The sequence below is a fragment of the Pseudomonas sp. LBUM1676 genome, from assembly GCF_059695605.1.
Genome location: NZ_CP166777.1, coordinates 5,857,934 through 5,914,167, shown reverse-complemented (window position 1 = coordinate 5,914,167; position 56,234 = coordinate 5,857,934). Strand labels below are relative to the sequence as shown.

The window sequence follows — 56,234 nt, the reverse complement described above, 5'->3', positions numbered from 1 at the left end:
AATCACGTTCTCGTCTTCGAAGCAGCGGACCACGTGGGCAATGGCATCGGTCTCGCGGATGTTGGCGAGGAACTTGTTGCCCAGGCCTTCACCCTTCGAGGCGCCGGCGACCAGGCCCGCGATGTCGACGAATTCCATGGTGGTCGGCAGGATGCGCTTTGGATTGACGATGGCTGCCAGGGCTTCCAGGCGCGAATCCGGCATCGGCACGATACCGGTGTTCGGCTCGATGGTGCAGAAGGGGAAGTTCTCGGCCGCGATCCCGGATTTGGTCAGGGCGTTGAACAGGGTGGACTTGCCGACGTTAGGCAGGCCGACGATGCCGCAATTGAATCCCATGGTGTTTCCCCGAGGAGTTAGAGTCAGGCCTTCTGGCTGTGCAGGTTTTTCATCGCGCGGTTCCATTCCCCGGCGAGGATATCCGGCAGCACGCCGAGGGCAAAGTCGATGCTGGCATCGAGTTTTTCCTGTTCGGCGCGTGGCGCACGACCCAGGACGAAATTTGAAACCATACTGGCAACGCCCGGGTGGCCAATGCCAAGCCGCAAGCGGTGAAAGGTATTCTGATTGCCCAGTTGCGCGATGATGTCGCGCAACCCGTTGTGACCGCCATGGCCGCCGCCCTGTTTGAGCTTGGCGACGCCGGGTGGCAGGTCGAGTTCGTCGTGCGCCACCAGGATTTCTTCGGGCTTGATGCGGAAGAATCCTGCGAGTGCCGCCACGGCCTGGCCGCTGCGGTTCATGTAGGTGGTGGGAATCAGCAGACGAACATCCTGACCCTGATGCAAATAGCGTCCGGTCAGGCCGAAATATTTGCGATCGGCCACAAGGTTAACACCCTGTGCTTTCGCGATGCGCTCAACAAAAAGGGCCCCTGCGTTATGCCGGGTCTGTTCGTATTCAGCGCCTGGATTTCCCAAGCCAACGATCAGTTTAATGGCAGTCACGATAGGGGCCCTTCCTTGGAGTGGTGGATAACATCGCCGCGATCAGTGTGTGCGGCGAAAGTGGACGACAAGTGCTCATTTACCATTATGTAAACTCCGCGTTCTCGCCCGCTTTCTCGCTACGTTCCAGTCCGCGATGTTACCTGGTCACTCCGGCATCACAGAGTGAATTACTCTGCTGCGCCTTCTTCTTCAGTAGCTTCTGGAGCAACACGTGGGGCGTGGACGTTGGCAACAGCCTTGTCATCACCGTGTGCCAGAGCAACAAACTCAACGCCTTTAGGGGCTTTGAGGTCGGACAGGTGAATGATCGTGCCGATTTCGGCGTCAGCCAGGTCGACTTCGATGAATTCAGGCAGGTCCTTCGGCAGGCAGGTCACTTCGATTTCCGAAACAACGTGCGAAACTTCGCCGCCTTTCTTGATCGGAGCTTCTTCACCGACAAAGTGTACAGGCACGATAGCGGTCAGTTTCTGGCCAGCTACTACGCGTACGAAGTCAGCGTGCAGCACGTGGCCTTTGGCCGGGTGACGCTGCAGAGCCTTGATGATTACGTTTTGCTTGGTGCCGCCAACGTTCAGCTCGATGATGTGGCTGTAAGCCGCTTCGTTTTCGAGCAGTTTGGCAACTTCTTTAGCCAGCATGCTGATGGATTCAGGGGCTTTTTCGCCACCGTAAACTACAGCTGGAACCAGGCTTGCGAGACGACGCAGGCGGCGGCTCGCACCTTTCCCCAGGTCGGAACGCACTTCAGCATTCAGAGTAAAATCGTTCATGTTGTATCTCCAAAATAACCACATTCGCCCCAGCGTTTGCGACCAGCGCTAAAGGCGATATGGGCAAAAAAGCCCCGCCCCGACAGGAATGCCGGGGCGGGGCGCTTTTCGTCAACAGGATGTAATGAAAAGGGCAGGGCCCTTAACGGAACATCGCGCTGATCGATTCTTCATTGCTGATGCGGCGGACCGCCTCGGCAACTACCGGTGCGATATCCAGTTGGCGGATACGCGCACAGGCTTGTGCTGCAGCGGACAGCGGGATGGTGTTGGTCACCACCAGCTCGTCCAGCACGGAATTTTCAATGTTTTCGATTGCCCGACCCGACAGCACAGGGTGTGTGCAGTAGGCGAAAACCTTGGCAGCGCCATGCTCTTTCAGGGCCTTGGCCGCGTGGCACAGGGTGCCGGCGGTATCGACCATGTCATCGACCAGAATACAGGTACGCCCTTCGACATCACCGATGATATGCATCACTTCAGAGTGATTGGCTTTTTCACGGCGTTTGTCGATGATCCCGAGATCCACGCCCAGGGATTTGGCAACGGCACGTGCACGCACGACGCCACCAATGTCCGGGGACACGATCATCAGGTTTTCGAAGCGCTGATCTTCAATGTCATCCACCAGTACCGGGGAGCCGTAGATGTTATCTACCGGAATATCGAAGAAGCCCTGGATCTGGTCAGCATGCAGATCAACCGTGAGAACACGGTCGATGCCGACTACGGTAAGCATGTCAGCCACGACTTTCGCGCTGATAGCCACACGTGCGGAACGCGGACGGCGATCCTGACGGGCATAACCAAAGTAAGGAATTACAGCAGTGATACGAGTAGCCGAGGAGCGGCGGAAGGCATCAGCCATCACTACCAGTTCCATCAGGTTATCGTTGGTCGGAGCGCAAGTCGGCTGAATAATGAAGACATCTTTACCGCGGACGTTTTCATTGATCTCGGCAGTAATTTCGCCGTCGGAAAACTTGCCGACAGAGATGTCACCGAGAGGGATATGCAGCTGACGTACGACACGCCGAGCCAGATCGGGGTTAGCATTCCCCGTAAAGACCATCATCTTGGACACGCGCAGTACCTAGAGGCTGAGGGTAACCTGGATGAGTATAGAAAATGGCAGGGGCGGCTGGATTCGAACCAACGCATGGCAGGATCAAAACCTGCTGCCTTACCGCTTGGCGACGCCCCTGTATCTGTTGCAACGAGTACCCAGTACTCGGTTCCTTTAGAGCAGACCTTGCAGCTTGCGATGCAACATCGAAACGTTGCTTCCTTTTGCTACAAACCCTGTAAGGGTCTCTGTAAGAAGGGCCGAGACTTTATCAGCTTCAGCTTTGCTTGGGAAGCCCCCAAACACACAACTTCCAGTTCCGGTGAGTTTTGCTTCGGTAAATTTACCTAACAAATTCAAAGCGTTACGTACATCTGGATAACGCCTTGCTACCACCGGTAAGCAGTCATTTCGACTGTTTCCCTTGGGAACGGGGCGCACTTTAATGGGAGAAGAGTTACGTGTCAACAACGGATCTGAAAAAATTTCTGCTGTACTTACAGATACTTGCGGCACAAGCACGACATACCACGGTTCTTCGGGGTCTACAGGGGTGAGTTTCTCCCCCACACCCTCGGCAAAAGCCGCGTGGCCACGCACGAAAACCGGGACGTCGGCGCCCAGCGTCAGGCCCAGCACGGCCAGTCGATCTTCATCCCAACCCAGTTGCCAGAGATGATTCAGGCCGAGCAAAGTTGTTGCGGCATTTGAACTGCCGCCACCGATTCCACCGCCCATGGGCAGGATTTTTTCGATCCAGATGTCGATACCGAGCGAACAGCCGGATTGCTCTTGAAGTTTTCTCGCGGCCCGAACGATCAGATTGCTGTCGTGGGGAACACCCTCGAATTCGGTGTGCAGACGAATCACGCCATCGTCGCGCGCGGCGAAAGTGATCTCATCGCCATAATCGAGAAACTGAAAAATGGTCTGCAGCTCGTGATAACCGTCTTCACGGCGACCGAGGATGTGCAGCATCAGATTGAGTTTGGCCGGGGAGGGCAGTGTCAAACGAGGGGCGCTCATGATCATTGCCCCAGTTTGCGAGGTTGCCATTCCTTGATCACCAGCGTGACGTCAAGGTCGGTGCCGTGCAGTTTGATGCGCTCGGGCAGCCAGTAGCCGTTTTGCTCGGCATAGCTGAGGTATTCGACCTGCCAGCCATCCTGATCGAGGTTGGCCAGGCGGCTGTCGGTATCGAGCGTCACGCGGCTTTTGCTGTCCGGCGCCGGGAGCCCGCGGACCCACCAGGCGAGATGGGACACCGGCAGTTTCCAGCCAAGCTGTTCTTCGAGCAGCACTTCCGGGGACGGCGCTTCATAACGACCCTGGTTGGCGACTTCCAGCGAGACCTTGCCGGGGCGGCCGGTCAAGCGTGCGGCGCCCCGGCCCAGGGGGCCAGAGAGACGAATATCGTAGTAATCCTGTCGCTGCAGCCAGAACAAGGTGCCGCTGCCGGAGTCCTTTGGCGCGCGTATGCCGATCTTGCCGTTGATCTGCCAGCCATCGAGGCCAGCCAACAGTAGTTTGTGCTCGCGCCATTGGGCCGGGTCGCCTTGACCCTGGACCGATTCGCGGGCGCCGAAGCCCGCGCAACCGGCGAGCAGGGCGATGAAGCTGAAAACGATGAGGTGGCGCAAGAACATATAGTTAAAGAGTCTCTGAACCGGTCAGGCGCTTGATGGTGCTGCGCAGGATAGGGCTGTCGGGTTGTTCCTTGAGGAACTTGCCCCAGATCTGTTTGGCTTCGCGTTGCTTGCCGTTGGCCCACAGGACCTCGCCCAGGTGAGCGGCGACTTCCTGATCGGGGAAACGCTCCAGGGCCAGGCGCAAGTAGCGTTCGGCCTCATCGAGATTGCCCAGGCGGTAATTCACCCAGCCGAGGCTGTCGAGTACCGCCGGGTCTTCCGGATTGATCTGGTGCGCCTGTTCGATCAGGGCCTTGGCTTCGGCGTAACGCGTCGTACGGTCGGACAGGGTGTAGCCGAGGGCGTTCAATGCCATCGCATTGTCCGGGTCGCGCTTGATGATCAGGCGCAGGTCTTTTTCCATCTGCGCCAGGTCATTGCGTTTTTCCGCCTGCATGGCGCGGGTGTACAGCAGATTCAAATCGTCCGGGAATTGCTGCAAGGCTTGCTGCAACACTTTCCAGGCCTTGTCCCCCTGCTTGTTGGCGGACAGGGTCTCGGCCTCGATCAAATACAGCTGAATGGCGTAATCGGGCTGCTCGTCGCGTTCCGCAGCCAGGCGGCGTTGGGCTTCGGCGGTCTTGCCGTTATTGATCAGGATATCGGTCTGGCGCAATTGCGCGGGCAGGTAGTCGTTGCCCACACCGACCTGGGCGTATTCGGCGAGCGCACCTTGGGGGTCGTTGCGCTCTTCGGCGATGCGGCCGAGGTTCAGGTGGGCCGAATCGACATGGCTGTCCCGGGCGATCAGGTCTTCCAGATAACCTTTGGCCTCTTCCCAGGCCTTGGCTTCCAGGCACACCAACGCCAGTGAATAACGCAGTTCGTCGTCTTCCGGGTATTGCTGGACCAGGCTGGAAAACTCGACTTTGGCGTCGTCCATGCGGTCCTGTTCAACCAGCATGCGCGCGTAAGTCAGGCGCAAGCGTTTGTCCTCCGGGTACTTCTTGATGCTTTTTTGCAGCAGCGGCAGGGCTTCATCGCCACGATTCATGGATTGCAGCAGGCGCGCGCGCAGCAGGATCGGGGCTATTTCGCCGTCGTCCGGCGGATTGTCTTCCAGCAGGGTCAGCGCGCCTTTGGCATCACCGTCCTGTTGCAACAGCAACGCCTTGCCGAAGATCAGCTGACTGTTGTTGGGATGACGCTGCAACAGACGGTCGAAGCTTTTCATCAAGCCGTTGCGCGTGTCCTGGTCGGTATCTGCCGCGGACAATGCAAGGAAGTCGAAATGGGTGTCGCCCTTGCCCTGCAGGACTTTTTCCATATAGACCATGGAATCGTCATAACGCCCGGCGCGCGCCAGCTGCACCGCAGCGGCCCGTTGCGCCTCAAGGTCGTCCGGGGCGTTTTTCGCCCAGATCAGCGCGGTGTCCAGGGCGGCCTGATCGGCACCCAGATACTCGGCGATACGAAATGCCCGCTCGGAAATGCCCGGATCCTGGGTGTTGATGGCCTGGGTCACGTAGTTGTCCAAGGCAATGTCGAAACGATTGCGCTGGCCAGCCAGTTCGGCGCTCAACAGGCTGAAGACGGTATCTTCGCTGAACGAGCTGTAAACCTTGGGCTTTTCAGGCACCGGAGTGCTGTCTTCGACCGGCGGCGTACCGTCCGACGAAACGGGTGCCAAAGCCTGGCAGCCGCTGAGGAAGACAAGAGCGAGGAGCAACGCGGAAGATCTATTCATATAGGAGGAGGACGACTAACCTGCGGTCGGATCATCATGACACAAGCCTTCGACCAAACATAACCGCCCGGCCATTTTCCCGTTTACCCCGTCCCCAGTGGGAGCGAGCTTGCTCGCGAAATACGCATGGACGCCGCGTGCATTCAGACAGCCCGCGTCATTGTTGACGACCATCGCTGGCAAGCCAGCTTCTATAGAAACGAGACGCGCTCGCAAGCCTGGCACATTGTCTACCGGACCAATAGAGATCGAGTAGTTGTTCTGGCTCTGTCGAAGTAGGACAATTGCCGGCTTCACGTCACCATCAGCGACTTTGAATGGCCTTCCTTGCACTCGGTATCAACCACAAGACTGCTTCAGTAGACGTCCGCGAGCGCGTGGCCTTTACCCCTGAGCAGCTGGTGGAGGCCTTGCAGCAGCTCTGCCGACTCACCGACAGCCGCGAAGCTGCGATCCTCTCCACCTGCAATCGCAGTGAGCTCTATATAGAACAGGATCACCTTTCGGCTGACATCGTGTTGCGCTGGCTGGCCGATTATCACCATTTGAGCCTCGAAGAGCTGCGCGCCAGCGCTTATGTGCACGAAGATGATGCGGCAGTTCGTCACATGATGCGGGTCGCCTCCGGGCTCGATTCACTGGTGTTGGGCGAACCGCAGATCCTCGGCCAGATGAAATCGGCCTACGCCGTGGCCCGCGAAGCCGGCACCATCGGTCCGTTGCTCGGGCGGCTGTTCCAGGCCACCTTCAATGCCGCCAAGCAGGTGCGCACCGACACCGCCATCGGCGAGAATCCGGTGTCCGTGGCGTTTGCCGCGGTCAGCCTGGCCAAACAGATTTTCAGCGACCTGCAACGCAGCCAGGCCTTGCTGATCGGCGCTGGCGAGACCATTACCCTGGTCGCCCGCCATCTGCATGAGTTGGGGGTCAAACGCATCGTTGTCGCCAACCGGACCCTGGAACGCGCGAGCATTCTGGCCGAACAGTTCGGCGCCCACGCGGTGTTGCTCTCGGATATCCCGGCAGAACTGGTGCGCAGCGACATCGTCATCAGCTCCACCGCCAGCCAGCTGCCGATCCTGGGCAAGGGCGCCGTGGAAAGCGCGCTGAAACTGCGCAAGCACAAACCGATCTTCATGGTGGATATCGCCGTACCGCGGGATATCGAGCCGGAAGTCGGCGAGCTGGACGACGTTTACCTGTACAGCGTCGATGATCTCCATGAAGTGGTCGCCGAAAACCTCAAGAGTCGTCAGGGTGCCGCCCAGGCGGCCGAAGAGATGGTCTCGATCGGCGCCGAAGACTTCATGGTGCGCCTGCGCGAACTGGCGGCAGTGGATGTGCTCAAGGCCTATCGCCAGCAAAGCGAGCGCCTGCGCGACGAAGAATTGCTCAAGGCCCAGCGCATGCTGGCCAACGGCAGCAGCGCCGAAGACGTGCTGGTGCAACTGGCGCGTGGCCTGACCAACAAGCTCCTGCACGCGCCGAGCGTGCAGTTGAAAAAGCTCTCTGCCGAAGGCCGCCTTGATGCGCTGGCCATGGCCCAGGAACTCTTTGCCCTCGGTGAGGGCTCATCGGATAGCTTTTCGGATAAGAAACCGCAATGAAAGCGTCACTGCTCAATAAGCTGGACATCCTCCAGGACCGTTTCGAGGAATTGACCGCCTTGCTTGGCGATGGCGAGGTCATTTCCGATCAGAATAAATTCCGCACCTATTCCAAGGAATACGCGGAAATCGAGCCGATTGTCGAAGCCTATAAACAGTTGCTCAAAGTGCAAAGCGACCTTGAGGGCGCCCAGGCACTGCTCAAGGACAGCGACCCGGACATGCGCGAAATGGCCGTGGAAGAAGTCCGCGAAGCCAAAGAGCAGCTGATCGAAATCGAAGCCAGGCTGCAACGCATGCTGTTGCCCAAGGATCCGAACGACGGCCGTAACGTGTTCCTCGAAATCCGCGCCGGCACCGGTGGTGACGAAGCAGCGATTTTCTCCGGCGACCTGTTCCGCATGTATTCGCGTTACGCCGAGCGGCGTGGCTGGCGCGTGGAAATCCTCTCGGAGAACATCGGTGAGCACGGTGGCTATAAAGAAGTCATCGCTCGGGTCGAGGGCGACAACGTCTATGGCAAGTTGAAGTTCGAATCCGGCGCGCACCGTGTGCAGCGGGTTCCAGCCACCGAGTCCCAGGGTCGCATCCACACCTCGGCCTGCACCGTGGCAGTGTTGCCCGAGCCGGATGAACAGGAAACGATCGAGATCAACCCGGCGGATCTGCGGGTCGATACCTATCGTTCTTCCGGTGCCGGTGGCCAGCACGTCAACAAGACCGATTCGGCCATCCGCATCACCCACTTGCCGTCCGGCATCGTCGTCGAATGCCAGGAAGAGCGTTCCCAGCACAAGAACCGTGCCCGGGCGATGTCCTGGTTGTCGGCCAAGCTCAACGATCAACAGACCAGCGCCGCCGCCAATGCCATCGCCAGCGAGCGGAAGTTGCTGGTCGGCTCGGGTGATCGCTCGGAGCGGATCCGCACCTACAACTTTGCCCAGGGCCGGGTCACCGATCACCGCGTCAACCTGACGCTGTACTCGCTCGATGAAATTCTCGCGGGCGGTGTCGATGCGGTGATCGAGCCCTTGCTGGCCGAATACCAGGCCGATCAACTGGCGGCCATAGGTGAGTAAATGACCATCATTGCCAGTTTGTTGCGCGCCGCCGATCTGCCGGACTCGCCTACTGCGCGCCTGGACGCCGAATTGTTGCTGGCGGCGGCATTGGGCAAATCCCGCAGTTTTCTGCACACCTGGCCGGAACGCATCGTCCCGAGCGAAGCCGCACTGAAATTCGCCGGGTATTTGCAGCGTCGTCGTGGCGGCGAACCGGTGGCCTACATTCTTGGCCAGCAAGGTTTCTGGAAGCTCGATCTGGAAGTCGCGCCGCACACACTGATCCCGCGCCCGGACACCGAGTTGCTGGTGGAAGCCGCACTGGAGTTGCTGCCGGCCACACCGGCCAGGGTTCTCGACCTCGGCACCGGCAGCGGCGCCATTGCCTTGGCCCTGGCCAGCGAGCGCCCGGCGTGGCAAGTCACCGCCGTAGACCGCGTGCTCGAAGCCGTAGCCTTGGCCGAGCGCAATCGTCAGCGCCTGCACCTGGTCAACGCCACCGTGCTGAGCAGCCATTGGTTCAGCGCGCTGCATGGCCAACGCTTTCAACTGATCATCAGCAATCCCCCCTACATCGCGAGCACCGATCCGCATCTGGTGGAAGGCGACGTACGCTTCGAACCGGCCAGCGCCCTGGTGGCCGGCGTCGACGGGCTCGACGATCTGCGCCTGATCGTTGGCCAGGCGCCGGATTATCTGGACGCGGGTGGCTGGCTGATGCTCGAACACGGTTACGACCAAGCCGGCAAGGTGCGCGATTTGCTGCTGAGCCGCGGCTTTGAACACGTCCACAGCCGCGCCGATCTGGGCGGTCACGAACGCATCAGCCTGGGGTGCCTGCCGTGCTGAACGATCAGGAATTGTTGCGCTATAGCCGGCAGATTCTGTTGCAGCACGTCGACATCGACGGTCAGTTGCGACTCAAGCAAAGCCGCGTGTTGATCGTCGGTCTAGGCGGTCTCGGCTCACCGGTGGCGCTGTACCTGGCAGCCGCTGGGGTCGGTGAACTGCATCTGGCAGATTTCGACACGGTCGACCTGACCAACTTGCAACGCCAGATCATCCACGACACCGCCAGCGTTGGGGTGAGCAAGGTCGATTCGGCTATCCGCCGCCTGAGCGCGATCAACCCCGAGATTCAGTTGATCGCCCATCGCGCGGCGCTGGACGAAGACTCCCTGGCCGCCGTCGTGGCTGCCGTGGATCTGGTGCTGGACTGCTCCGATAATTTCTCCACTCGCGAAGCGGTCAACGCGGCCTGTGTGGCGGCCGGAAAACCTTTGGTCAGCGGCGCAGCGATTCGTCTCGAAGGGCAATTGTCGGTATTCGATCCGCGTGTTGCGGACAGTCCCTGCTACCACTGTTTATACGGGCACGGCAGTGAAGCCGAGCTGACGTGCAGCGAGGCCGGAGTCGTGGGGCCTTTGGTCGGGATGGTTGGCAGCCTCCAGGCGCTGGAAGCCCTGAAACTGCTGGCGGGTTTCGGCGAGCCATTGGTGGGACGGCTGTTGTTGATCGATGCCTTGGGCTCGCGCTTTCGCGAGTTGCGGGTCAAGCGTGATCCCGGTTGTAGCGTCTGTGGGTCGAAACATGCGTGAAGCGCCGATTGGCGTGTTCGACTCCGGTGTCGGTGGGCTGTCGGTACTGGCCGAGATCCAGCGTTTGCTGCCCAACGAGTCACTGCTGTACGTCGCCGATTGCGGGAATATCCCTTACGGCGAGAAGACTCCGGAATTCATCCGTCAGCGTTGCAGTGTCATGGCCGATTTTTTTCAGCAGCAGGGTGCCAAGGCCCTGGTGCTGGCCTGCAATACGGCAACGGTCGCTGGTGTCGCGGATTTGCGGCGCGATTATCCAACGTGGCCCATCGTCGGCATGGAGCCGGCGGTCAAGCCGGCCGCCGCCGCAACCCGCAGCGGAGTGGTCGGCGTCCTGGCGACTACCGGGACCTTGCAGAGCGCCAAGTTCGCCGCCTTGCTCGATCGCTTCGCCACCGATGTGCGGGTGATGACCCAACCGTGTCCCGGGCTGGTGGAGCTGATTGAAAACGGCGATCTGCACAGTCCTGCCCTGCGCCAGTTACTGGCCAGCTATGTCGGGCCGCTGCTGGGCGCCGGGTGCGACACCATCATTCTCGGCTGCACGCATTATCCATTCCTGAAGCCGTTGCTTAAGCAGATGATCCCTGAAGACATCAGCTTGATTGACACCGGTACCGCCGTAGCACGGCAGCTGCAGCGCCTGTTGGCCGAGCGCGAGTTGCTCGCTCAAGGGCCTGCTCGCGTAGCGCAGTTCTGGACGAGCGCCGATCCGGATCATTTCAGAAATATCTTGCCAATGTTGTGGCATACCTCTGGCGTTGTGCGAAGCTTCAACAAATAGATAAATCTTGGGAAAAACGGGTAATTGGGTGAACTTCTGATTAAACGCCGATTTCTATAGTTTTAGTTCTATTGAGAACCACAAAAAACCATACGAATCTCGTTCGGAAAAGGATGTTTCTAATGAAGCGACTATTCTGTTTGGCCGCGATTGCGGCCGCACTCATGGGGCACAGTTTTACCGCACAGGCGGCAGGCGTGGAGTTCGCGGTCGGCCAGACCAGCGAGTCGACCATGACCTATCGACTGGGCATGCAATTCGACTGGGACAAGAGCTGGCTGCAAAGTGACGTCGGTCGCTTGACCGGTTACTGGAGCGGGGCCTACACCTATTGGGAAGGTGACGAGAGTTCCGCCAACCACAGTCTGTCGTTCTCACCGGTATTGGTTTACGAATTTTCCGGCCAGAACGTCAAGCCGTACGTGGAGTTGGGAGTTGGCGTAGCGGCGTTCGCCAATACCGAAGTCGAAAACAACCAGCTCGGCAGTTCCTTTCAGTTCGAAGACCGGTTCGGCTTTGGTCTGCGCTTTGCGGGCGGACATGAGGTGGGGATTCGTGCGACGCACTATTCCAATGCCGGGATCAGCAGTCCGAACGACGGTGTAGAGAGCTACGCGCTTCACTATACGATGCCGCTCTAAGCGCTTGGTACTTTAAAGGTGGGAGCGAGCCTGCTCGCGAAAGCGGTCTGACAGTCGACATCAATGTTGAATGTCAGGGCCCCTTCGCGAGCAGGCTCGCTCCCACATTGGATCTTTGGTGATTTTGAATTCAGCGATACGCCGTGGTAATCCCCTGGCGTTCATCAATGCACTCAGGCGCCCCCATCTCGAACTCCCGGCAGATCAGCGGGCGTTTTTCGTAGATGGTGCACATCATGGTGTTGCGATCCAGCGCGGCGCACCAGCCATCATCCAGGCGCAACATGACTTCCCCACCCCAATCATCGGTATCGATAAACCGTTCGGGCACCCCTGTATCGGTGATCAGCATGACTTCGAGCTGGCAGCAGCAGGCTGCGCAGGTCGAGCAAGTGACCGCCGATTCGGCAATTTGAGTGTGGGGGATGGTCTTCATGGCGTGCAGTGTAAGGCAGCGGGGCAGTGCTGTGTGAAAGGCCTGACGGACGCTGGGCTGCAATGATGCAGGAGAGACGGATCCGCTAAGGCAATTCGTGTTGCCCTGGTTAATCGCCCCGGGACTGTTCAGCTGCGCAAGAGGGTACTGTCACAAGGCTTCCCCGAAGGAGCGGGCAACACGCAAAGCACTGATCACGCCGTCTTCATGGGAACCGCTGGCCCAATAGGCGCCGCAATAGTAAGTGTGGTGCGCGCCATTCAATTCTTCCCAGCGTCCCTGGGCGGCGACGGCTGTCAGGCTGAATTGCGGGTGGGCATAGGCGTATTGGGCAAGCACCTTGAACGGACTGATGCCCGCACTCTGGTTGAGGCTGACGCAGAAGGTGCTGTCGCTCTGAATGCCTTGCACGATATTCATGTCGTAGGTAACGGCCACCCGGGTATGGCCGGGGCCGCCAAGACGATAGTTGCAACCGGCCCAGGCAGCTTTTCGCTCGGGCAGCAGGCGCGTGTCGGTGTGCAGTACGACTTCGTTGTCAGCATAGGGCAGGGCGCCAAGGATCGACTGTTCAGCGTCGCTCGGCTCGCTCAGCAGTTTCAAGGCCTGATCGCTGTGACAGGCGAACACCACTTTGTCGAACCGCTCGCTGCCGCTGGCGCTGTGGATAACCACCCCGTCTTTATCGCGTTCGACCCGATTCACCGGGCAATCCAGCCTGATCTTCTCTTTGAAGCTCGCCGTCAACGGTGCGATATAGGCGCTCGAACCACCCTCGATCACACACCATTGCGGGCGATTGCCCATGGACAGCAGGCCATGGTTCTTGAAGTACCTGACGAGAACCTGCATGGGAAAACCGAGCATGTCAGCCATTGGCATCGACCAGATGGCTGCGCCCATCGGTACGATGTAATGCAGTATGAAACGCTCGCTGTAACCTCCCTCTTTCAAATAGTCATCCAGTGTGGCGTCTGCAGCGATTCGCCCTTCAGACAGGTCGCGCTGTGCCTCTTTGTTGAAGCGCGAGATGTCCCGCAGCATGCCCCAGAACCCCGGTGACAACAGATTGCGACGTTGGGCAAACAGGCCGTTGAGGTTGTTGCCATTGTATTGAAGGCCAGTGTCCGGGTCGGTGACCGAGAAACCCATTGGCGTCGGCTTGAAACCCACGCCGAGCTGGCCCAGCAGGCGGGTGAAGTTGGGGTAGGTCCGGACGTTGAACACCATGAAACCCGTGTCCACCGCATGGCGCCGGCCATCGACCGTCACTTCGACGGTGTGGGTATGACCACCGACCCGATCGCTGGCTTCGAACAGGCTGATCTCGTGGCTGCGATTGAGCAGGAAAGCGCTGACCAACCCCGAAATGCCGCTGCCGATAATGGCGATCTTCACGGCTGATCCTTGATCGGCGGCTGGCTGCGCACCATGCGTTTGCCGATCGCCAGTTTCCCACTGTCCGGCATTTTCGACAGCGGCCAGAGGGCCGCCATGAACAGCGCAGGCAGGGCGATTTCCGGGGGGCGGCTCTTGAGTTCGTCGAAGATATGCCGTGCGGCTTTATCCACAGGCCAGGAAAGGGGGGGAGGGGCCTCGTTTTTCTCTGCCGGCGGCGTGTCGATGCAGCCCGGGCTGACCACGCTGACTTCGATACCGTCCGGGGCCAAGTCGACGCGCAAAGACTCGAACAAGTAACGCAGGCCAGCCCTCGAAGTGCCATAGGCTTCGGCCCTGGGTAGCGGCAGATAGGTGGCCGAACTGGCCATGACCACCAGATGCGGCGCGGTGCCGGCCCGCAGTAGCGGCACGGCAGCTTCGATGCAATAACTGCTGGCAAGCAGGTTGGTGCGCACGACGTGCTCGATGATCGAAGCATCCAACTGCCTGGCGTCGACATATTCGCAAGTGCCGGCATTAAGGATCACCGAATCCAGCGAACCCCAGTGCGCGGTAATCTGCTCGCCGATTTCACGTACCGTCTGGCTGTTGGTCAGGTCGCCGGCCACCACCATCACTTGGCCTGGGTAGCGCTTGGACAAGACCTTCAATGGCGCCGCCGAACGTGAACTGACCGCCAGGTGGGCGCAGGTTTTGAGTATTTCTTCGGCCAAGGCCGCGCCAATACCATTGCCGGCGCCGGTCAACCAATAGCGTCGTGGAAGTGTAACGCTCATCCCATGCTCCTTTTCAGCCAGGCACACGACTGGCCCAATACGGGTAGATATTCATAAAAGAGTGCCCGGGCATCGAAGTAATCCCGGTGGCAATATACTTTCTCGCGCAGGAGATCACTCATCCGCGCCTCCTGCGTTCTGCCGCGACGGTAGATTCTTGAACGCCGCCAGCGCTCGAGTGCGGGACTCACTAAGATTGACGATCGGCGACGGATAACCTGCCACACCAAACAGCTCACCGAGGTTTGCCGGGTTGTGCACTTCTTTTTTGCTCAGTTCGGCCAATTCCGGCAGCCAGTGCTTGATGAACACGCCCTCGGCGTCGAATTTTTCCGACTGGCTCAACGGGTTGAAGATCCGGAAATAGGGCGCCGAATCGGTGCCCGTGGATGAACTCCACTGCCAACCGCCGTTATTGGCCGCGAGGTCGCCATCGATGAGGTGGCGCATGAAAAAGCGTTCACCTTCACGCCAGTCGATCAGCAGGTTCTTGGTCAGAAACATCGCCACTACCATGCGTAAACGGTTGTGCATCCAGCCGGTTTCCAGCAATTGGCGCATGGCGGCGTCGATGATTGGCAGCCCGGTGCGGGCTTGCTGCCAGGCCAGGAGTTCTTCAGGGGCATCGCGCCAGGCCAGGGCTTCGGTTTCCGGGCGGAAGGCGCGGTGACGGGAAACCCGTGGGTAGCCCACCAGAATGTGTTTGTAGAATTCGCGCCACAACAATTCGTTGATCCAAGTGACGGCGCCCGGCTTGCCGCTTTCGAACTCGCCCTGATTGCTTTGCAGCGCAGCGTGCAGGCATTGGCGGGGGGATATCACCCCGGCCGCGAGATAGGCCGAAAGCTGACTGGTGCCGGGTTTGGCCGGGAAGTCCCGCTCGCTTTGGTAATAGTCGATCTGTGCGTCGGTAAAGCTGTCGAGGCGACGCCGGGCTTCGCGTTCACCGGCCGGCCAGAGGGCGCGCAAGCGGTCGCCAGGCGTGTCGAAGCCATCGATGTTGGCGGGAATCTTGTCGGGCTTGATGTTTAATGAAGCTTGCACCGTGGGGGCGTTGATCAGACTCGGAAACGCATGATGCAGGCGTTCGTGGCACACCTTGCGGAACTGGCTGAACACCTGGAAATAAGTACCGGTCCTGGTCAGGACGCTGCCGGGCTTGAACAGCAGCTGGTCGAGATAGCTGTGAAACTCGATCCCTTTGGTCTTGAGTGCGTCGGCCACTGCCAAGTCCCGACGGGTTTCATGAATGCCGTATTCCTCGTTGACGTGTACCGCGTCAATGCCCAACTGCTGACAAAGATCGAGCAACACCTTCGCAGCGTCATCCCAGCGTGGTGCGTTGCGGATCAGCAGGGGGATGTTCAGTTCGCCCAGTGCGCGGCTCAATTCGTTCAAGTTGCGCAGCCAGAAATCCACTTTGCACGGCGCGTCGTCGTGTTCCAGCCATTGATCCGGGCTCAGCAGGTACACCGCCACGCTCGGACCACGCGCTGCGCCGGCCGAGAGGGCGGTATTGTCATGTAGGCGCAAGTCGCTGCGCAGCCAGATCAATTGCATGGTGGTGTCCATGGAAACATTTAAATGAGCCCGCGCTGGACCAGGCCCTGGTGAGCCGATAACGGGTCTACGGCCAGGAACAAGTCAGCAGTCTCGGTAGCTTTTGCGGATAACTCGGCGTGGTGGATGCACACCGTTGGTCCGGCAATGATTTTTGGGCAACTGAGACTGGTCAAAAGTTTCGTCAGCTGCGAAAGGTTGATGGCTTTGCTGGAATACAGCAGTACGCCGCGTGCTTTCAGGTGATCGACCGCCAGCGCCAGCTCGCCGGCGGGAAGTGGCCAGTCGAACACTTCCACCGGGCAATCGGCGCTGCTGACCAACCAGGCGGTGAGCCACAGGTGTGGTTCGAGCGGCAGGTCCGAGTGATTGATCAGCAGCAGCGGCGCACTGCGCAGCTGGCGGTTGTTATGGTAGATGCGCGCGCCGAATTTACTGCGTAGCCAAGAGAAGAAAAACACCCGCTCCATCTGAGCGCCGAACTGGCCTTGCCAGCGTTGTTCCAGTTCCGCCAGCAACGGCATCAGCAGTTGTTCGCACAAGGTTCGCGGTGGATACAGCGCCATGGCCTGGTTGACGGTGTCATCGAGGGTGCGTTCGCTCAGATGAGTGACGGCATTCAGCAGTGTATGGCGCAGCACATGCCACTCGCTTTCGACCGATTCGGTCAAGGCCTGCGGGGTGTCGAGCAGTTGCTTGACCTGGCTGACGGCGACGCCGCGATTGAGCCAGGTCAGAATCGTCAGAATGCGTTGAACGTGTTCGGCGCAGAACAGCCTATGTCCCTTGGGGGTACGTTGCGGCACGATCAGGCCATAACGCCGTTCCCAGGCACGCAAGGTCACAGCGTTGACGCCGGTCTGGCGGGCCACTTCGCGAATGGGCAGCCAGCCTTCATCGAGGGCCTTTGCGAAGTCGGCGCCCAGATCTTCGCTGGCGCTGGTGTCGAGTGGGGTTTTCATCAGATAGCGTTTCGCAGGCTGAGATTTTCCGGATGCGGTTGCAGGTAAACCTGCTGCGCAATGTACGGATCCGGGTGCTGGCGAAAATGATGTTTGAGCAGGGTCAGCGGCACCACCAGCGGCACTATGCCTTGACGGTACTGGCCGATAACGTGCTGGACCTCCTGCTTGTCTTCAGCGCTGATCGCTTGTTTCAGATAGCCACTGATGTGTTGCAGGACATTGGTGTGGGTGCGGCGCGTGGCGCATTGTTTCAATGCGGCCATCAGTTCGCTGAAATAGCGTGGGCCCAGTTCGCCGGGATGGGTCTGGCCCATGTTGCCCAGCAGACTGCCCAGGATTTTGTAGTGCACCGGGTTGTGGGCCATCAGCAGGTATTTGTAGCGCGAGTGAAAGTCCGTGAGGCTGCGGCGGGTCAGGCCTTCTTGCCGCAGCTGCTGCCAGGCGGCATAGGCAAATACGCGGGTCAGGAAGTTTTCCCGCAGCACCGGGTCGTTGAGTCGCCCGTCTTCTTCCACCGGCAAATCCGGATGCAGGGCGCAAAACGCCTGGGCGTAGATGCCGCGACCACCACCGTTTGCGGGCGCACCGTTGGCCTGGTACACCTTGACCCGTTCCAGCCCGCATGACGGGGACTTCTGCATGAAGATGTAGCCGCAAATACCATCGAGCTCCGCCGCCATTTGCTGGCCGTAGTCAGCCAGGGGGCGAGTGACATTGATCGAGGAATCGACCGTACCGATGGCATCGGGTTGTTCGGGGTTGCCCACCAGGCGAATGGGATCGCGAGGGATGCCGAGGCCGATGGCGACTTCCGGACACACAGGGACGAAATCGAAGTAGTCAGTGAGGGTGCGGCTGCACAGCCGCGATTCCTTGTGCCCGCCGTTGAAGCGCACCTCGGCACCCATCAGGCAGGCGCTGATGGCGATTTTCGGTTTCACGGTGGGGTGGGGCATCAAGGCACCTCGAATCCAGACCTGTACAGATTTTGTATTCTGTACAACATGACTTCATCATAGATTCAAAGGTGTACAAGTCAAACTGTTTGTATAGGTTTTTCCGCGCTAATCCCGGTTTTCCCGCGAACGCATCCCCTTCAGGAGCTGCCACAGATCTTTTGATCTTGGTATGGGGAGCCGCTGAAGGAATCAAAGTCAAAAGATCGCAGCCTTCGGCAGCTCCAACGGTGAATCAACTTCGGTCTACTGCAAATGCGCGTGCAAGCGTCTGGCGGCTTCCTGGCCGCTGAGCCATGCACCTTCCACACGCCCGGACAGGCACCAGTCGCCGCACACATAGAGGCCCAGATCGGCATCGGCCAGTACTCCCCATTCATGGCTGCTGGCAGGGCGGGCGTAGAGCCAGCGGTGGGCAAGGCTGAAGGTGGGAGGGGGCATCGCGTCGTGGAGCAGTTCGGCGAACGCGCCATGCAGTTGCTCGATCACCGCTTCCTTGGACAAGTCGATATGTTGCCGGCTCCAGGTACTGGTGGCATGCAGCACCCAGGTATCGAGTGTGGTGTCGCGCCCAGGTTTGCTGCGGTTGCGGGCCAGCCAGTCGAGCGGACTGTCCTGCACGAAGCAACCTTCCATGGGGGTATCCAGCGGCGTTTCGAACGCCAGTGCGACGGCCCAGGTCGGGTCCATTTTCACACCGGCGGCGGCACCGGCGAGCTTCGGCGCGGAGGCCAGCAGCGCGGTGGCCTGCGGCGCTGGCGTGGCGATCACCACATGACCGAACGGGCCGTGGGTGAAGCCTTCGGCATCCTGCAGATGCCAGTGCTCCTCGCCACGATAGACCTCGGTGATCCGACAGGCGAACTGCACTTCCAGATCGCCGAGCAGGCCACGGGTGATGGCGCTCATGCGTGGCGTACCGACCCAGCGGGTCTGTTCGTCCGGCGACAGGTTGAGTTGGCCGCCGTGGTAGGTGTAGAGCTGCGGCGTCCATTCGGCGACCCAGCCATTGGCTTGCCAGCGCTGGACTTCCGTGACGAAGCGGCGATCGCGAGCAGTGAAATACTGCGCGCCCAGGTCGAGGGCACCCGCATCGCTACGCTTGCTCGACATGCGTCCGCCACTGCCGTGGCTTTTATCGAAAAGTTGAACGACATGCCCGGCCTCCGTAAGGGCCTGGGCGGCTGACAGTCCGGCGATGCCGGTGCCGATGATTGCGATAGGTACAGTCATAGGGGCCTCGTTTACCTTTCTGTACAGACTACGCCGGGGTTTAAACCTGTACAATATTGTTTTTTGGTATAACTTTTAGCGTTCTCGTTCTGACAGCTTGGCCTATTGTTAAACACAGAGCCTGCCCGATACCAAAGATCCCTGCTTATAAAAATAGACTAGTGATCAGGGTAAAACGCCACGCGAGGAAGTAGTCATGCACATATTGCTGACCGGCGGTACTGGTTTGATAGGACGTCAACTCTGCCGACACTGGTTGAGTCAGGGGCATCGTCTGACTGTCTTGAGCCGCACGCCGGAAAAAGTCGCGAAAATTTGCGGTGCACAGGTGCGTGGAATCGCCCTGTTCGAAGACCTCGGGCAAGAAACGGTGGATGCCATTATCAATCTGGCGGGTGCTCCGATTGCCGACCGGCCATGGACCTCCAAGCGTAAGGCTTTGCTTTGGAGCAGCCGGATTACCCTGACCGAAACCCTGCTGGCCTGGCTCGAAAGCCGTGAGCAAAAACCCCAGGTATTGATCTCGGGATCAGCCATTGGCTGGTATGGCGACGGTGGAGAACGGGAATTGACCGAGGAATCTCCCCCGGTCATCGATGATTTCGCCAGTCAGCTGTGCATTGCCTGGGAGGAAACCGCCCAGCGAGCCGAGGCGTTGGGCATTCGTGTGATCCTCATCCGTACCGGGCTGGTGCTGTCGGCCGAGGGCGGCTTTTTGTCGCGGTTGTTGCTGCCGTTCAAAATGGGGCTGGGCGGGCCGATCGGCAACGGTCGGCAGTGGATGCCGTGGATCCATATCGACGATCAAATCGCCCTGATTGATTTTCTTCTGCATCGGAACGACGCCAGTGGTCCTTATAATGCCTGCGCGCCCCAGCCGGTGCGCAATCGCGAGTTTGCCAAAACGTTGGGCAGCGTGCTGCATCGCCCGTCGTTCATGCCGATGCCAGCCCTGGCTTTAAAAGTGTGCCTGGGCGAGTTGTCATTGCTGTTGCTGGGCGGCCAGAAGGCTGTGCCGGCTCGCTTGCTGCAAGCGGGATTCACATTCCGGTTCACTGATTTGCGCGCGGCTCTGGACGATCTGTCCAGCCGCCTCTGAAATAGGACGTTGCATGACCGATCACGCATTGCTTCTGGTCAATCTCGGCTCACCTGCCTCCACCTCGGTGCCGGATGTGCGCAGTTACCTCAATCAATTTCTGATGGACCCGTATGTGATCGACCTGCCATGGCCGGTGCGACGTTTGCTGGTGTCGCTGATCCTGTTCAAACGTCCGGAGCAGTCGGCTCACGCCTACGCCTCGATCTGGTGGGAGGAAGGCTCGCCGCTGGTGGTCCTCAGCCGTCGCCTGCAACAGGCCATGAGCGCCCAGTGGACTCACGGTCCGGTGGAGCTGGCGATGCGTTACGGCGAGCCTTCGATTGAATCGAAGCTGGTGCAGTTGGCCGCTCAGGGCCACAAACGAGTGACCCTCGCGCCCCTTTATCCACAGTTCGCCGACAGCACCGTGACCACGGTGATTGAAGAAGCCAAGCGGGTGGTGCGCGATAAAAAGCTCGACATGCAATTCTCGATACTCCAGCCGTTCTACGATCAGCCGGAATACCTTGATGCGCTGGTGGCCAGTGCGAGGCCTTATCTGCAACAGGATTACGATCACCTGTTGTTGAGTTTTCACGGATTGCCGGAACGGCACCTGAAGAAGCTCAATCCAGGTCATTGCTTTGAAGGGGGCGGCGATTGCTGCGCCGATGCTCCACCGGAAGTGGTCGCGACCTGTTATCGCGGTCAGTGCCTGCGAACCGCAGCCGAGTTCGCCAAGCGCATGGGGCTGCCGGATGGCAAGTGGTCAGTGTCGTTCCAGTCGCGGCTGGGTCGGGCCAAGTGGATCGAACCCTACACCGAAGCGCGCCTTGATGAGTTGGCGGGAATGGGCGTGAAGAAGGTGCTGGTAATGTGCCCGGCGTTCGTCGCCGATTGCATCGAGACGCTGGAAGAGATTGGTGATCGCGGCAAGGAGCAATTCCGCGAGGCGGGGGGCGAGGAGTTGCTGTTGGTGCCGTGTCTCAATGATGATCCGCAGTGGGCGAAAGCGTTGAATGCCTTGTGCGAGCGAGCGCCGTTGGCGCTGTAAAAGCATCGCGAGCAAGCTCGCTCCCACACTGGATTTTCTGTGAACACACTATTTGTGAGCACTACAGATCAAATGTGGGAGCGAGCTTGCTCGCGATAGCTATCCAACTGACTGCAAATTTCTCAAGCCATTACAGTAACGACTCATTCGCCTTCTTGTGCTTCCAGCTGTCATTGCCCGGCAGCAACAGATTCAGCGCAATCGCCGTCACCGCGCACAGCGCGATGCCTTTGAGGCCGAAGTCATCCGGGCCGGTGCCGGTGCCGACCAGCACGCCGCCAATGCCGAACACCAGGGTCACCGAGACAATCACCAGATTGCGCGCCTCGCCCAGGTCGATTTTATGGCGAATCAGCGTGTTCATCCCCACCGCCGCGATCGAACCGAACAGCAGGCACAGAATCCCGCCCATCACTGGCACCGGGATGCTTTGCAGCAGCGCACCGAATTTGCCGACGAACGCCAGGCTGATGGCGAAAATCGCCGCCCAGGTCATGATTTTCGGGTTGTAGTTCTTGGTCAGCATCACCGCGCCGGTCACTTCGGCATAGGTGGTGTTGGGCGGACCGCCGAACAGTCCGGCTGCGGTGGTGGCAATGCCGTCACCCAGCAGAGTACGGTGCAAACCAGGTTTCTTCAGGTAATCGCGACCGGTCACGCTACCGACCGCGATAACGCCGCCGATGTGCTCGATGGCCGGGGCCAACGCCACCGGAACGATGAACAGAATCGCCTGCCAGTTGAATTCCGGCGCAGTGAAGTGCGGAATCGCGAACCAGGGTGCTGCGGCAATCTTCGCGGTGTCGACCACGCCGAAGTAGAACGCCATCGCAAAGCCCACCAGCACCCCGGAGATGATCGGCACCAGGCGGAAAATGCCTTTGCCGAACACCGCGACGATCAGGGTGGTCAGCAGCGCCGGCATCGAGATCATCATCGCCGTCTGGTAAGGAATCAGCTCGGTGCCGTCCCCCGCCTTACCCATCGCCATGTTCGCGGCAATCGGCGCCATGGCCAGGCCAATGGAAATGATCACCGGCCCGATCACCACCGGCGGCAGCAAACGATCGATGAAACCTGTGCCCTTGATCTTCACGGCCAGGCCGAGGAAGGTGTAGACGAAGCCTGCCGCCATCACGCCACCCATGGTCGCCGCAAGGCCGAACTGGCCCTTGGCGAGGATGATCGGCGTGATAAAGGCAAAGCTCGACGCCAGGAACACCGGCACCTGACGCCCGGTGACGATCTGGAACAGAATCGTCCCCAGGCCGGCCGTGAACAGCGCCACATTCGGATCGAGACCGGTAATCAGCGGCATCAACACCAGTGCGCCGAACGCCACGAACAGCATCTGCGCACCCGACAGTATCGTGCGCCAGAGCGGATCGTTGAACTCATCCTGCATGCTCAAGCGTCCTTCTGCTTGGTACCGAAGATCTTGTCACCGGCGTCGCCCAGGCCTGGGATGATGTAACCGTGTTCGTTCAATTTTTCATCAATGGAGGCGGTGTAGATGGTGACGTCCGGGTGAGCCTGCTCCACGGCGGCGATGCCTTCCGGCGCGGCAACCAGGACCATGGCACGGATGTCGCGGCAACCGGCCTTCTTCAGCAGGTCAATGGTGGCGACCATGGAACTGCCGGTGGCGAGCATCGGATCGATGATCATCGCCAGGCGTTCGTTGATTTCCGGAACCAGTTTTTCCAGGTAGGTATGGGCCTGCAGGGTCTGTTCATTGCGGGCCACGCCCACGGCGCTGACTTTGGCGCCCGGGATCAGGCTGAGCACGCCTTCGAGCATGCCGATACCGGCGCGCAGGATCGGCACCACGGTAATTTTCTTGCCGGCGATTTTCTCGACCGACACAGTGCCGGCCCAACCTTCGATATCGTAGGTTTCCAGCGGCAGGTCTTTGGTGGCTTCGTAGGTCAGCAGCGCACCCACTTCCTGAGCGAGCTCACGGAAATTCTTGGTGCTGATGTCTGCGCGGCGCATTAGGCCAAGTTTATGACGGATCAGCGGATGGCGGATCTCGAGGATGGGCATGGGAAAGGCTCCGGCGGCGGGCAAAAAAACCGGCCTAGATTAATCTATCCGAGGGTGTTGTCCTATAGACATAGAGTACGTTAGTCCACAAACGCTTGATCTGGCCGTGCGGGATGCGTACCTTTGCCCGCTTTTCCTCACCCGCCACCCCCTCCTGGAGAGCGCCATGTCCGCTGATCTCGAGCATATCCGTCAAATCATGCGAGAGGCTGACTGCCTGTACACCGAAGCTGAAGTCGAGGCGGCTATCGCCCGCGTCGGTGCACACATCAACGACCAGCTGGCCGAGAGTAACCCGGTGGTATTCTGCGTGATGAACGGCGGGCTGATTTTCGCCGGCAAGCTGCTCACGCATTTGCAGTTCCCGCTGGAAGCTTCCTACCTGCACGCTACCCGTTATCGCAATGAAACCAGCGGCGGCGACCTGTTCTGGAAAGCCAAGCCGGAAGTCTCGTTCATCGACCGTGACGTGCTGATCATTGACGACATCCTCGACGAAGGTCACACCCTGGGCGCGATCATCGACTTCTGCAAACACGCCGGCGCACGCAAAGTGCACACCGCCGTGCTGATCGACAAGGATCACAACCGCAAGGCCCGCCCGGACCTCAAGGCTGACTTCGTCGGCCTGCCGTGCATCGACCGTTACATCTTCGGTTACGGCATGGACTACAAAGGCTACTGGCGTAACGCCAACGGAATTTTTGCCGTTAAAGGAATGTAAGCACATGACCACGCCGAGCTTTCTTGATCAAACCCTGTTCACTGAGTTGGCCGAGAAAGCGGCGGCTAATCCGCGCGGGCGTCAGCATCACAATTTCCATCAGATGGAAGATGCCTGTCACCGCATGGCCGTAGGGTTGCAGCCGAACACTTACATTCCGCCTCACCGCCACCTGGGCGATAACAAGGCCGAAACCTTGCTGGTCCTTAAAGGGCGGCTTGGCCTGCTGATTTTCGATGAGTCTGGCACCGTACTGAAAAAACAGATTCTGCAGGCCGGTGGCGACTGTGTCGGCGTGGACCTGCCAACAGGCGTGTTTCATGGCTTGGTGGTGTTGGAAGCGGACAGCCTGATGTTCGAGTGCAAGGCCGGACCTTATCGCCCGGTAGGTGAAGGTGAGCTTGCTCACTGGGCGCCGCGCGAAGGCGAACCGGGTGTCACCGAGTATCAGGCGTGGATGCGCGCGCAGTTCGATTGATATGCCCCCTGTAGGAGCGAGCTTGCTCGCGATGGTGGTTAACGATAACGCGGGGTGTCTGAAACAACGCGGTGCCGTATCGTTCATCGCGAGCAAGCTCGCTCCTACACCCGCCCTCCGGAGCCCGTCATGAGCCTTTTGATCCGCAGCTGCGCCGCCCTGTTGCTGACCTTCAGCGTGCCCCTGTCCGCCGCCCCGGCACCCATGCACGCGCAGTTCCTGCCCCCGGACGACCTGACCCTGCGTGACACGGCTCCCGAGCAGCAACAATTGCTGCAGGTCACCGAATATTCGGTGGTCGTCGGCAGCCAGCGTCAGTCCAATCAACAACCCATTCCGGTCACTTCCCCGTTGCTGGTACGCCTCAAGGGCAAATCCTTGAACAAGGGCGCGACCATCAACCAGGTGCTGGTCAATTTCGATGGCGAAAGCAAAAGCCTGAAAAAGCCGATCTACGACGACAAGAGCAAGACCCTGACGCTGTTTTACCCAATGGCGCAGTACCGGGTGGTGATTGACTTGTTGCGTAACGACACGGTGTATTGCCAGTTCCTCAGCTACGCCAATGGCCATGTCTGGGCCGATCTGCATACAGGCAGTGTTCGTCCGCGTTGAGCCAGACGCCCAGTGAGGGGTAAACTGCCCGCCCTGTGAAATGTCTGCGAGCTGGAGTCGGCAATGCGTAAAGATAAGAAGCAAGTGATTGGTGACGAGATCGGCGATGCGCAGATCAAGCTGTTCCTCGATTTCGAGCCGGTCGACGCCACTTCGCCGTCGTTGCACAAACTCATCAAGGCTTATCGCGGCCTGCGCATCGATGATTTCGGGCGTTTTCTGACGTTCTTCGTCGAAGCCGGTCTGGATCTGGACGGCAAGGATGAGCACGGTAATGACTTCGTTGCCCTGATCAAGGATCAGCGTAATGCGGCCGAGTACATCGAATTGATCGAAAAGGCTCGCGGTTAAGGCCTTTTAAGCAACACAAAAAAACGCCCCGTTCCTGTGCAGGAGCGGGGCGTTTTTTATGCGGCCGAATCAAGCGTAGCTTTCGGTCTCGTTGCTTGCTTCAACCAGTTCCAGCGCGATGTTGTTTTGCACATTGATCCTGCGATACAGCGCAGCATCGGTTTCCAGGACCTTTTCCCGAGCCGGGAAGATTTCCGCCAGTTTGGCAGCCCATTCACCGGACGTTTTGTTCGGGAAGCATTTTTCGATCAGTTCCAGCATGATCGAAACGGTCACCGATGCGCCTGGCGAAGCGCCGAGCAGGGCGGCGAGGGTACCGTCCTTGGCCGCGACCAGTTCGGTACCGAACTGCAGGACGCCACCTTTTTTCGGGTCTTTCTTGATGATTTGCACCCGTTGGCCGGCTACTTCCAGGCGCCAGTCTTCGGCTTTCGCCTCCGGGTAGAAACGGCGCAGGGAATCCAGGCGCTGCTCCATCGACTGCATCACTTCACTGACCAGGTACTTGGTCAGGTCCATGTTGTTTTTTGCCACGGCCAGCATCGGGCCGATGTTGCCGGCGCGAACCGACATCGGCAGGTCCATGAAGGAGCCGTGCTTGAGGAACTTGGTGGTGAAACCGGCGTAAGGTCCGAACAGCAGGGATTTCTTGCCGTCGACTACGCGAGTATCCAGGTGCGGTACGGACATGGGCGGCGAACCGACCGCAGCCTGGCTGTAGACCTTGGCCTGGTGGTGTTTGACCACTTCCGGATTGTCGCAACGCAGCCATTGGCCGCTGATCGGGAAGCCGCCGAAGCCTTTGCTTTCTTCGATGCCCGAAGCCTGCAACAACGGCAATGCCGCGCCGCCAGCGCCGAGGAAGACGAATTTGGCGTCGACTTCACGGGAGTTGCCGCTGTTGACGTCCTTGATGCTGACGGTCCAGCCGCTGCCGTTACGCTTCAGGCCGGTAACGCGCTTGCAGTACTTGACCTGGGCGTCGGGTGCGCTGGTCAGGTGCTTGAGCAATTGGTTGGTCAGGGCGCCGAAGTTGACGTCGGTGCCGTTCATGACGCGGGTGGCGGCGACAATTTCGTCGGCCGGCCGGCCCGGCATCATCAGCGGCATCCACTCAGCCATGGTCGCCTTGTCTTCGGTGTATTCCATGTCCGAGAAGGCGTGGTGCTTGCTCAGCTTCTTGAAGCGTTCCTTCAGGAAGGAAACGCCATCATTGCCTTGCACGAAGCTCAGGTGCGGCACCGGGCTGATGAAGGTCTTGGACGAGCCGAAGGTGCCCTTTTTGGTCAGGTAGGTCCAGAACTGCTTCGACACCTCGAACTGGGTGTTGATGTGCACGGCTTTCTTGATGTCGACGGTGCCGTCGGCGGCCTGCGGCGTGTAGTTGAGCTCACACAGCCCGGCGTGACCGGTCCCGGCGTTGTTCCACGGGTTCGAACTCTCCGCAGCACCGGAATCCATCAGCTCGACGACTTCCAGCTTGATCGCGGGGTCGAGCTCTTTAAGCAGCACAGCCAGGGTGGCACTCATGATGCCTGCCCCAACCAGTACTACGTCGACTGCTTCGTTATGCGCCATTTAACGCGTCTCCAAAATCTGCAGCACCAAATTGTCGGCATGGCTGCCAGGCGTTCCGGGGCGTGTCAGTGATGCCCCATGTACCCATGGCAGGTACGCCATGTCCGAATCTTCGCAATTTTTCGCAACTTCGACGGACGCTACCGGCCGGGTCTAAAAGAGCTACATGAACTCACTTCAACGCGCGGCTGGCAATTCGACTTATGGTCGATACATCCGTTTGTGCAACCAAATCCGTAGCGGACAGGCTTCAGGCTCCGGTGTTCGAGGAGTACTCGGGCCTGTGTCGTTGGGCTGTTTCAGACGCTAATGGTGCATGTTCAGACGCAAAACTATTCATTTGCTCGCCACACTCTTGTGAAGTTGTGAAAACCCGTTTTTTTCACGCTCTTTTGAAGACGTGAACCTCAAAAAGGGCTGTCCCAGCCTGGCACCGTGCCCGGATGGAATGACCGCCATGCAATACATGACAGTCAAAACGGGCAAACAGCTCAGTGACCGAGCGTAATGACAGCTCTGCAGATTCGCGAAAAGTGGGGGTTTTGCTCAAGGAACAGCAAGCGCGCCAGCTTCACTCGATCTGTGTGGGCGGCTCTCTGTGGGCGGTGCGGGGTGCCAATACCGGGGTATTGACGATGCTGCGAGGCCCGATCAGGAGACGTCCTTATAATCGGGGGGAGATTGTAGCGAAGAAACGCAGGGAAATGGTCGTGTTTAATGACTTTTATTAGGCGTCTGGTCAGGTGGTCAGCAGATGTTGCACCCGCGCGCGGGGTTGGCGCTGGTTGACGCGGGCGCTGGCGGGCAGGGGATGGTGCAGCCAATTGAGACGGATTTCTTCGATCTCGACCCAGCCATCGCCCATGGGCTGGAGGCTGCACTGCTTGAATGCCTGGCAGTGGCCATTGCGGTCGAGCAAGGCAAAGCAGCGATGCAGCGGGCGTGGCGCGAACAGCGAGATGAGATAACGCATGACGGAGTACCTGGTGGGGGCGACTGTTATTTAGATTGGCCTTTGGCTGTGACGCGAAAGTGTATGAGCGATGACAGGTGTGTGACAGGTATCGCGGTCTGAAAGCTTTGTCAGACTTTTCCGTAATTGTTGCGCTGGTTCGCTGCAGTGGCGCACCGCTATACTGCGGCCTTGTTTGTGCCTGATTCTGGAGAGAAGAGCATGTTGCAACGCCTGTTGTTCGGTTTGATTACTGTGACCAGTTTGACCCTGGTTGGCTGCGCCCACAGCCCGCAACAACTGAATCCGGAACCCAAGCTGACGACCCAGCTGGCGCCGGTCGGCCGTGGCCAGCCGGTGGTGGTGCGCGTGGTGGACGGTCGTCCGTCGCCTACCCTGGGTACCCGCGGTGGCTTGTATCCCGAGACCAGCGCGATCACCGTGCAGGGCGCGCAGATTCTGCCGAAGTTGCAGGCCCAGGCCGAAGCGGCCGTGCGCTTGCTGGGCTTTACTCCGACGTCCAACGCGCTGAATGCGCCGCAGTTGACGGTGACCCTGGCGGAATTGAAGTATCAGTCGCCCAAAGAAGGCATGTACGTGACCGAGGCGACCATTGGCGCGACCTTCCGCTCCGATGTGCAGAACGCCAACCGCCGTTACAGCGGCCGCTACGGTGCCTCCCTGGATCAGCGTTTCGGTATGGCGCCTAATCAGGAAACCAACACCAAGCTGGTCAGTGATGTGTTGAGCGATGCGTTGACGCGTCTGTTCAAGGATCCGACGATTGGCCAGGTTCTCAACGAATAATGCACCCCTGCGTTGGATTTCGGCAGAACAGTAATCTGCCAGATGGTGCGCTATTTGTCGCAAAGGGCGGGGCAGCAGCGCGGGGCTTTCGGTAGAATCCGCGCCGCGGTCGTCGGCCCGGCGTCTGCCACACCTGATTTATCCGAGGTTCGTGATGTCGCTGCATTTGATGACGCTGTTTACCGCCCATCCCGCCAAATTGATCAACCTGCTGGCCTTGCTGTTGGCTTTTCCTGGCAGCTGGTTGCTGCATGCGACCCGCCGTCGTGAGCAGCGGGCGTTGGCGAGCATCGAGACACAGCGCCAGCGTCGTCCTGGCGAAGAGCCCAATCTGGATTGGGCGACCTTGCGCATGAACCGGTTTTTCTATCGCTTCGGTTTCGCCTGCCTGGGATTGGCGCTGCTGGTGTCGTGGATCAGCACGCAGGTCTAGATCGTCAAAAAGCAAAAGATCCTGGAAAAAGAAAACGGCGCCCGAGGGCGCCGTTTTCATGTCCAGCCATTACCTCACAGAGGCAATCCTGCCTTGACCCGATACTGATTACGCACCGGTGTCGCATATTGCAGCACCAGGAACGGGCGATGTTCCTCGGGGCATGCCTCCAGACGTCGCTGCCATTCTTCCTTTGCCTTGGCCAGCTCATCGGTGGCAAACACCTCGGAGGCTTTCGGCACCTGCAATTGCGGGTCGGCGTCTTTCCACTGCGCATACGCCAGGTAGTGCACCGGGAATAACCGATAGCCGCCGAGAATCTGCTTGTCCATCTCGATCGCCAGTTGCTTGGTGTCGTCGAACAGCTGCGTGATCGGCGCGGCGAAGTTCACGTGGACGCGGCCCTTGTAGCCGGTGATGCCCTTGGCGATGCTCACGTCGTCCTCGCCCGGCACTTTGGTGTAGCTGCCCGTGGCGGCTCGGATGAACAGCTCGCGGGCCTTGGCCTGATCGCACGGGTCGTACTCGTAGCTGATCGACACCGGAGTGACGTTCAGCGAGCGGATGACTTCACCGAACGGCTCGTCCTTGCGGCTCATGTGGAACATCTTGAGGATCGCCGATTCGGTGCGATCATCGCCGTCCTTGGCCCGACCTTCTGCCTGGGCGATCCAGATCGACGCGCAATCGTTGCGGATCGAGTGGTTGATATAGGCCGACAGCAGTTGGTACGCCGCCATCTTCTCGCGGCGACCGGTGATCGAACGGTGCACGATGAAGCTCTTGTTCAGGCGCATCAGGTCGCTGACGAAGGGTTTTTGCAACAGGTTGTCGCCAATCGCGATGCGGGGTGTCGGCAGGCCGGCGTGGTATACGGCATAGTTGACGAAGGCCGGGTCCATCACGATGTCGCGGTGATTGGCGATGAACAGATAGGCGCTGCCGGACTTGAACTGCTCGACCCCGGTGTACGTCACGCCGTCGGTGGCGCGCTCGATGGTGTGGTCGACATAGAACTCGACTTTGTCCTGCAATGTGGCCACCGAGTTGACGCCGGCGAACTCACGGCGCAGCCGATGAGCTATAAGAGGTTTGAGCATCCAGCCGAAGGCACCGGCATAGCGCGGGAAGCGGAAGTGGATGAGGATATCTAGAAACGCCTTGTCACCAAGCAACCGGTTCAGTACTGCCGGGACTTCGCTATCGTCGTAAGGTCGGATGGCATCGAATTCGCCCATCATGCTCTCTTGTTGGAAACGGCTAGGGTAAGTAAAGGTTTTGATCGAAAACCAACGGGGCACGGTCTGAAAAGTTAGCCAGACAAAAATAGCCCTGCAAATAGACCGGCGATTATACGCACAAGTCACCCGGGAGACCGCGATGCTGGAAACCGAGCGCTACGAATGTCCATATTGTGGTGAAGAGGCTGAAGCGGTCCTGGACTTGTCAGGTGGCGATCAGACGTATATCGAAGATTGTCCGGTGTGTTGTCGCCCCATTACGTTTGTCCTGCAGACCGATGGTCAGGAATGGTTGCTCGAAGTTCACAGCGAAAACGAATGAAAAAGGGGTTCCCATGCAGCGAATCTACGAACCGGAAAACCTGATGGAGGGTGAGTTGCTGCAAAGCATGTTGGCCAGCGAGGGCGTCGAGGCGCATCTGGTGGGGCGTGACTTGCTGGGTGGCACCGGCGAGTTGCCGATCTTCGGTGTGCTGGGGCTATCGGTCGACAACGATCAGGCTGACTACGCCAGGGAGTTGATCACTGCGTACAATGCCGCGCTGCCGCTGTTCGGCGATGAACCGGAGAGTTTTCCCGGCACGCTGGTCTGTTAGGCTGGTGTCCGTTTTGACTAGAGTTGTGCTGCCCCATGTGTGGACGTTATGCCCTGTTTCGCTGGAACCCCGCTTTCGCGGCCCTGCCCGGCTTCCCCGCCGATCAACAGGCCCAGTGGAATATTTCTCCCAACGATTCGGTGTTGATGCTACGCGCCGGCAGTGATGGCCAGCGTGAGTTGGCCCGCGCCCGCTGGGGGCTGACTCCGCCGTGGCTGAAAGACCTGTCCCGCACACCGGCCCATGCCCGCGCTGAAACCGTTGCCGAACAGCCGATGTTTCGTGAGGCCCTGCGAGTGCGCCGTTGCCTGCTACCGGCCAACGGGTTCTACGAATGGCGCGGCACCACCCGCAAGCGGCCATACTGGTTGACCCCCGGTGAGGGCTCGGCGCTGTTTTTTGCGGCGATCTGGGAGGCGTATCCGGTGCAGGAGCAGGTGTGGCTGAGCACGGCGGTGATCACTCAAGCGGCAGCGAGTCAGCGTCGTCCATTGATTCTCGATGCGGCGGGGCAGGAGGCATGGCTTAATCCCGAAACGCCGCTGCATGGGTTACAGGCGTTGCTTGCCAGTGAGCCCGCGGCGTTGCGCGAACGGGTGTTGGCGAACCTGGTAAATGATCCGAAGCTCAATGGTCCGGAGTGTCTCACTCCGGGTTGATTCGGTGCCTGTGAGATTTTTTGCTGCGCCGATGGGAGCTTTATCCGAAATGTCAGTCTGCATATCTGTTGTGTCTGGCGCCGATACCAATCCACGCCTAGGATACCCGGCATGTTTTCAGGGAGTTTTTTGATGAACAAGACATTGGTTTTGTGTGCGCTGAGCGCAGGTTTGCTGCTCGCCGGTTGTCAGTCGGTCAACACCACCAGCGGCGGCGCTGTGGGCGTTGAGCGCAAGCAGTACATGTTCAGCATGTTATCGACCGATGAGGTCAACCAGATGTATGCCCAGTCTTATCAAAAGACAGTGGGGGAGGCGACCAGCAAAGGCGTGCTGGACAAGACCAGTAACGACGCGAAGCGAGTCCAGGCGATTGCCGACCGGTTGATTGCCCAGGCGCCGAAATTCCGTCCGGATTCGGCGCAGTGGAAGTGGGAAGTCAATCTGATCAAGAGCGATGAACTCAACGCCAACTGCGGGCCTGGCGGCAAGATCATTTTCTACACCGGGCTGATTGACAGCCTGAAACTGACCGACGATGAAATCGCCGCGATCATGGGCCATGAAATCGCCCACGCCCTGCGCGAGCACGGTCGGGAAGCGATGTCCAAGGCTTACGGTATCGAGATGGCCAAGCAGGGCGCAGGCGCCTTGTTCGGCCTGGGCCAGGACAGCCTGGCGCTGGCTGACACTGTTGCCAACTACGGCATGACCTTGCCCAACAGCCGTTCCAATGAAAACGAGGCGGATTTGATCGGCCTGGAACTGGCCGCACGCGGGGGTTACAACCCGAATGCCGCGATCACCCTGTGGAACAAGATGAGCAAGGCCTCCGAAGGTTCGCCACCGGAGTTCATGAGCACCCACCCGGCTTCGGCGAGTCGTATTGCTTCGTTGCAAGCGGCAATTCCTAAGGTCATGCCGCTTTACGAGCAGGCCAAGAAATCCTGATAGTCATGCGCTGAGGCCGCTGACGCCTTCGCGAGCAAGCCCGCTCCCACATTGAAATGCGATCAACTGTGGGAGCGAGACCGGCTTGCCGGCGAGGCACGATTACGCGGTGCTACTGACTAAACGCGTCAAACCCACCCACTGCTCTGCATCGCCTTGTACACCGCGACAATGGCCAGGATGAGAAACGCCGACGCCGCCAGGCGACGGATCAACGTCAATGGCAGTTTGTCCGCGGCAAAGTTGCCCGCCAACACCACCGGCACGTTGGCAATCAACATACCGGCGGTGGTGCCGATGATCACCAGCCACAGGTCCGGATATTGTGCTGCAAGCATCACGGTGGCGACCTGGGTCTTGTCACCCATCTCCGCGAGGAAAAACGCGATCAGCGTCGTCAGGAACGGTCCGAACTTGCGGGCGGTGCTGGCTTCGTCGTCGTCCATCTTGTCCGGCACCAGGGTCCACAGCGCAGTCGCGGCGAAGCTGGCGGCGAGGATCCAGTGCAGCGTCGCATTCGAGAAGAAACTGCCGAACCAGGCACCTACCGCACCTGCTGCCGCATGGTTGGCCAGGGTCGCGGCGACGATACCGGCGATGATTGGCCAGGGCTTGCGAAAACGGGCAGCGAGAATGAGCGCGAGCAGTTGCGTCTTGTCGCCGATTTCGGCCAAGGCAACGATTGCGGTGGGGACGAGTAGAGAATCCAACATCAGGGTTTTCCTAAGGGGCGGGTCGACACGGCTATGACACGTACAGCCTTCCCGCCCCGGGTAAGGTGTTCGTGTCATAGGTCTTGTCAAACCCTGCGGCCCGTCTGATGCGGACGCTTGGGTCGCATACGCCATGGTCTTTTGACCAAGTATGTTGACGTATGCCGGACGAGCATGGCGCTCGTGGGAGACTACTCCCCTAGGACGGAGCGGATTCTGCCTAGGCAAAACCGATTGAGCAAGTCTCTTTTTTTAAAAGAAGTTTCAGCCGCGCTTGGCCCGGTAGATTCTGAAACCTTGTCCTTCGGCCTTGATCGCACACACCCCCAGGTGCTCTTCGATCAGGGGCTGATACTTCAGGAAGCTGTTTGCAACCAGCCGCAGTTCGCCACCATTTTTCAGATGTTTGGCCGCTTTTCGCAACAAGTTCTCCGTGGCGTGATAATCGGTATGCACACCGACATGGAACGGCGGATTGCTCAGGATGGCGCTCAAACCCATCGGCGCTGCGTCGATTCCGTCACCGGTAATGACCTCCGCTTCGAGACCGTTGGCGGCCAATGTCAGACGACTGCTGGCTGCGGCAAAGGCATCCACGTCCAGCAGGGTGACCAGATTGTGCGGATAGCGACGTTTCACCGCCGCGCCCAGCACGCCGGCGCCGCAACCGAAGTCCAGCAGATGGCCGCTCGGCAATTTGTCCAGATGTTCCAGCAGCAAGGCGCTGCCGCGATCCAGTCGGCCGTGGCTGAACACTCCCGGCAGGCTGATGACTTTCAACGGGCCTTCGGCCAGCGGCAGTTCATATTCCTGGGCCAGGCTTTCCAGCGGTTTGGCTTGCGGCGCATTGGCCACGGTGACCTGCCACAGCTGGCAATGCCGCGCGCTGTCGAGTTTGCGCGGTTTGCCGAAGGGGTTCAGTTGCTTGGCCGCGCCCTCGATGCCGCTACGCTTTTCACCGACCAGAAACACCTCGCGACCGGCCAGGCGCGAGGCGACGGCATTGAGGATGTAATCAGTCAGGTCCTTGGACTTGGGCAGAAACACCACGGCGGTGTCGAACTCGCGCTCCGGCACCGTCACGCCAAAATGGCTGCGCTCGGCAAACCGCGCGTCCAGCGCCGCTTGATCGCCGGCATGCCAGCACCAGCCATGGGCATCGGGCAAACGACCCAGCAGGTCATCGGCGGGCAAACCGGCCAGCAGTACCGAACCCTGGAATAACTCAGCCTGACGAAGCAGTACTTCACTGCGCGGATCCATAATCTGCTCCTTGAAAAAAAGTGCCGCAGTTTATCAACTGACGACCCGCAGCGCTGTACCGCTGAAATATCCCTGAGCGTTCTCGGTCAATTGGCCAACGATCCGCTGCCGCGCTTCGCGACTGCCCCAGGCGTTGTGCGGAGTGACGATCAGCCGTGGGATGTCATCGGCCAACAGCGGGTTGCCCGCGGTCGGTGGCTCGACGCTCAGCACGTCGGTGGCCGCGCCGCCCAGATGACCGTTGCGCAAGGCCTCGGCCAGGGCCTGTTCGTCGATCAAGCCACCACGGGCGGTGTTGACCACGAAGGCGCCGGGTTTCATCGACGCGAGTTCACGGGCGCCAATGAAGTGGCGGGTGTGTTCGTTGAGCGGGCAGTGCAGGGTCAGCGCGTCGATTTGCGGCAGCAGTTCATCCAGCGGCAGGCGATCCGGCCGGGCAGGGCGTCCCGGAATCTGCCCCAGCAGCACGCGCATGCCAAACGCTTCGGCCAGTCGCGCGACCGCGCCGCCCAGTTCGCCGTGACCGAGCAAGCCGAGGGTTTTGCCTTCCAGTTCGACGATCGGGTAGTCGAGCAGGCAGAACTGTTTGGCTTGCTGCCAGCGGCCTTCACCCACGGCTTTCTGATAGTCGGCCAGGCGAGTCGCCAGGTTGAGCAGCAACATGATCGTATGCTGGGCCACCGACGGCGTGCCATAACCCTGGCAATTGCACACGGTAATGCCATGGGCACTGGCTGCCGCGAGGTCGACGTTGTTGGTGCCGGTAGCGGTGATCAGGATCAGCTTCAGCTCGGGGCTGGCGGCGATAGCGTCAGCATCGATCAGGATTTTGTTGCTGATGGCGACGGTAGCGCCTTTGAGGCGTTCGATGACCTGGTCAGGCGTGGTCTGCGCGAACAACTGCAGTTCGCCGAAACAGGCGCGCAACGGGCTGAGGTCGAGATCGCCCAGGTCCAGGGATGGATGATCGAGGAAAACGGCGCGGTGTGAGTTCGTCATCAACTGTACCTTTTGTGCATTGGGATGAAGGCGTAACCTGCCGAGCCTACCAGATGAAACAAATCGTTACGCTTGGCCAAAAGGAGCCACCATGTACTGGACCGAGTTTTTGACTGTTGCCCTGATTCATTTGCTGGCCGTCGCCAGTCCCGGCCCGGACTTTGCCGTGGTGGTCCGCGAAAGCGTGACCCACGGCCGTCGCGCCGGCACCTGGACGGCGCTGGGCGTCGGCACGGCGATTTTCCTGCACGTCGGTTACTCGTTGCTCGGCATCGGCCTGATCGTGTCGCAATCGATCGTGTTGTTCAACGCCTTGAAATGGGCCGCCGCCGCTTATCTGCTGTACATCGGCTTCAAGGCTTTGCGCGCTCGGCCGGCCAGCGCGGTGACGGATGAGCTGCACAAGGAGGCAGGCGAGCGTACGGCTCGCGGCGCCTTCACTTCCGGGTTCGTGACCAATGGCCTGAACCCGAAAGCAACGCTGTTCTTCCTCTCGTTGTTCACCGTGGTGATCAATCCACACACTCCGCTGTCGGTGCAGGCTGGCTACGGCATTTATCTCGCGGTGGCTACCGCTGTCTGGTTCTGCCTGGTGGCGATGCTGTTCAGCCAGCAGCGCGTGCGCGCAGGTTTCGCGCGCATGGGCCATTGGTTCGACCGGACCATGGGCGCGGTGCTGATCGCCATCGGCGTGAAACTCGCATTTACCGAGATGCATTGATCGAACGACCGCAACCTTCGTAGGCGCTGGCTTGTCGGATCGCCGCACCGCAGCGAAGGCGGTGCGTCTGGTGTACCGCGTTGTCCCGTTCGCCAGCAAGCCGGCTCCTGCAAAAGAGCGAAGTCAGCGTGTCAGTGCAAGTGCTGGCGCAACGCTAGCATTTGCTCGACTTTACAAATCATTCCTTTGGCTGATTTGGCACGCGCCCAAGGGCACTAGAGTGCTTACTTTCAGTCACGACCGTGCAGTCAGAAAAGGGATTCTTATGTTGCAGACTCGCGTTATCCCCCCAGCCGAAGGCGCTTACCAGTATCCGCTGTTGATCAAGCGGCTGTTGATGTCCGGCGCGCGTTACGAGAAAACCCGCGAGATCATTTACCGCGACCAGTTGCGCTACAGCTATCCGACCCTGATCGAACGGGTCGCGCGGCTGGCCAACGTACTCACGGCAGCCGGCGTCAAGGCCGGCGATACCGTGGCGGTGATGGACTGGGACAGCCATCGTTACCTGGAATGCATGTTTGCCATCCCTATGATCGGCGCGGTGATCCACACCATCAACGTGCGCCTGTCGCCGGAACAGATCCTCTACACCATGAACCACGCCGAGGACCGCTTCGTGCTGGTCAACAGCGAGTTCGTCGGGTTGTACAACGCGATTGCCGGGCACCTGACCACGGTAGAGAAAACCCTGCTGCTGACCGATCTGCCGGAAAAAACCGCCGATCTGCCGAACCTCATCGGCGAGTACGAGCAGTTGCTGGCGGCCGCGAGCACGCAGTACGACTTTCAGGACTTCGACGAAAACTCGGTCGCGACCACGTTCTACACCACCGGCACCACCGGCAACCCGAAAGGCGTGTACTTCACCCATCGGCAACTGGTGCTGCACACCATGGGCGTGTCGACGATCATGGGAGCCATCGACAGCGTAAGGCTGCTGGGCACCAACGACGTGTACATGCCGATCACCCCGATGTTCCACGTGCACGCCTGGGGCTTGCCGTATGTGGCGACCATGCTCGGGCTCAAGCAGGTCTATCCCGGTCGCTACGATCCGGAATACCTGGTGGAGCTATGGCGCAAGGAAAAGGTCACCTTTTCCCACTGTGTGCCGACCATTCTGCAAATGGTCCTCAATTCCAAGGCGGCCCAAGGCACGGATTTCGGCGGCTGGAAAATCGTTATCGGCGGCAGTGCACTGAACCGTGCGCTGTACGAAGCGGCCAAGGCCAACGGCATTCAGTTGACCGCCGCCTACGGCATGTCGGAAACCGGGCCGCTGGTGTCGTGCGCGCACCTCAACGATGAACTGATGGCCGGCACCGAAGACGAACGCACCACGTACCGGATCAAGGCCGGCGTGCCAGGGCCGCTGGTGGAGGCGGCGATCGTCGATACCGACGGTAACTTCCTGCCGGCCGATGGCGAGACCCAGGGTGAACTGGTGTTGCGTGCGCCGTGGCTCACCGAAGGTTATTTCAACGAACCGCAAAAAGGCGCCGAGCTCTGGGCCGGGGGCTGGCTGCACACCGGTGACGTCGCGACCCTGGACAGCATGGGCGTGATCGACATTCGCGACCGGATCAAGGACGTGATCAAGACCGGCGGCGAGTGGATTTCCTCCCTGGACCTGGAAGACCTGATTAGTCGCCATCCGGCGGTACGCGAAGTAGCAGTGGTGGGCATTGCCGATCCGCAGTGGGGCGAGCGCCCGTTTGCCTTGCTGGTAATCCGCGAAGGCCAGGTAATCGGGGCCAGGGAACTCAAGGAGCACCTCAAGCCGTTCGTGGAGCAGGGGCACCTGAGCAAGTGGGCCATCCCGAGTCAGATCGCCCTTGTTACTGAAATTCCCAAGACCAGTGTCGGCAAACTCGACAAGAAGCGCATTCGCGTCGACATCACCGAATGGCAAGCCAATAACAGCACCTTCCTTTCAACGCTTTAAGCGTCCCCTGGTGTGCCCGAAAGGGCACGCCAGGCCCACCAAGCAAGCGCTTGGCTTGTGAAATCCGAATTTTCAGCCATCCTTGCCCTGCCGACAGATGTCGGTATGGCGAAAGGACTGTTCCAGAGTGGTTGGCGGCTGCAAATCACACTTTAGAGGGATCAAGCAGTGCTACCTGCTGGCTATAGTCCGCTCAAGGATTTTTAAGAACGGAGCACACGCACAAACCGGGGCGATGCAACTTTGGAATGACTTAGGGCCACCTTGGCGCCCAGTCATCCATCGCGTTTTTAAGAGTGCTAACTGCCATAACAATAATGCACATGGAGTAGCGTCGATGACATCAGTAAACCAGTTCTGGCGCAGGGCGAAACTGCCCCTGGCGGTCAGTCTTGCCTCTACGCTCGCCGGGCCAGCATTCGGCGTCAGTTTCAACGTTGGTGAAATCGAAGGTCAGTTCGACTCATCGCTGTCGATCGGAGCCAGTTGGTCTACCGAGAGTGCCAACAAGAACCTCATCGGCGTCAACAACGGTGGTCGCGGCCTGTCCCAGACCTCCGATGATGGTCACTTGAACTTCAAGAGCGGTGAAACTTTCTCGAAGATCTTCAAGGGTATCCATGACCTTGAATTGAAATATGGCGACACCGGCGTTTTCGTCCGTGGCAAATACTGGTACGACTTCGAACTCAAGGACGAAAGCCGCGACTTCAAGGACATCAGCGACAGCAACCGCAAGGAAGGCGCCAAATCCGCTGGCGGGCAGATCCTCGATGCCTTCGTCTATCACAACTACGCCATTGCCGATCAGCCGGGTTCCGTGCGTCTGGGCAAGCAGGTCGTGAGCTGGGGTGAAAGTACCTTCATCGGTGGCGGCATCAACTCGATCAACCCGATCGACGTTTCCGCTTTCCGCCGTCCAGGCGCCGAGATCAAGGAAGGCCTGATCCCGGTCAACATGTTCTACGTGTCCCAGAGTCTCACCGAGAACCTCTCGACCGAAGCCTTCTATCAACTGGAATGGGACCAGACGGTTACCGACAACTGCGGCACGTTCTTCTCGCAACCGGACGTGATTTCCGATGGCTGTGACCAAAACCTGGCCGTGTTGCGTACCCGCAACGGTCTCAACGGTGCACTGACAGCTGCAGGGCTGCCGGCTGGGCTGCGTAATGCTGCCATCAACACCCTGGCTGCGAGGGGCGTGAACTGGGGCAACCCGGATGAAGGCGCCATCGTTCGTCGCGGTCCGGATCGCGATGCACGTGACAGCGGCCAATTCGGCGTGTCTTTCAAATACATGTTCGAGCCGCTGGACACCGAATTCGGTGCCTATTTCATGAATTACCACAGCCGTGCGCCGATTTTCAGTGGCACAGGCGCTCCGGCGAGCGCCTACAGCGGGGCGGCCCTGGGGGGCGCACTGGTCGGCGCCGGTATTCCGGGCGCTATCGTGGGCGGCCCGACGGGCCTGGCTGCGCAGTTGTTGCCGTTCCAAGTGGTGGGCAACTCCAGCTACTTCGTCGAGTACCCAGAAGACATTCGCCTGTATGGCCTGAGCTTCTCCACCACGTTGCCTACTGGTACGGCGTGGAGTGGTGAAGTCAGCTACCGTCCGAATGCGCCGGTGCAACTCAACACCACCGACATCCTTTATTCCGGCCTGACACCACTGAACCCTAACGTTTCCGTGCTGCAAGGACAACCAGGCGCGGATCAACATGGCTATCGCCGCAAGGAAGTCACTCAGCTGCAGACCACCTTCACGCACTTCTTCGACCAGGTGATGGGCGCCGCGCGCCTGACGTTGGTGGGTGAGGTCGGCTATACCCACGTCGGCGGCCTGGAAAGCAACTCCGAAGCCCGTTACGGCCGTGATCCGAGCTACGGTCCCGGCCCGTTGCCAGGTGGCCAGTGTCAGGTACTGAACACCGGGACTCTGGCTGGCGGCCCGCAGAACAACGTCAGTCGTTACTGCGAAAACGATGGCTTCACCACCGCAAACTCCTGGGGCTACCGCGGTCGTGCCATCTGGGAATACAACGACGCAATCGCCGGGGTGAACCTCAAGCCGAACGTGGCCTGGTCCCATGATGTGGAAGGTTACTCGCCAGGCCCTGGCGGCAACTTCGAGGAAGGTCGCAAAGCGGTCAGCCTGGGCCTCGATGCCGAATACCAGAACACCTACACCGCAAGCCTGGCGTACACCAACTTCTTCGACGGCAAGTACACCACCACCGATGACCGCGACTTCGTTGCGCTCAGCCTCGGCGTGAACTTCTAAGCACTGTATTTTCAGGACGAACGCATATATGAAAATAACAAAGAGTCTGTTCCACGTCGGTGTCCTGGGGCTTTCGCTGCTGGCGACCGGTGTGATGGCTGCGGTCCCTGCGGCCGAAGCGGATAAACTGGGCAAGAGTCTGACCCCGATGGGCGCCGAGATGGCGGGCAACGCCGACGGGTCGATCCCGGCCTGGAAACCAATGGCGAAAAACGCCGGTAACGTTGACGGCAAAGGCTTCCTGTCCGACCCGTTCGCCAGTGAAAAACCGCTGTTCACCATCACGGCGCAGAACGTCGACCAGTACAAGAACAAGCTTGCCCCGGGCCAGTACGCGATGTTCAAGCGCTACCCGGAAACCTTCAGGATGCCGGTCTACCCGTCCCATCGCGGCGCCACCGTGCCGGATGCGGTGTTTGCCTCCATCAAGAAAAACGCCACCAGCACCAACCTGGTGTCCGGTGGCAACGGCCTGGAAAACTTCGAAACCGCGGTACCGTTCCCGATTCCGAAAACCGGTGTGGAAGTCATCTGGAACCACATCACCCGCTATCGCGGTGGCAGCGTGACCCGCCTGATCACCCAGGCCACGCCGCAGCCGAACGGCTCGTTCAGCCTGGTGTACTTCCAGGACCAGTTCGTGTTCCGCGACAAGATGAAGGACTACGATCCGGCGAACCCGGGTAACATCCTGTTCTACTTCAAGCAGAAAGTGACCGCGCCGGCACGTCTGGCCGGTGGTGTGCTGCTGGTGCACGAAACCCTCGACCAAGTGAAGGAACCGCGTTCGGCGTGGGTCTACAACGCCGGTCAGCGTCGTGTGCGGCGTGCACCGCAAGTGTCCTATGACGGGCCGGGTACCGCTGCCGATGGCCTGCGTACCTCCGACAACCTGGACATGTACAACGGTGCGCCGGATCGCTACGACTGGAAGCTCGAAGGCAAGAAAGAGATCTACATCGCCGCCGACAGCTACAAGCTCGACTCGCCGCAACTGAAGTACGCCGACATCATCAAGGCCGGCCACATCAACCAGGACCTGACTCGTTACGAGTTGCGCCGGGTCTGGCACGTGGTGGCTACCCTGAAGGAAGGTCAGCGTCACATCTACGCCAAGCGTGACTTCTACATCGACGAAGACACCTGGCAAGCCGCAGTGATCGATCACTACGACGGTCGCAATCAACTCTGGCGTGTGGCGGAAGCTCACTCCCAGAACTACTACAACGTCCAGGTGCCCTGGTACACCCTGGAAACCCTGTATGACCTGCAATCGGGTCGTTACCTGGCGCTGGGCATGAAGAACGAAGAGAAGTCGGCGTATGACTTCGGCTTCACCGCTACCACCAGCGATTTCACCCCGGCGGCGTTGCGTCAGGATGGTGTTCGCTAACCTGCGCTGAAACAGAGGCCGCATCTTCGAAAAACGCCCCGACTGGTTCGGGGCGTTTTTTGTTCGCGGTCTTTTTGTAGCCATTTGTAGCAATAACCTTCATTCCCTCTTCGTTTACCGCTAGTCTGCGGACATCTGCAACGCCGCCATCCGCCTTTCAAACAAGAGCCGGCCATGACTGATCTGTCCCCACTCCCAGGCCCTGCAAGCGTCACCGTCGCAGCACTGGACGGGCGCTTTTTTCGGCCACCGTTGCCTGACGGCCACGTGCTGCGGCCTCGTTTGTGCGAGCGCCTGAGTGCCGGTCTCGGTGGCAGGCTGTTACTGGTCAGCGCCCCGGCGGGGTTCGGCAAGAGTTCATTGGCCGTTGAGTTCTGTCAGGGCTTGCCGGCCCATTGGCAAAGCCTCTGGCTGGGGTTGAGTCCGCGCGACAGCGATCCCGGTCGTTTTCTCGAGCGGTTGCTCGAAGGCCTGCAGGACTATTTTCCGCAACTGGGCAGGCAGTCTCTGGGACTGCTGAAAATGCGCCAGCGGCATCAACCTTTTGCCTTCGAGGAATGGCTGGACGGTTTGCTCGACGAGTTGGCCGTGCATTTGCTGCCGACGGCACCGCTGCTACTCGTACTCGATGACTACCATCTGGCCCAGGGCCCGGTTCTCGATCGCTGCCTGCAGTTTTTCCTCAATCATCTTCCCGACGGCTTGCTGGTGATGGTCACCAGTCGCCAGCGTCCGGACTGGCACCTGGCGCGCCTGAGGCTGTCGCGACAACTGCTCGAGTTGCATGAGCAGGACCTGCGCCTGACCCACGATGAAGCCATGTCCCTGCTCGATCGGCACAGCACCTCCTTGCGCGGCGAAGCGCTGGAGAACCTGATCCAGCGCAGCGAAGGCTGGGTCGCCGGGCTGCGTTTCTGGCTGCTGGCGGCCTCCGAAGCGGGCACCGCTGGCGCCTTGCCCCAGTCCTTGCACGGTGGGGAAGGGCTGATCCGCGACTACCTGCTCGAAGAGGTCATCGATTGCCTGCCGGCCGAGGTCCAGGCATTTCTCTACGACACCGCGCCCCAGGAGCGATTTTGCAGTGAGCTGTGCGACGCTGTGCGCGAAGCCCATGACAGTGCCGACATCCTGCGTTTTCTGCTGGCCCATCAGGTGTTCCTGGTACCGCTGGATGAACAGGGTCACTGGTACCGTTATCACCATCTGTTTTCCGACCTGCTGCGCACGCGACCAACCGCCCAGGCGATGGTGCCGGCGGCGAGCCTGCATTTGCGCGCCTGCCGCTGGTTCAATGCCCAGGGACTGCTCGATGAGGCGGTGGAGCAGGCGCTGCGTGCCGGGCACCTGGATGTCGCGGCGAACCTGGTGCAAAACCTCTCGGAGGAGCAACTGCTGGCCGAGCAGAACGTCGGCATGTTGTTGCGTTGGAAGATGGATTTGCCCGACAGCCTGCTGATCAGCACCCCGCGTCTGATCGTGCTGTACAGCTGGGCGTTAGGGTTGGCCTGTCAACTGGATGCCGCCGAGGAACTGGCCAGTCATCTGAGCCGCTTCCTGCCCGCCCCGTCGGCCACCGCGCAGAAATCCATGCTGGCGCAATGGCTGGCCTTGAGCGGCATCATCGCCCGCGGGCGCGGCAACCGCGAGCTGACCCTGCTCTACTGCAGCGAAGCGCTGGAGAGCCTTCCCTCAAAGCGCTATGGCCAACGCCTGATGTGCCTCTCGACCCTGTCCAACCTGGCGATTGCCGACGGCGACCTGTGGCGCGCACGGGGCTTGAACCGTGACTCCCTGGAATTGGCCCAACGGGTCGGCAATCCGTTGTTCGAAGCACTGGCCCATTACGACCGCGCCCGAGTGTTGCAGGCGCGCGGGGAGATCCTGCGTTCACTGGACGAAGTCCGTCAGGGGCTGCAACGCCTACAGGGTTTATCCCCGCAACGGCTGTATGCGGTGCGCGCTCGTCTGACGTTGTACGAGGGTTTCCTGCTGGTCCTGCGTTTGCAGCCCCAAGCCGCACGGGGGCGGTTGCAGGCGGGTCTGAGCGAAGCGCGCGCCTGTCGCGATATCAGCGTGTTGATCGGCCACTGCGTGATCGCCAGGCTTGAAGGCAACAGCGGTGAATTTGCCAAAGCCTTCGCCGAACTCGCCGAAGCCGAACGCCTGATGCACATCTGGGACGTGCCGCCGATCTACTACCTGGCGATGATCACCCTGGTCAAATGCGAGCTCTGGCTGGCCCAGGGCCGTACCGACCTGGCCGGGGCCTGGCTGGCGCGATTGGGACAGACCTACAACGGCGAACAGGCGGCGGCGCCCCCCGAATTCCATCCGCAACTGCCACTGCACATCGAATTGCAACAGGCCATGCTGGACGTGATCCAGGGCCAGCCGATGCTGGCCGAAGGGCGCTTGAATGCATTGCTCGAGCATGGGCAACAGACCGGCCGACAGCTGCTCAGCGTGATGGTCCTGACCCAGAAAACCGAACTGCTGCTGGCGCACAACCGCGAGCTCGAAGCCCGGCAAGCCTTCGCCCAGTCCCTGGAAGCCGCCAGTGGCGGAGTCCTGCAACCCTTCGACGGCTTGCTCAACAAATACCCTGACTGGCTGCGCGAGCAGCTCCAGCACTGTGCAAAAGCGACAATTGCACAAAACCTGTCAGAGCGCCTGCCCGCGGTCGCTGTACGCATTGCCCCGGAATCCTTGCCAGCCTGCGAGCAGCTCAGCTCACGCGAACTGGCTGTGCTGAAACTCATCGCCCAGGGCTGTTCGAACCAGGAAATCAGCGATCAGCTGTTCATTTCCCTGCATACGGTTAAAACCCATGCCAGCCATATCAACAGCAAGCTGGGGGTGGAGCGTAGAACCCAGGCGGTGGCGCGGGCGAAGGCGTTAGGGGTGTTGGCCTGACGTATTTCGACGATACCCATCGCTGTAAATGGCTTGATGGCCAATTTATGCAAAAATCCCCGTCCCGTTTACCGAGCAGGCCCGATGTCACAGCAACCGACTCTCATCCGCGAAACCTTCCCCGTCGGCCCGTTGCAGTGCAACTGCACGATCATCGGCGACCCGATCACGAAAAAAGCCATCGTAGTCGACCCGGGCGGCAATCATGAGCTGATCCTGGCCCGCCTCGACGCCCTGGGCCTGAAGGTGGTCAGCATCATTCACACCCACGCGCACCTGGATCATTTCCTGGCCTCCGGTCAGTTGAAGGAGAAAACCGGCGCGACCCTGCATTTGCATAAGGAGGATCAATTCCTCTGGGACAACCTGGAGATGCAATGCCAGATGTTCGGAGTGCCTTACACGCCGGTGCCGTCGCCAGATCGCTGGTTGGCCGATGATGAAGAACTGGCCTGCGGCTGCGGTGTCGCCTTGCACACGCCGGGGCATACGCCGGGTTCCATGAGTTTCTGGTTTGCCGACGCCAAATTGCTGATTGCCGGTGACACTCTTTTTCGGCGCGGGGTAGGGCGTACGGACTTGTGGGGTGGCGATCAGGCGACCATCGTGCGTTCGATCAAGCAACGGCTGTATACCCTGGATGAAGAGGCAACGGTGGTGACGGGGCATGGTCCTGACACTCTGCTGGGCGATGAAATGCGCGAGAACCCTTTTGTGCGCGCTTGATCTGTATTTGAGAAAAACAGGGTGGAATTTTTACCGATAAAAATGATCCAACGCCCGCAAAGGCTGACGCCTTGGTCCGTTGCACCACAGAATGCATAAAAGTAGGAGCTATTAATGTTCACCAAGCAGCGTTTGATTATTGTCGCTACGGCTGTGGCCTTGCTGTCTGGCTGTGCCTCGCCTAACCCTTACGACAACCAGGGCCAGGCCGATGGTGGTTCCACGGGCATGAGCAAAACCGCTAAATACGGCGGACTCGGCGCGCTGGCCGGTGCATTGGCCGGTGCCGCCATCGATCACAACAACCGTGGCAAGGGCGCGCTGATCGGCGCCGCCGTGGTGGGGGCTTCCGCTGCCGGTTATGGTTACTACGCCGACCAGCAAGAGAAAAAATTGCGCGCCAGCATGGCCAACACCGGGGTTGAAGTGCAGCGTGAGGGCGATCAGATCAAGCTGATCATGCCGGGCAACATCACCTTCGCTACTGATTCGGCGAACATCGCTTCGAGCTTCTATCAGCCGCTGAACAACCTGGCGGGTTCGCTCAAGGAATTCAATCAGAACCAGATCGAGATCGTCGGCTACACCGACAGCACCGGCAGCCGCCAGCACAACATGGATCTGTCCCAGCGTCGCGCCCAAAGCGTGGCGACCTACCTGACCTCCCAGGGTGTCAGCGGTGCCAACCTGTCGGCGCGCGGTGCCGGTCCGGATAACCCGGTTGCCAGCAATGGCGACGTCAATGGCCGAGCGCAAAATCGCCGTGTCGAGGTTAACCTCAAGGCGATTCCGGGTCAGCAGTATGGTAGCCAGCAACAAGGCACCGTTCAGCAATACCCGTAACACCCGCGCAATAAAAAACTGTAGGAGCGGGCTTGCTCGCGAAGGGGGCGTTTCAGTCGACATGAAAGTTGTCTGACACAACGCCTTCGCGAGCAGGCTCGCTCCCACATTGGACCGAGTTCTTGATAAACACGCGGTCACCTGTGGGAGCGAGCCTCCTCGCGAAGAGGCCGGATCAGGCAAGCCTAACCATCAGAAACAAAAAAGCCCCCGGACAATCATTCATCCGAGGGCTTTTTCATGTCGCGCGAAACCTGATTACTTCTTCAGGCCATAATGCTCATCGAGCATACCCGGCGCATTCGGGGCTTTGGGGGCGTAGTCGCGAGGCGGCTCCTGATTGCGCGGTGGCGTCAGGCGTTCCCGTGGAGCCTGCGACGCGTCGGCGTGCAGGGCGGCCAGCAAGCGTTGGCGAGTCTGCTCGTCCAGGGCCAGGCGATTGGCACCCTCGGCGAGATGATCTTGCACTTCCTGATAGCTCGCAGTCAGTTTCTTGACCAGTGTCGCAGTGCTGTTGAAGTGGGTGACCACCTCGTTCTGATAACTGTCGAAACGTTCCTGAACGTCATCCAGCTGACGTTGCGTGCGGTTAGGCGCGGCATTCGGCACCAGGCGAGCGATCAGGAATCCAATGGCGACACCCACAACCAGGGCAAGAGTCGGCAACAACCAAACTAAGAGCGAGTGTTCCACGAGTCCTTCCTCTATAAACGGCTTTGCTTTACGTTAACGGCTCGAACCTGCGCTGTATACCGCGATTCACTCGCAATAGATTGGCACAGACAATTTGCTAGACGAGTTGACCCGATTCGAGGTCACGGAGTTCCTTCCTTGCTTATGCGCGAAACCCCTGTAGTGATTGATGGCCCGGTCGGCCAGTTGGAAGCCCTTTACCTGGATAACGAGCAGGCGCGTGGCATTACGCTGATCTGCCATCCGAACCCGGTGCAGGGCGGCACCATGCTCAACAAAGTGGTCTCGACCTTGCAGCGCACGGCGCGCGATGCCGGTTTGATTACCTTGCGCTTCAATTACCGTGGTGTCGGCGCCAGCGCAGGCACCCACGATATGGGCACGGGTGAAGTCGACGATGCTCAAGCGGTCGCCGCATGGCTGCGGGCCAGGCATCCTGACTTGCCGCTGACCCTGTTCGGATTCTCCTTCGGCGGTTTTGTTGCAGCAAGTCTCGGCGGGCGCCTGGAAGCCAAAGGTGAGCAGCTCAAGCATCTGTTCATGGTCGCGCCCGCGGTCATGCGCCTGGGCGATCAGGATCAGCTGCCACAGCAGGGCGAGCTGACCCTGATCCAGCCGGAAACCGATGAAGTCATCGATCCGCAACTGGTCTACGACTGGTCCGAACAACTCGAGCGTCCCCATGAGATACTGAAAGTGGCAGAATGCGGACACTTTTTTCATGGCAAGCTGACCGATCTCAAGGATCTGATCCTGCCGCGTCTTTCGAATTGACTGCAGTCTGACAAGCGATTACCCATGACGACTCGTACCCGTATCCTCACCGGCATCACCACCACCGGCACGCCGCACCTGGGCAACTATGCCGGCGCCATCCGCCCGGCGATCCTGGCCAGTCGCGACAGCAATGCCGATTCGTTCTACTTCCTGGCCGACTACCACGCCCTGATCAAATGCGATGACCCGCTGCGCATCCAGCGTTCGCGTCTGGAAATCGCCGCGACCTGGCTGGCCGGTGGCCTGGATGTGGACCGCGTGACCTTCTACCGCCAGTCCGACATCCCGGAAATCCCTGAACTGACCTGGCTGCTGACCTGCGTCGCCGCCAAGGGCCTGCTAAACCGTGCCCATGCCTACAAGGCCTCGGTGGACAAGAACGTCGAGACCGGCGAAGACCCGGACGCCGGCATCACCATGGGCCTGTACAGCTACCCGGTGCTGATGGCCGCGGACATTCTGATGTTCAACGCGCACAAGGTGCCGGTCGGTCGGGACCAGATTCAGCACGTGGAAATGGCCCGGGACATCGGCCAGCGCTTCAACCACCTGTTTGGTCAGGGTAAAGAGTTCTTCACCATGCCCGAGGCGCTGATCGAAGAAAGCGTCGCCACGCTGCCAGGCCTCGACGGTCGCAAGATGTCGAAAAGCTACGACAACACCATTCCGTTGTTCAGCAGCGCCAAGGAAATGAAGGACGCGATCTCGCGGATCGTCACCGACTCCCGGGCGCCGGGCGAAGCGAAAGATCCAGACAACTCGCACCTGTTCACCTTGTTCCAGGCCTTCGCCACTCCTGCGCAGTCCGATGAGTTCCGCAGCGAATTGCTCCAGGGCCTGGGTTGGGGCGAGGCGAAAAACCGTCTGTTCCAACTGCTGGACAACGAACTGGGTGAGTCCCGCGAGCGGTATCACCAGCTGATCGAACGTCCGGCTGATCTGGAAGACATCCTGCAAACCGGCGCCAAAAAGGCTCGCTCGGTGGCGACTCCCTTCCTCCACGAGCTGCGTGAAGCGGTCGGCCTGCGCTCTTTCGTGGCCCAGACCCAAGTGGCAGCGACCACCAAGAAGAAAGTCGCGAAAGCCGCGCGTTTTGTCAGTTTCCGCGAAGAAGACAGCAGTTTCCGTTTCCGTCTGCTGGCGGCCGATGGCGAGCAACTGCTGCTGTCGCGCAACTTCGCCGACGGCAAGACCGCAGGGCAAGTGACCAAGCAATTGCAATCGGGCCAGCCGCTGGATGTGCGCAGTGAAGACCGCAGCTTCAGTGTCTGGCTGGAAGGTGAGTGCGTGGGCGACAGCCCGACATTTGCTGACAACGCCGCTCGCGACGTCGCCATCGATGCCTTGCGAGTTGCCCTGACCCCGGTTCAGGAATAATCAACGGCTCGGTCCGACCAAGGGCCGATTGCCATTCCCCCGGGCCGTCGCTACAGTGACGGCCCGTTTTTGTTGCCTTGCTAACGAATTATGACGCCCCTAGAACGATATCAAGCTGATCTGAAACGCCCGGAATTCTTCCATGACGCCGCGCAGGAAACTGCAGTGCGCCATTTGCAGCGCCTGTACGACGATCTGGTTGCTGCGTCGAACAACAAACCGGGCCTGCTCGGCAAGCTGTTTGGCAAGAAAGAACAGGCACCGGTCAAGGGCCTGTACTTCTGGGGCGGCGTGGGCCGCGGCAAGACCTACCTGGTCGATACCTTCTTCGAGGCGCTGCCGTTCAAGGAAAAGGTCCGCACCCACTTCCACCGCTTCATGAAGCGCGTGCACGAAGAGATGAAGACCCTGGGCGGCGAGAAGAACCCGCTGACCATCATCGCCAAACGATTTTCCGACGAAGCAAGGGTGATCTGCTTCGATGAGTTCTTCGTGTCCGACATCACCGACGCGATGATCCTCGGCACGCTGATGGAAGAACTGTTCAAGAACGGCGTAACGCTGGTCGCAACGTCGAACATCGTGCCGGACGGTCTGTACAAGGATGGCCTGCAGCGTGCGCGGTTCCTGCCGGCCATTGCGCTGATCAAGCAGAACACCGAAATCGTCAACGTCGACAGCGGCGTCGATTACCGTCTGCGCCACCTGGAACAAGCCGAACTGTTCCACTTCCCGCTGGACGAGGCGTCCCACGAAAGCCTGCGCAAGAGCTTCCGCGCCCTGACCCCGGAATGCACGGCCGCCATCGAAAACGACGTGCTGATGATCGAGAACCGCGAAATCCGTGCCTTGCGCACCTGTGATGACGTGGCCTGGTTCGACTTCCGCGAACTGTGCGACGGCCCGCGCAGCCAGAACGATTACATCGAACTGGGCAAGATCTTCCACGCCGTGCTGCTCAGCGGTGTCGAGCAGATGAGCGTCACCACCGACGACATCGCCCGGCGCTTTATCAACATGGTCGACGAGTTCTACGACCGTAACGTGAAGCTGATAATTTCTGCCGAAGTCGAGCTGAAGGACCTCTACACCGGCGGTCGCCTGAACTTCGAGTTCCAGCGCACGCTGAGTCGTTTGCTGGAAATGCAGTCCCACGAATTCCTGTCCCGGGCGCATAAGCCGTAGGATGATTCGGAAAATAAAAAAGGGCCTGCAAATGCAGGCCCTTTTTTTTGCGCCGCAGAATCCCGTGAGGGAGCTGGCAGCCCAAAACTATCTGGCACACCCCATACCCTGTGGGAGCGAGCCTGCTCGCGAAAGCGATCTTTCATCCAACAATGATGTTGACTGATATGACGCCTTCGCGAGCAGGCTCGCTCCCACAGGTCAGTCTTGAGCGAGAAAAAATGCAAGTTCATCCTGTCGCTGACAGCCCACCAGCAACCAGAGCAGGATTCGGGCTTTGCGTGGACAGAGAAAGCCAGTCATCAACGCGCCTCTGCGAATCAAATCCATCTCGCTGCCGATAAAACCGTATGAAGATTGAGCGGTAGGTCCTGATCCGGTGCGTGTCGCAATGAGGACGGGTATTTTCTTTGCGATTTTTTCGACAACATCAGCCCATTGTTCTGATACATGACCCGCTCCGAAACCAGCAATCACCAGGCCGTCGTAACCCAGTTCGAGAATGTTATTCAATAACAGGGTATCGGCAGACAGCGTACTTTCCAGCAGGGCAATCGCCTGGGTTGTTTGCTGCGGCAAAGGCAAAAGCTTTCGTTGGGACGGCTCCCGAAAATAGTGGACGGCACCTTCCAGGAGCATGCCCGTTGGACCCACCATCGCTGAAGAAAATGCTTGTAGCGCTAATGAATCGGTTTTACGCACGGCACTCGCGTGGTGAACCTGTCCACTCATGACGACTTGAACGCCGCGACACCGACTGCTTTGCGCCAGCGCAACCCGGCAAGCATCCAGCAGATTGGCTGGACCATCTGCTCCCGCCTGGTTTGCAGAGCGCATGGCGCCAGTCAGGACCAGCGGCGCGTCATGGCTCCACAAGTATTCAAAAAAAGCCGCAGTCTCTTCCAGGGTGTCCGTGCCTTGAGTGATGACAACACCGGTTGCACCGCTCTCGACCTGATAGTTCGCCCAGTGGAGAACACTCAACAAAAACTCGAAACTTAAAGAAGCACTCAGGTGCAGTCCCAGTGTTTCGACGGTGATCCTTGCCAGATTCTTCAGTTCCGGAACCGTGGACAGGAGGGTTTCGCCGCTGACTGTCGGGATAACGCCTGCACCGACATGGCCGGCTTGCATGCTCACGGTGCCGCCTAGCGCCGCGATGGCCAGTTTGGGCAGATCCATGTTTTACCTCGCTTGTAGATGACGAGAGCAGGCTGTACCGGTAAGGCCAGCCTGATGGCAGTGCTTCAGTCGGTTATCAGAAGTCCGATAAACGGAATGATCAGCAGCGTACTGATGGCCATGGAGAGGACATTACCGATGTATGGGTGCATATCGCTTGGCACCCTCTTGGCAATGGCACAGGCCAATGGTGGGGCGATAAGTGCGCCTAGCATTGCGCTTGACGCAATGACCTGCCAACTGCCCCCGTATGTCAGAACTGCCGCTGGTACAACCGACACCAGTGGAACGTAGGTGGGATACCAACCAAGTCGCATCCACTGTCGACGCCATATCACCACCCCTATGGCAGACGTCAGCGCCTGCGCACCGATGAGTTGCGGCAGCAAGCCCGAGCCATAGGCGGGGCTCATGGGGTTCCAGGTGTAGGCCAGGAATGCACCCAGCAACAGGCCGATGCTGGCCAGCTCATTACCGAAGAACGGCGCTTCCGAAAAATCCGCCAATACACGGCGCAGGCTCCAGATGATTTCGTAATCGGGAATTTTGTCTTGGCAGGTTCAACGGCGGGGGTGGATGATTGCTTGGGCTGGGGAGTCGGGTCGGACTTCACCAGGCTTGGCACGTAACGGCAGAGTAGAAATGCCAGGACGCTGGCAACCGCCATACCAGAAACATTGCCAATCACGGCTGGCAAGCCCATTGGATTGCAGACGTAGTTAACGATCAGCAAACACATGGGCGTGACCAGCACGGCACCCATGATTGCGCCATTGATAGTGACCTTCCAGCCACTTCCAAACATCAGCACCATCGCCGCCGGCAATGAAACAAAGGCTGCAAACGTGGGTTGCCAGCTGGTGGCTGTGACCGTCCAGCCCCACAGCAGATTACTCAACACTAGTCCAAGGAGCGAACTGGTGATCAGCCAAGGCCATAATCCGCTGCCGTAGGAAATGGCAAATCCTTGCCAGACTTTTCCCGTTCGATTTGCCCAGTACGCCAGATAGGCTCCAGCCAGCAACCCGATGGAAGCGAACTCGTGTTTGTAGAATGCGACCTCGCTGATGTCTCCCAGTACCCAGCGCAACCAGGCACTCGGATCGGGAAGGTTTGACACCATGTGGTCGTAATCGGGCCAATGGGCTGACCAGGATGAGCGGTGGGTGAATGAAAGCCAGGTAATCAGCAGTCCGGTACCGATCACCAACAAGATGATCGACGTATCAAGTTTCCTGCTGGCAAGCGGATTCAGCCGATGGGTATCGGTATTGGGTTCCATGATCGGGCCTCCCTGATCAGCGTGGGAGAGGAGGGTGTTGGGTGTAACCAAGCATCTGATCGTAGAGATCGGTGCGACGATCACGATGCAGGTCGTTCAGGTTGTTCCAGATGGGGGCACTACGGGAGCTGGTCAGGTCAATATCGGCAAACAGTATTTCCTGTTTGTCCGCTGAAGCCACTTTGCCAATCGGCCAGCCATTGGTGCCAGCAATCAACGAGCAGCCCAGGTAACGAGCGCCTCGCTCTTCACCGATCCGGCTGGCGGCTGCAATAAACACATTGTTGACGTGAGCGGCCGTCATTGTCAGATACGAAGCCATGCATTTACCGGCGTCATCGAACAGCGGCGGAGGCGTCCACACCCAGTTGTTCAGGCTGCAAATGATGTCCGCGCCTTGTTGGCTGAGGATTCGCGGTACCTCCGGGAACCAGATGTCCCAGCAGATCAACAACCCGATGCGGCCTATCGGCGTATCAAAAACCGGGAAACCGATGTCTCCCGGGGTGAACCATAGTTTTTCAAGGTTCCATAAATGGGCTTTGCGGTACTTACCGATAAAGCCGTCGGGGCCAACCAGGACAGCGGTATTGAAGAGTCGCATGCCGTCTCGTTCGGTCAGTCCCGCAACCAGATAAATCTTGTGTTTGCTGGCGAAGTCCATCCAGCTTTGAACGCACGGCCCGCCAGGGACCGCTTCGGAATATTCGAAAGCGTCCTGTCGGTTAGTGAAGAAATAGCCGGTACTGGAAAGCTCGGGCAGCACGATGAGATTTGCACCGTCGTTTACTGCCTCCAGCGCCAATTCCAGGCAGCGGCACAGATTTCCTTCACGGTTTTCCATGCCGAATTGTGGATCGAATTGCACGACTGCTACACGAACAGGACTTGTTGACTCGCTCATACGGATGACCTCGTTTTTATTGTTCTTCAACATGTGTAATTGCGGTTTTATTAGGCGTTGAAGATACAAATGCACGAAAGTCAGCCTTTTCCTTTTCGGTTGTAGTACGTGTCTGAAAACAGGTCGGGGAACGGGGGCGGCGGATCTGAAGCCGAATCAAGGCGAAGCATAATCAAAAGATCGTCCGAACGCGGCCCGAACCTTCGGCAGCTCCTACAGGGGAATTGGGTACGGTCGAAATGGATTGGTCGGCTGCCGGGGCGTCTTCGAGGGCAGGTCGGCTGTCAGGCCGCCTCACTTTGGCTTCTGCTGTTGCGGTGCACGCCCCGAGAGGCCGAGTGGAGGTTCTGCGCAGTGGGCAACCCGGCATGAATGCCGGGTTTGCCGCCCCCGGCCATGGATGGCCGATGGCGGCGGGCCTACGGAGCAGGACCGAAGCGAGGGCATGCCGAGCCTAGGCGAGGCACCGATTGCCCACAATTGCAGCAACGCGGTGTATCAGGCGAAACGTGTCATCGTTCATCGCCAGCAAGCTGTGCTCCTACAGGTGGGCGCGATCTTATGCCGCTTGCAGAAACTGCTGCCGGTACTGATTCGGCGACAATTCCGTGTGTTGGCGGAACAGCCGCGCAAAGAAGCTCGCATCGTCGTAACCCACCTCATAACTGATGGTCTTGATGCTCTTGCGGCTACCCGACAGCAAGCCCTTGGCGGTTTCGATGCGCAGGCGTTGCAGATAATGCAGTGGCTTGTCGCCGGTGGCGGTCTGGAAGCGGCGCATGAAGTTGCGGATGCTCATGCCGTGTTCCCGGGCGACGTCTTCGAAGCGGAATTTGTCGGCGAAGTGTTCTTCGAGCCAGTGCTGGATCTGCAGGATGATCACGTCCTGGTGCAGTTTCTGCCCGCCGAAGCCGATTCGTCCCGGCGAGTAGCTGCGTTGCACTTCGTAGAGGATGTCGCGGGCCACGGCCTGGGCCACGTTGGCGCCGCAGAAGCGCTCGATCAGGTAGATGTAGAGATCGCAGGCCGAGGTGGTGCCGCCTGCGCAATACAGGTTGTCGGCGTCGGTCAGGTGCTTGTCCTGGTTGAGCTGGACCTTCGGGAAGCGCTCGGCGAAGGCGTTGAAGAAGCGCCAATAAGTGGTGGCTTCCTTGCCATCGAGCAAGCCGGCTTCGGCGAGCCAGAACACCCCGGTGGCCTCGCCACACAGCACCGCGCCGCGCGCGTGTTGCTGGCGTAGCCATGGCAGGACCTGGGGATAACGTTGGCAAAGGGTTTCGAAGTCGTCCCAGAATGCGGGGAGGATAATGACGTCGGCATTTTCCAGGCCGCCGTCCACCGGCAGGATCACGTCGCTGAAGCTGTTGACCGGTTTGCCGTCGGGACTGACGAGCCGCGTCTCGAACGCAGGAGTCAGGCCATGGCCCAGTTGTTTGCCGTAGCGCAGGCTGGCCAGGTGGAAGAAATCCTTGGCTTGCATGAGGGTGGAAGCGAAAACCCGGTCGATAGCCAGGATGCTGACGCGCCGCAAGGGCGTGGAGGCTCGGTTAGACATAATTCAACTTTATTCTTATAGGGGAAAGTGGTCACCAGACGGCTGGATCGTCTTATTTTTTGTCTGATGTGTCCAGTGTCCCGTATCGAATGCGAGGCATAGTCTCTGAAGGACAACTCCTTCTAACAATAACGATAGGTGCCGCATGATCCCCAGAACCTTGTTCAGTCCCGAGCACGAACTTTTTCGTGACAGCGTGCGAACCTTCCTCGAGAAAGAGGCCGTGCCGTTCCATGGGCAGTGGGAAAAACAAGGCTACATCGACCGCAAACTCTGGAACAAGGCGGGGGAGGCGGGGATGCTGTGTTCGCACTTGCCGGAAGAATATGGCGGGCTGGGAGCGGACTTTCTTTATAGCGCCGTGGTGATCGAAGAGGTGGGGCGCCTCGGCCTGACCGGGATCGGCTTTTCTCTCCATTCAGACATTGTTGCGCCGTATATCCTGCATTACGGCAGTGAAGCGCTGAAGCATAAATACCTGCCAAAACTGGTGTCCGGCGAAATGGTCACCGCCATTGCCATGACCGAGCCAGGTGCCGGTTCCGACCTGCAAGGGGTAAAGACCACCGCGGTGCTGGACGGCGACGAGTATGTGATCAACGGTTCGAAGACATTCATTACCAACGGTTTTCTGGCTGATCTTGTGATTGTCGTGGCCAAGACCGATCCGAAAGCCGGCGCGAAGGGCACCAGTCTGTTTCTGGTCGAGGCGGATACACCGGGCTTCG

General features: G+C 59.4%; 55 protein-coding genes, 1 tRNA gene, 1 pseudogene and 1 riboswitch (2 of these 58 running past the window's edge). Of the genes and pseudogenes, 29 read left to right on the top strand and 28 right to left on the bottom strand.

The features are described from left to right. The 8 genes from ychF to ACA041_RS27300 all read right to left on the bottom strand — a co-directional run. Positions 1-339, bottom strand: the 5' portion of a protein-coding gene (ychF, locus tag ACA041_RS27335; RefSeq protein WP_134419017.1) for a redox-regulated ATPase YchF. 762 nt of this gene lie to the left of the window's left edge; 339 of the gene's 1,101 nt are visible here — the first part of the coding sequence; its start codon is at positions 337-339; its stop codon lies beyond the left edge, outside the window. A gap of 23 nt (positions 340-362) precedes the next feature. After that, positions 363-947 (bottom strand): aminoacyl-tRNA hydrolase, encoded by a 585-nt coding sequence (gene pth, locus ACA041_RS27330; RefSeq protein ID WP_497438659.1) that lies wholly within the window; start codon positions 945-947, stop codon positions 363-365. Between the two features lie 170 nt (positions 948-1,117). Then, on the bottom strand, positions 1,118-1,723 hold the full coding sequence (locus ACA041_RS27325) for a 50S ribosomal protein L25/general stress protein Ctc (RefSeq protein WP_497442183.1): 606 nt from the start codon (positions 1,721-1,723) through the stop codon (positions 1,118-1,120). Positions 1,724-1,865: 142 nt separating this feature from the next. Next, positions 1,866-2,807: a ribose-phosphate pyrophosphokinase gene (locus ACA041_RS27320; RefSeq protein WP_003171603.1), complete on the bottom strand. Its 942-nt coding sequence runs from the start codon at positions 2,805-2,807 to the stop codon at positions 1,866-1,868. A 45-nt stretch (positions 2,808-2,852) separates the two neighbouring features. Further along, positions 2,853-2,927, bottom strand: a tRNA-Gln gene (locus ACA041_RS27315). Positions 2,928-2,963: 36 nt separating this feature from the next. Beyond that, entirely contained in the window at positions 2,964-3,815 is an 852-nt protein-coding gene (gene ispE, locus ACA041_RS27310; RefSeq protein ID WP_497438658.1) for a 4-(cytidine 5'-diphospho)-2-C-methyl-D-erythritol kinase, read from the bottom strand. 2 nt (positions 3,816-3,817) lie between these two features. Further along, positions 3,818-4,435, bottom strand: coding sequence for a lipoprotein insertase outer membrane protein LolB (gene lolB, locus ACA041_RS27305; RefSeq protein ID WP_497438657.1), 618 nt, complete (start codon positions 4,433-4,435; stop codon positions 3,818-3,820). Positions 4,436-4,439: 4 nt separating this feature from the next. Then, entirely contained in the window at positions 4,440-6,164 is a 1,725-nt protein-coding gene (locus tag ACA041_RS27300; protein ID WP_497438656.1) for a tetratricopeptide repeat protein, read from the bottom strand. A gap of 317 nt (positions 6,165-6,481) precedes the next feature. Between ACA041_RS27300 and hemA the strand changes: the two genes are divergently transcribed. From hemA to ACA041_RS27270, 6 genes are all read left to right on the top strand, one after another. After that, positions 6,482-7,771, top strand: coding sequence for a glutamyl-tRNA reductase (gene hemA / locus ACA041_RS27295; RefSeq protein WP_150797302.1), 1,290 nt, complete (start codon positions 6,482-6,484; stop codon positions 7,769-7,771). Continuing rightward, positions 7,768-8,850: a peptide chain release factor 1 gene (gene prfA / locus ACA041_RS27290; RefSeq protein ID WP_497438655.1), complete on the top strand. Its 1,083-nt coding sequence runs from the start codon at positions 7,768-7,770 to the stop codon at positions 8,848-8,850. The genes hemA and prfA overlap by 4 nt, the downstream gene beginning before the upstream one ends. Beyond that, entirely contained in the window at positions 8,851-9,681 is an 831-nt protein-coding gene (gene prmC / locus ACA041_RS27285) for a peptide chain release factor N(5)-glutamine methyltransferase (protein WP_497438654.1), read from the top strand. Then, a complete protein-coding gene (locus ACA041_RS27280) occupies positions 9,675-10,430 on the top strand; it encodes a molybdopterin-synthase adenylyltransferase MoeB (RefSeq protein ID WP_497438653.1) in 756 nt (251 codons plus the stop codon). The genes prmC and ACA041_RS27280 overlap by 7 nt, the downstream gene beginning before the upstream one ends. After that, a complete protein-coding gene (gene murI / locus ACA041_RS27275) occupies positions 10,423-11,214 on the top strand; it encodes a glutamate racemase (RefSeq protein ID WP_497438652.1) in 792 nt (263 codons plus the stop codon). Before ACA041_RS27280 ends, murI begins: the two co-directional genes overlap by 8 nt. 122 nt (positions 11,215-11,336) lie before the next feature. Continuing rightward, a complete protein-coding gene (locus tag ACA041_RS27270; protein WP_497438651.1) occupies positions 11,337-11,855 on the top strand; it encodes an acyloxyacyl hydrolase in 519 nt (172 codons plus the stop codon). 130 nt (positions 11,856-11,985) lie between these two features. Here ACA041_RS27270 and ACA041_RS27265 read toward each other — a convergent pair whose 3' ends face one another. From ACA041_RS27265 to ACA041_RS27235, 7 genes are all read right to left on the bottom strand, one after another. After that, positions 11,986-12,291: a YkgJ family cysteine cluster protein gene (locus tag ACA041_RS27265; RefSeq protein ID WP_497438650.1), complete on the bottom strand. Its 306-nt coding sequence runs from the start codon at positions 12,289-12,291 to the stop codon at positions 11,986-11,988. A gap of 150 nt (positions 12,292-12,441) precedes the next feature. Continuing rightward, a complete protein-coding gene (locus ACA041_RS27260) occupies positions 12,442-13,689 on the bottom strand; it encodes an NAD(P)/FAD-dependent oxidoreductase (RefSeq protein WP_497438649.1) in 1,248 nt (415 codons plus the stop codon). Next, complete coding sequence (locus tag ACA041_RS27255) at positions 13,686-14,468, bottom strand: SDR family NAD(P)-dependent oxidoreductase (protein WP_497438648.1); 783 nt, start codon at positions 14,466-14,468, stop codon at positions 13,686-13,688. The genes ACA041_RS27260 and ACA041_RS27255 overlap by 4 nt, the downstream gene beginning before the upstream one ends. 114 nt (positions 14,469-14,582) lie before the next feature. Further along, the gene (phrB, locus tag ACA041_RS27250; RefSeq protein ID WP_497438647.1) at positions 14,583-16,028 is read right to left on the bottom strand and encodes a deoxyribodipyrimidine photo-lyase; all 1,446 of its coding nucleotides are present in this window, start codon (positions 16,026-16,028) and stop codon (positions 14,583-14,585) included. A gap of 20 nt (positions 16,029-16,048) precedes the next feature. Next, entirely contained in the window at positions 16,049-16,990 is a 942-nt protein-coding gene (locus tag ACA041_RS27245) for a MerR family transcriptional regulator (protein ID WP_497438646.1), read from the bottom strand. Next, positions 16,990-17,949 (bottom strand): YbgA family protein, encoded by a 960-nt coding sequence (locus ACA041_RS27240; RefSeq protein WP_497438645.1) that lies wholly within the window; start codon positions 17,947-17,949, stop codon positions 16,990-16,992. Before ACA041_RS27240 ends, ACA041_RS27245 begins: the two co-directional genes overlap by 1 nt. Before the next feature lie 246 nt (positions 17,950-18,195). Continuing rightward, positions 18,196-19,182, bottom strand: a complete 987-nt coding sequence (locus tag ACA041_RS27235) for an NAD(P)/FAD-dependent oxidoreductase (protein WP_497438644.1) — start codon at positions 19,180-19,182, stop codon at positions 18,196-18,198. 196 nt (positions 19,183-19,378) lie between these two features. Here ACA041_RS27235 and ACA041_RS27230 point away from each other — a divergent pair, with 196 nt between their 5' ends. Next, positions 19,379-20,281 (top strand): TIGR01777 family oxidoreductase, encoded by a 903-nt coding sequence (locus ACA041_RS27230; RefSeq protein WP_497438643.1) that lies wholly within the window; start codon positions 19,379-19,381, stop codon positions 20,279-20,281. A 13-nt stretch (positions 20,282-20,294) separates the two neighbouring features. Beyond that, positions 20,295-21,317, top strand: coding sequence for a ferrochelatase (gene hemH, locus ACA041_RS27225; protein WP_497438642.1), 1,023 nt, complete (start codon positions 20,295-20,297; stop codon positions 21,315-21,317). Positions 21,318-21,447: 130 nt separating this feature from the next. Here the strand turns inward: hemH and ACA041_RS27220 are convergent, their stop codons facing one another. Further along, a complete protein-coding gene (locus ACA041_RS27220; RefSeq protein ID WP_497438641.1) occupies positions 21,448-22,722 on the bottom strand; it encodes a uracil-xanthine permease family protein in 1,275 nt (424 codons plus the stop codon). 2 nt (positions 22,723-22,724) lie between these two features. Then, positions 22,725-23,363, bottom strand: coding sequence for a uracil phosphoribosyltransferase (upp, locus tag ACA041_RS27215; RefSeq protein ID WP_497438640.1), 639 nt, complete (start codon positions 23,361-23,363; stop codon positions 22,725-22,727). A gap of 166 nt (positions 23,364-23,529) precedes the next feature. Here upp and ACA041_RS27210 point away from each other — a divergent pair, with 166 nt between their 5' ends. The 4 genes from ACA041_RS27210 (at position 23,530) to ACA041_RS27195 (ending at position 25,531) form a co-directional block, all read left to right on the top strand. Continuing rightward, complete coding sequence (locus tag ACA041_RS27210; protein WP_497438639.1) at positions 23,530-24,087, top strand: hypoxanthine-guanine phosphoribosyltransferase; 558 nt, start codon at positions 23,530-23,532, stop codon at positions 24,085-24,087. Positions 24,088-24,091: 4 nt separating this feature from the next. Next, the gene (locus ACA041_RS27205) at positions 24,092-24,565 is read left to right on the top strand and encodes a WbuC family cupin fold metalloprotein (RefSeq protein ID WP_497438638.1); all 474 of its coding nucleotides are present in this window, start codon (positions 24,092-24,094) and stop codon (positions 24,563-24,565) included. 129 nt (positions 24,566-24,694) lie between these two features. Continuing rightward, the gene (locus tag ACA041_RS27200; protein WP_497438637.1) at positions 24,695-25,180 is read left to right on the top strand and encodes a hypothetical protein; all 486 of its coding nucleotides are present in this window, start codon (positions 24,695-24,697) and stop codon (positions 25,178-25,180) included. 63 nt (positions 25,181-25,243) lie between these two features. Next, positions 25,244-25,531 (top strand): PA4642 family protein, encoded by a 288-nt coding sequence (locus ACA041_RS27195; protein ID WP_497438636.1) that lies wholly within the window; start codon positions 25,244-25,246, stop codon positions 25,529-25,531. Between the two features lie 69 nt (positions 25,532-25,600). On the opposite strand, the gene mqo is transcribed toward ACA041_RS27195, so the two are convergent. After that, positions 25,601-27,109: a malate dehydrogenase (quinone) gene (mqo, locus tag ACA041_RS27190; RefSeq protein ID WP_497438635.1), complete on the bottom strand. Its 1,509-nt coding sequence runs from the start codon at positions 27,107-27,109 to the stop codon at positions 25,601-25,603. 739 nt (positions 27,110-27,848) lie between these two features. Continuing rightward, complete coding sequence (locus ACA041_RS27185) at positions 27,849-28,082, bottom strand: hypothetical protein (protein ID WP_497438634.1); 234 nt, start codon at positions 28,080-28,082, stop codon at positions 27,849-27,851. A 201-nt stretch (positions 28,083-28,283) separates the two neighbouring features. Between ACA041_RS27185 and ACA041_RS27180 the strand changes: the two genes are divergently transcribed. Together ACA041_RS27180 and ACA041_RS27175 are read left to right on the top strand one after the other, a co-directional pair. Beyond that, complete coding sequence (locus ACA041_RS27180; protein WP_150797322.1) at positions 28,284-28,868, top strand: YajG family lipoprotein; 585 nt, start codon at positions 28,284-28,286, stop codon at positions 28,866-28,868. Between the two features lie 154 nt (positions 28,869-29,022). Then, positions 29,023-29,301 (top strand): hypothetical protein, encoded by a 279-nt coding sequence (locus ACA041_RS27175; RefSeq protein WP_497438633.1) that lies wholly within the window; start codon positions 29,023-29,025, stop codon positions 29,299-29,301. Positions 29,302-29,375: 74 nt separating this feature from the next. On the opposite strand, the gene ACA041_RS27170 is transcribed toward ACA041_RS27175, so the two are convergent. Continuing rightward, positions 29,376-30,542 carry a 1-acyl-sn-glycerol-3-phosphate acyltransferase gene (locus tag ACA041_RS27170; protein WP_497438632.1) on the bottom strand — a complete coding sequence of 389 codons (1,167 nt, stop codon included), beginning with the start codon at positions 30,540-30,542 and terminating at the stop codon, positions 29,376-29,378. 139 nt (positions 30,543-30,681) lie between these two features. On the opposite strand from ACA041_RS27170, the gene ACA041_RS27165 reads away from it, so the two are divergent. The 4 genes from ACA041_RS27165 to ACA041_RS27150 all read left to right on the top strand — a co-directional run bounded on the left by ACA041_RS27165 (position 30,682) and on the right by ACA041_RS27150 (position 32,748). Then, positions 30,682-30,864 (top strand): CPXCG motif-containing cysteine-rich protein, encoded by a 183-nt coding sequence (locus ACA041_RS27165; protein ID WP_008153387.1) that lies wholly within the window; start codon positions 30,682-30,684, stop codon positions 30,862-30,864. Between the two features lie 13 nt (positions 30,865-30,877). After that, positions 30,878-31,138 carry a putative signal transducing protein gene (locus ACA041_RS27160; RefSeq protein WP_497438631.1) on the top strand — a complete coding sequence of 87 codons (261 nt, stop codon included), beginning with the start codon at positions 30,878-30,880 and terminating at the stop codon, positions 31,136-31,138. 35 nt (positions 31,139-31,173) lie between these two features. Beyond that, on the top strand, positions 31,174-31,797 hold the full coding sequence (locus ACA041_RS27155) for an SOS response-associated peptidase (protein ID WP_497438630.1): 624 nt from the start codon (positions 31,174-31,176) through the stop codon (positions 31,795-31,797). Between the two features lie 132 nt (positions 31,798-31,929). After that, positions 31,930-32,748, top strand: coding sequence for a M48 family metallopeptidase (locus ACA041_RS27150; protein ID WP_497438629.1), 819 nt, complete (start codon positions 31,930-31,932; stop codon positions 32,746-32,748). A 128-nt stretch (positions 32,749-32,876) separates the two neighbouring features. On the opposite strand, the gene ACA041_RS27145 is transcribed toward ACA041_RS27150, so the two are convergent. The 3 genes from ACA041_RS27145 to ACA041_RS27135 form a co-directional block, all read right to left on the bottom strand. Then, positions 32,877-33,461: a TMEM165/GDT1 family protein gene (locus tag ACA041_RS27145; RefSeq protein WP_420650767.1), complete on the bottom strand. Its 585-nt coding sequence runs from the start codon at positions 33,459-33,461 to the stop codon at positions 32,877-32,879. Between the two features lie 88 nt (positions 33,462-33,549). Beyond that, positions 33,550-33,674: riboswitch (yybP-ykoY riboswitch) on the bottom strand. 51 nt (positions 33,675-33,725) lie between these two features. Further along, a complete protein-coding gene (locus ACA041_RS27140; protein WP_497438628.1) occupies positions 33,726-34,724 on the bottom strand; it encodes a methyltransferase in 999 nt (332 codons plus the stop codon). 33 nt (positions 34,725-34,757) lie between these two features. After that, positions 34,758-35,723: a 2-hydroxyacid dehydrogenase gene (locus ACA041_RS27135; RefSeq protein WP_497438627.1), complete on the bottom strand. Its 966-nt coding sequence runs from the start codon at positions 35,721-35,723 to the stop codon at positions 34,758-34,760. A 91-nt stretch (positions 35,724-35,814) separates the two neighbouring features. Between ACA041_RS27135 and ACA041_RS27130 the strand changes: the two genes are divergently transcribed. The 7 genes from ACA041_RS27130 (at position 35,815) to ACA041_RS27100 (ending at position 46,551) form a co-directional block, all read left to right on the top strand. Next, positions 35,815-36,444, top strand: a complete 630-nt coding sequence (locus ACA041_RS27130) for a LysE family translocator (protein WP_497438626.1) — start codon at positions 35,815-35,817, stop codon at positions 36,442-36,444. 265 nt (positions 36,445-36,709) lie between these two features. Next, a complete protein-coding gene (locus tag ACA041_RS27125) occupies positions 36,710-38,392 on the top strand; it encodes a fatty acid--CoA ligase (RefSeq protein WP_497438625.1) in 1,683 nt (560 codons plus the stop codon). 337 nt (positions 38,393-38,729) lie between these two features. After that, positions 38,730-40,676 carry a DUF1302 domain-containing protein gene (locus ACA041_RS27120; protein WP_497438624.1) on the top strand — a complete coding sequence of 649 codons (1,947 nt, stop codon included), beginning with the start codon at positions 38,730-38,732 and terminating at the stop codon, positions 40,674-40,676. A gap of 28 nt (positions 40,677-40,704) precedes the next feature. After that, positions 40,705-42,069: a DUF1329 domain-containing protein gene (locus tag ACA041_RS27115; protein ID WP_497438623.1), complete on the top strand. Its 1,365-nt coding sequence runs from the start codon at positions 40,705-40,707 to the stop codon at positions 42,067-42,069. A gap of 174 nt (positions 42,070-42,243) precedes the next feature. Next, entirely contained in the window at positions 42,244-44,982 is a 2,739-nt protein-coding gene (locus ACA041_RS27110; RefSeq protein WP_497438622.1) for a winged helix-turn-helix domain-containing protein, read from the top strand. A gap of 84 nt (positions 44,983-45,066) precedes the next feature. After that, a complete protein-coding gene (locus ACA041_RS27105) occupies positions 45,067-45,708 on the top strand; it encodes an MBL fold metallo-hydrolase (RefSeq protein ID WP_497438621.1) in 642 nt (213 codons plus the stop codon). Between the two features lie 114 nt (positions 45,709-45,822). After that, entirely contained in the window at positions 45,823-46,551 is a 729-nt protein-coding gene (locus tag ACA041_RS27100; protein WP_497438620.1) for a YiaD family glycine zipper/OmpA-like lipoprotein, read from the top strand. A 258-nt stretch (positions 46,552-46,809) separates the two neighbouring features. On the opposite strand, the gene ACA041_RS27095 is transcribed toward ACA041_RS27100, so the two are convergent. Continuing rightward, a complete protein-coding gene (locus ACA041_RS27095; protein WP_150797344.1) occupies positions 46,810-47,244 on the bottom strand; it encodes a Z-ring associated ZapG family protein in 435 nt (144 codons plus the stop codon). 144 nt (positions 47,245-47,388) lie between these two features. Between ACA041_RS27095 and ACA041_RS27090 the strand changes: the two genes are divergently transcribed. From ACA041_RS27090 to zapE, 3 genes are all read left to right on the top strand, one after another. Continuing rightward, a complete protein-coding gene (locus ACA041_RS27090) occupies positions 47,389-48,018 on the top strand; it encodes an alpha/beta hydrolase (protein WP_497438619.1) in 630 nt (209 codons plus the stop codon). 24 nt (positions 48,019-48,042) lie between these two features. After that, positions 48,043-49,398 (top strand): tryptophan--tRNA ligase, encoded by a 1,356-nt coding sequence (locus tag ACA041_RS27085; protein WP_497438618.1) that lies wholly within the window; start codon positions 48,043-48,045, stop codon positions 49,396-49,398. A gap of 90 nt (positions 49,399-49,488) precedes the next feature. After that, positions 49,489-50,583 carry a cell division protein ZapE gene (zapE, locus tag ACA041_RS27080; RefSeq protein WP_497438617.1) on the top strand — a complete coding sequence of 365 codons (1,095 nt, stop codon included), beginning with the start codon at positions 49,489-49,491 and terminating at the stop codon, positions 50,581-50,583. Positions 50,584-50,784: 201 nt separating this feature from the next. Here zapE and ACA041_RS27075 read toward each other — a convergent pair whose 3' ends face one another. From ACA041_RS27075 to ACA041_RS27060, 4 genes and pseudogenes are all read right to left on the bottom strand, one after another. After that, positions 50,785-51,765 carry an asparaginase gene (locus ACA041_RS27075; protein ID WP_497438616.1) on the bottom strand — a complete coding sequence of 327 codons (981 nt, stop codon included), beginning with the start codon at positions 51,763-51,765 and terminating at the stop codon, positions 50,785-50,787. A 65-nt stretch (positions 51,766-51,830) separates the two neighbouring features. Continuing rightward, positions 51,831-53,047: pseudogene (locus tag ACA041_RS27070) on the bottom strand (hypothetical protein). 16 nt (positions 53,048-53,063) lie between these two features. Then, entirely contained in the window at positions 53,064-53,951 is an 888-nt protein-coding gene (locus tag ACA041_RS27065) for a nitrilase family protein (RefSeq protein ID WP_497442182.1), read from the bottom strand. Positions 53,952-54,510: 559 nt separating this feature from the next. Then, positions 54,511-55,407 (bottom strand): GlxA family transcriptional regulator, encoded by an 897-nt coding sequence (locus tag ACA041_RS27060; RefSeq protein ID WP_497442181.1) that lies wholly within the window; start codon positions 55,405-55,407, stop codon positions 54,511-54,513. A 244-nt stretch (positions 55,408-55,651) separates the two neighbouring features. Here ACA041_RS27060 and ACA041_RS27055 point away from each other — a divergent pair, with 244 nt between their 5' ends. After that, positions 55,652-56,234: the 5' portion of an acyl-CoA dehydrogenase family protein gene (locus ACA041_RS27055; RefSeq protein WP_497438615.1), read on the top strand. 554 nt of this gene lie beyond the right edge of the window; the window shows 583 of its 1,137 coding nt (coding positions 1-583); its start codon is at positions 55,652-55,654; its stop codon lies off the right edge, out of view.

Excerpts from the sequence above, each read along its gene's own strand:
- ACA041_RS27325 (WP_497442183.1), bottom strand. The coding sequence starts at position 1,723 with ATGAACGATTTTACTCTGAATGCTGAAGTGCGTTCCGACCTGGGGAAA.
- ispE (WP_497438658.1), bottom strand. The coding sequence starts at position 3,815 with ATGAGCGCCCCTCGTTTGACACTGCCCTCCCCGGCCAAACTCAATCTG.
- lolB (WP_497438657.1), bottom strand. The coding sequence starts at position 4,435 with ATGTTCTTGCGCCACCTCATCGTTTTCAGCTTCATCGCCCTGCTCGCC.
- ACA041_RS27300 (WP_497438656.1), bottom strand. The coding sequence starts at position 6,164 with ATGAATAGATCTTCCGCGTTGCTCCTCGCTCTTGTCTTCCTCAGCGGC.
- hemA (WP_150797302.1), top strand. The coding sequence starts at position 6,482 with ATGGCCTTCCTTGCACTCGGTATCAACCACAAGACTGCTTCAGTAGAC.
- prfA (WP_497438655.1), top strand. The coding sequence starts at position 7,768 with ATGAAAGCGTCACTGCTCAATAAGCTGGACATCCTCCAGGACCGTTTC.
- prmC (WP_497438654.1), top strand. The coding sequence starts at position 8,851 with ATGACCATCATTGCCAGTTTGTTGCGCGCCGCCGATCTGCCGGACTCG.
- murI (WP_497438652.1), top strand. The coding sequence starts at position 10,423 with ATGCGTGAAGCGCCGATTGGCGTGTTCGACTCCGGTGTCGGTGGGCTG.
- ACA041_RS27270 (WP_497438651.1), top strand. The coding sequence starts at position 11,337 with ATGAAGCGACTATTCTGTTTGGCCGCGATTGCGGCCGCACTCATGGGG.
- ACA041_RS27265 (WP_497438650.1), bottom strand. The coding sequence starts at position 12,291 with ATGAAGACCATCCCCCACACTCAAATTGCCGAATCGGCGGTCACTTGC.
- ACA041_RS27255 (WP_497438648.1), bottom strand. The coding sequence starts at position 14,468 with ATGAGCGTTACACTTCCACGACGCTATTGGTTGACCGGCGCCGGCAAT.
- phrB (WP_497438647.1), bottom strand. The coding sequence starts at position 16,028 with ATGCAATTGATCTGGCTGCGCAGCGACTTGCGCCTACATGACAATACC.
- ACA041_RS27245 (WP_497438646.1), bottom strand. The coding sequence starts at position 16,990 with ATGAAAACCCCACTCGACACCAGCGCCAGCGAAGATCTGGGCGCCGAC.
- ACA041_RS27240 (WP_497438645.1), bottom strand. The coding sequence starts at position 17,949 with ATGCCCCACCCCACCGTGAAACCGAAAATCGCCATCAGCGCCTGCCTG.
- ACA041_RS27235 (WP_497438644.1), bottom strand. The coding sequence starts at position 19,182 with ATGACTGTACCTATCGCAATCATCGGCACCGGCATCGCCGGACTGTCA.
- ACA041_RS27230 (WP_497438643.1), top strand. The coding sequence starts at position 19,379 with ATGCACATATTGCTGACCGGCGGTACTGGTTTGATAGGACGTCAACTC.
- hemH (WP_497438642.1), top strand. The coding sequence starts at position 20,295 with ATGACCGATCACGCATTGCTTCTGGTCAATCTCGGCTCACCTGCCTCC.
- ACA041_RS27220 (WP_497438641.1), bottom strand. The coding sequence starts at position 22,722 with ATGCAGGATGAGTTCAACGATCCGCTCTGGCGCACGATACTGTCGGGT.
- upp (WP_497438640.1), bottom strand. The coding sequence starts at position 23,363 with ATGCCCATCCTCGAGATCCGCCATCCGCTGATCCGTCATAAACTTGGC.
- ACA041_RS27210 (WP_497438639.1), top strand. The coding sequence starts at position 23,530 with ATGTCCGCTGATCTCGAGCATATCCGTCAAATCATGCGAGAGGCTGAC.
- ACA041_RS27205 (WP_497438638.1), top strand. The coding sequence starts at position 24,092 with ATGACCACGCCGAGCTTTCTTGATCAAACCCTGTTCACTGAGTTGGCC.
- ACA041_RS27200 (WP_497438637.1), top strand. The coding sequence starts at position 24,695 with ATGAGCCTTTTGATCCGCAGCTGCGCCGCCCTGTTGCTGACCTTCAGC.
- ACA041_RS27195 (WP_497438636.1), top strand. The coding sequence starts at position 25,244 with ATGCGTAAAGATAAGAAGCAAGTGATTGGTGACGAGATCGGCGATGCG.
- mqo (WP_497438635.1), bottom strand. The coding sequence starts at position 27,109 with ATGGCGCATAACGAAGCAGTCGACGTAGTACTGGTTGGGGCAGGCATC.
- ACA041_RS27185 (WP_497438634.1), bottom strand. The coding sequence starts at position 28,082 with ATGCGTTATCTCATCTCGCTGTTCGCGCCACGCCCGCTGCATCGCTGC.
- ACA041_RS27180 (WP_150797322.1), top strand. The coding sequence starts at position 28,284 with ATGTTGCAACGCCTGTTGTTCGGTTTGATTACTGTGACCAGTTTGACC.
- ACA041_RS27175 (WP_497438633.1), top strand. The coding sequence starts at position 29,023 with ATGTCGCTGCATTTGATGACGCTGTTTACCGCCCATCCCGCCAAATTG.
- ACA041_RS27170 (WP_497438632.1), bottom strand. The coding sequence starts at position 30,542 with ATGATGGGCGAATTCGATGCCATCCGACCTTACGACGATAGCGAAGTC.
- ACA041_RS27165 (WP_008153387.1), top strand. The coding sequence starts at position 30,682 with ATGCTGGAAACCGAGCGCTACGAATGTCCATATTGTGGTGAAGAGGCT.
- ACA041_RS27160 (WP_497438631.1), top strand. The coding sequence starts at position 30,878 with ATGCAGCGAATCTACGAACCGGAAAACCTGATGGAGGGTGAGTTGCTG.
- ACA041_RS27155 (WP_497438630.1), top strand. The coding sequence starts at position 31,174 with ATGTGTGGACGTTATGCCCTGTTTCGCTGGAACCCCGCTTTCGCGGCC.
- ACA041_RS27150 (WP_497438629.1), top strand. The coding sequence starts at position 31,930 with ATGAACAAGACATTGGTTTTGTGTGCGCTGAGCGCAGGTTTGCTGCTC.
- ACA041_RS27145 (WP_420650767.1), bottom strand. The coding sequence starts at position 33,461 with ATGTTGGATTCTCTACTCGTCCCCACCGCAATCGTTGCCTTGGCCGAA.
- ACA041_RS27140 (WP_497438628.1), bottom strand. The coding sequence starts at position 34,724 with ATGGATCCGCGCAGTGAAGTACTGCTTCGTCAGGCTGAGTTATTCCAG.
- ACA041_RS27135 (WP_497438627.1), bottom strand. The coding sequence starts at position 35,723 with ATGACGAACTCACACCGCGCCGTTTTCCTCGATCATCCATCCCTGGAC.
- ACA041_RS27130 (WP_497438626.1), top strand. The coding sequence starts at position 35,815 with ATGTACTGGACCGAGTTTTTGACTGTTGCCCTGATTCATTTGCTGGCC.
- ACA041_RS27125 (WP_497438625.1), top strand. The coding sequence starts at position 36,710 with ATGTTGCAGACTCGCGTTATCCCCCCAGCCGAAGGCGCTTACCAGTAT.
- ACA041_RS27120 (WP_497438624.1), top strand. The coding sequence starts at position 38,730 with ATGACATCAGTAAACCAGTTCTGGCGCAGGGCGAAACTGCCCCTGGCG.
- ACA041_RS27115 (WP_497438623.1), top strand. The coding sequence starts at position 40,705 with ATGAAAATAACAAAGAGTCTGTTCCACGTCGGTGTCCTGGGGCTTTCG.
- ACA041_RS27110 (WP_497438622.1), top strand. The coding sequence starts at position 42,244 with ATGACTGATCTGTCCCCACTCCCAGGCCCTGCAAGCGTCACCGTCGCA.
- ACA041_RS27105 (WP_497438621.1), top strand. The coding sequence starts at position 45,067 with ATGTCACAGCAACCGACTCTCATCCGCGAAACCTTCCCCGTCGGCCCG.
- ACA041_RS27100 (WP_497438620.1), top strand. The coding sequence starts at position 45,823 with ATGTTCACCAAGCAGCGTTTGATTATTGTCGCTACGGCTGTGGCCTTG.
- ACA041_RS27090 (WP_497438619.1), top strand. The coding sequence starts at position 47,389 with ATGCGCGAAACCCCTGTAGTGATTGATGGCCCGGTCGGCCAGTTGGAA.
- ACA041_RS27085 (WP_497438618.1), top strand. The coding sequence starts at position 48,043 with ATGACGACTCGTACCCGTATCCTCACCGGCATCACCACCACCGGCACG.
- zapE (WP_497438617.1), top strand. The coding sequence starts at position 49,489 with ATGACGCCCCTAGAACGATATCAAGCTGATCTGAAACGCCCGGAATTC.
- ACA041_RS27075 (WP_497438616.1), bottom strand. The coding sequence starts at position 51,765 with ATGGATCTGCCCAAACTGGCCATCGCGGCGCTAGGCGGCACCGTGAGC.
- ACA041_RS27065 (WP_497442182.1), bottom strand. The coding sequence starts at position 53,951 with ATGAGCGAGTCAACAAGTCCTGTTCGTGTAGCAGTCGTGCAATTCGAT.